The following is a 46,411-nucleotide window of genomic DNA, read 5'->3' as shown; positions in this document are numbered from 1 at the left end:
GCCGGGCCCATGGCGGCCCGGCGCCGGACCGTGCTCACCGCGGCGGCGTCCAGCAACGCGGCAGCGGCGCTCCGGCCCTCGCGGGCGGCGACCGGCGGTGTGCGGCGCTCCGTACCGAGCAGCGCCGAGCTGACCAGTTCCTCCCAGGAGGGGCCGGGTCCGGCGGTGGGGCGGAGGCGGGCGCCGTGGGTGCTGCGAGTTTCGATCATGGTCTTCCCCCGGACGGTGATCGGACATCGGGTGGCTGCGCGGGTAGCTGGGCGCGGTTGGCTGGTCGGGCGACTGGTCGGCGGCTGGGCGGGCGGTTCGGAGGGTGGCTGACGGGTGGCCGGGTCACAGAGCGACCGGCGCCGGGTCCCAGGTGGTCAGGGGCACGAAGCCGCGGTGCCCGCACTCGCCGAAGACCGTGACCGGTTCGCCGCCGGATATGGCGGTCAGGCGCCACAGCCCCGCCCGCTCCGTACAGCGCGGGTCCACGGGCAGCGCTGATTCCCCGTCCGCGTCGGCCAGTTGCCACGGCTCGCCCCCCTGCCCCGGTATGGGGACGACGTCGGTCAGGACCACCGGCCAGGTGTCCAGCCAGGGGTCGTCGCGCAGCGCGTCGCCGTACGCGGCCAGCGCGGCGTCGGTGCCGCCGCCCGGTGGCGGGCCGGTGACCGGGACCGGATCGGCGTGCCGGGTGCCCAGGACGACGCGCAGTGGGCGCGCGCCCGGGTAGTAGGCGAGGTCGGCGTCCAGGACGAGCCCGCCGGGCAGCGAGAGGTCCAGGGCCCGGTCGGGTCCGCCGAAGGAGAGATGGAGGGCCATACGGCCGGTCCGCTCGCCGCGCAGCCATATGCGGCGGCTGGTCAGTACGCCTTCTTCGGCGTCGTGTTGGGCGAGCACCAGCCAGCGGTCGCGCACGACGGTGGTGTCCGGGCCGGCCAGCACGTCCGCCGTGTCGGTGGTCAGCCCGAGGCGGGTGCGGACCGTCGCGGCCAGCGCGGGCGGCAGCCGGTCGATGCCCAGGAACGCCTGGTCGAGGAGGTGGAGCAGAGCGCATTCCGCGAGGAGCCGGGACGGCCAGTCCGCCCCGGAGGCCACGGTCGGCCCCAACTCCCGTACGCGCGCGGCAAGCCCGGGTGCTTGCGCGTCGACCATGCGCGCCGCGGTCTCGTCCCAGGTGCCGTACCCCGCGCGGTCCGCGGTGGCCAGTCCGGAGCGCAGCAGGTCCTCCAGCCGCTGTTCCAGCTCGGTGGCACCGGCGGCGATCCGCTGGGCGCGCAGCGCCGCCCGCCGCCGCGCGGCCTCGGTCGCTGCCGCGGACGGTGAACCAGCGGCGCCCGGACCGCCGTTGACGTGCTCCGACGCCTTCTTCTGGGTGCGCTGCCGACGGGCGGTGAGCCACTCCTCCACCCACGCGGGAGGCTCGCCACCCGACACGGAACCTTCCTCGCCCGCCCACAGGAGCAGCAGGCCCAGTGCGTGTTTGCACGGGAACTTGCGGCTCGGGCAACTGCACGTGAAGGCCGGCCCGGCCGTGTCGACGACGGTGCGGTACGGCTTGCTGCCGCTGCCCTTGCACAGGCCCCACACCGCCCCGTCCCGTGTGCCGGTCTCCGGCCACGAGTCCGGTGTCGCGAGCCTGCTGCCCGCCTTGCGTGACGGTGCGTCGGGCGCGAGCGCGAGCACGTGATCCGACGTCCAGCGTTCCCCCTGCGGATTCATGTTCCCAACGCTACGAGCCCCCACTGACAATCGCCCTGACCAGCACATATTCCCTTGTCATGACCTTGACTTCACTGGTGAATCGCGGTTGATTGACGCGGTCTTCGGAGGCGGTGGACAAGGCCGTGGACGAGAAGGCCGGCCAGGACGTCGAGAAGGAGATGAAGAAGGACGAGGCCACCACGTACCAGGTCACGTACGGAGTCACCGGCGGGGCAGCGGAATCGATCGCCTACGACGACGCGTCCGCCAAGGGCAGCAGCGAGGTCCCCGCGGAGGGCGGCAAGGCTCCGAAGCTTCCGTGGCGCAAGACCGTCACGCTCAAGGGCAGTGCCGCGCCGACCGTCGTGGCCGTCGTCGCCGAGGGCGGCGGCGAGGTGACCTGCTCCGTCACGTACCAGGACCGTCAGGGGTGACGAAGCGGACCGCGAAGGGCGCCTTCGAGTCCGCGCAGTGCGTGGCCATGTCGCCGATGAAGTAGCAGGTCAGGGCCGGGATTCCGGTGATTGTCAGTGGTGTGGTGCAAGGTGGTTCACGCAAGCGGCCGGCGGAGGCGGGGTACCGGCCGCAGACCTTGCGACGAGGGGGAGACCATGCCCGAGTACACCACCGAAGAAGGTGCCGCAGGCCCCGGCGCCGACGGCTCAGCGCAGGTGCTGCGGCCCCATGCGGAGGACGCGTTCGCGGACGAACTCAAGGCGCTGGCGGCCGCCGACGACCGGCCGCGCCCCGAGCGCTGGCGCCTGTCGCCGTGGGCGGTGGCGACGTACCTGCTCGGCGGCACCCTGCCGGACGGCACGGTCGTCACCCCGAAGTACGTGGGCCCGCGCCGGATCGTCGAGGTCGCCGTGACGACCCTCGCGACCGACCGCGCGCTGCTGCTGCTCGGCGTCCCCGGCACCGCCAAGACCTGGGTGTCCGAGCACCTGGCGGCAGCCGTCAGCGGCGACTCGACAATGCTCGTGCAGGGCACGGCCGGCACACCGGAAGAAGCCATCCGCTACGGCTGGAACTACGCACAGCTGCTCGCCCACGGTCCGAGCCGGGACGCGCTGGTGCCGAGCCCGGTCATGCGGGCGATGGCCCAGGGCATGACCGCCCGTGTGGAGGAGCTGACCCGCATCCCCGCCGACGTCCAGGACACACTCATCACCGTCCTCTCGGAGAAGACGCTGCCTATCCCGGAGCTGGGCCAGGAGGTCCAGGCGGTGCGCGGCTTCAACCTCATCGCCACGGCCAACGACCGTGACCGCGGGGTGAACGAGCTCTCCAGCGCCCTGCGCCGCCGCTTCAACACGGTCGTGCTGCCGCTGCCCGCGACACCCGAGGAGGAGGTCGACATCGTCTCCCGGCGCGTCGACCAGATCGGCCGCTCGCTGGATCTGCCGCCCGCCCCGGAGGGGACGGACGAGATCCGCCGTGTCGTCACGGTCTTCCGGGAGCTGCGCGACGGCGTCACCACCGACGGCCGCACCAAGCTCAAGTCCCCGTCGGGCACCCTCTCCACGGCCGAGGCCATCTCCGTGGTGACCAGCGGTCTGGCGCTGGCCGCCCACTTCGGGGACGGCGTACTGCGGTCCGGCGACATGGCCGCGGGCATCCTCGGCGCGGTGATACGCGATCCGGCGGCCGATCGCGTCGTATGGCAGGAATACCTCGAAACCGTGGTGCGCGAGCGCGACGGCTGGAAGGACTTCTACCGCGCCTGCCGCGAGGCCGGCGCATGAACGCCCGGGCGGACGGACCGCTGCTGCTGGGGGTGCGGCACCACGGACCGGGCTCGGCGCGGGCGGTCCGGAAGGTCCTGGAGCACCACGCGCCCCGCGCCCTGCTGATCGAAGGCCCGCCGGAGGCCGACGCGTTGGTGTCCCTGGCCGCCGACGAGGCGATGCGGCCGCCGGTCGCGCTGCTGGCCCATGTGCCCGCCGACCCGGGGCGGGCGGCGTTCTGGCCGCTGGCGGAGTTCTCCCCGGAGTGGGTGGCGATCCGGTGGGCCCTGGCCCGTGACGTACCGGTGCGTTTCATCGACTTGCCTGCGGCGCATTCCCTGGCGTTCGGGGAGGAGGGCGGGACGTCCGGGGAGGACGGGGCGTTCGGCGCGGACGGTGGGGACGGAGCAGGCGGAGGCGGAGAGGACGGTCGGGGCAGGGAGGACGGCGGGGACGGTGCGGGCGCGGGCGGCCGTACCGGCGGGACGACGGGGGCCGACCGGGCGGCGGAGGCGCGCATCGATCCGGTGGCGGTGCTGGCCGAGACCGCCGGGTACGACGATCCGGAGCGCTGGTGGGAGGACGTGATCGAGCACCGGGCCCACGGAAGCGGCCCCGGGAGCGGGCACGCTTCCGGAAACGGTGCCGGGAGCGATTCCGGGAGCGATTCCGGGAGCGGGGGTGCGGCGGGCGTCGCCGATCCGCTCGCGCCGTTCGAGGCGTTGGCCGAGGCGATGGGGGCACTGCGCGAGGCGTACGGCGTCGGCGGGCACGACCGCGACCTCGTGCGCGAAGCCCATATGCGGCTCCGGTTGCGGGAAGCGCGCCGGGAGTTCGGGGACGGCGTCGCCGTGGTGTGCGGGGCGTGGCACGTCCCGGCGCTGGCCCGGCGTACGACCGTGACCGCCGACCGGCAGCTGCTCAAGGGGCTGGCGAAGGTGAAGCCCGAGGTGACGTGGGTGCCGTGGACCCACCGCAGGCTCTCCCGCCGCAGCGGGTACGGCGCGGGCATCTCCTCGCCCGGCTGGTACGGCCACCTCTTCAGCGCCCCCGACCGCCCTGTCGAACGCTGGATGACCAAGGTCGCCGGACTGCTGCGCGAGGAGGACTACGCCGTTTCCTCCGCCCACGTCATCGAGGCCGTACGGCTCGCCGAGGCGCTGGCCGCCATGCGCGGCCGCCCGCTGGCGGGACTGGCCGAGGCCGGTGACGCGGTGCGCGCGGTGCTCGGCGAGGGCTCCGACGCGCCGTCCGCCCTGATCCACGAGCGCCTGGTGGTGGGGGACGTACTGGGTCAGGTGCCGGACAGCGCTCCGGCCGTACCGCTCCAGCGGGACATCGCCCGCAGCCAGCGCTCGCTGCGCCTCAAGCCGGAGGCGGCGGACCGGGAGCTGGACCTCGACCTGCGCAAGGAGACGGACGCCGGGCGCAGCAGGCTGCTGCACCGGTTGCGGCTGCTCGGTGTGCCGTGGGGCGAGCCCGTGCGGACCCGTGCGAGCACCGGCACGTTCCGGGAGAGCTGGCGTCTCCGGTGGGAGCCCGAACTGTCGGTCCGGGCCGCCGAGGCCGGTGTCTGGGGTACGACGGTGGTGGCGGCCGCGACCGCCAAGGCGGCGTCCGACGCCCTGGGGACCACCGCCCTGGCCGACGTCACGGCCCTGGCCGAGCGGTGCCTGCTCGCCGCCCTTCCGGAGGCGCTGCCCGTGGTCATGCGGGTGCTCACGGACCGGGCCGCGCTCGACGCGGACGTGGGGCACCTGGCCCAGGCGCTGCCCGCGCTGGTCCGCTCGGTCCGCTACGGCGACGTACGCGGCAGGGACGCCGCCGCGCTCGGTGAGGTGGCCGCCGGGCTGGCCGAACGGGTCTTCGTCGGCCTGCCGCCGGCCTGTTCCGGCCTGGACGCGGACGGCGCCGCCGACATGCGCCAGCATCTGGACGCGACGCACCACGCGGTGGGGCTGATGGACGAAGGGCCGGTGAGGGGGGCGGCAGCCGGGGTCAGGGCCGGGGACGGGGTCCGGGCCAGGGACGGGGTCCTGGGGGAGGCAGTGGCCTCGGGGGAGGCAGCAGATCCGGGCGAGGCAGCAGATCCGGGCGAGGTGCGGGCCCGGGGCGAGGTGGAGGCCCAGGGGGGCGGGCTGCGGGAGCGTTGGGCGGCGGTGCTGCGGAAGCTGGCTGAACGGGAGACGGTGCCGGGCCTGCTGCGCGGACGTACGGTCCGGTTGCTGCTCGACGACGGGCGGTTGACCTCCGAAGACGCGGGCCGGCTGATGGGGCTGGCCCTGTCACCCGGCACCCCGCCGGCCGAGGCGGCGGGCTGGGTCGAGGGGTTCGCGGGCGGCGACGCCGGAGGGCTGCTGCTGGTGCACGACGAACGGCTGCTCGCCCTGGTGGACCGTTGGCTGGCCCAGGTACCGGCGGACTCCTTCACGGACGTCCTACCGTTGCTGCGCCGTACGTTCGCCGAGTACGAGGCCGGAGTGCGGCGCACGCTCGGCGAGTTGATACGCCGCGGCCCGGCCGGGCCCGACGGCCCCGGCGGGCCGGGCACCGGGCCAGACGCGGGGCGCGCCGACCAGGAATCGGCGATACCGGGCTTCGGCCCCGGTCTGGACCGCGACCGGGCGGCAGCAGTGCTGCCGACCCTGCGCGTCCTGCTGGGCCTCACAGAGGGCTCCGGGGCGAGCTTCGGGGAGGGCTTCGAGGGAGGCGAGGAGAGTCACGGGGGAGCATCGAGGAGAAGGGCTTGAGGGAGGCAGGCTTCAGGACGGCAGGCTTCGGGGAGAGCGCCGCGGAGGGGCGGACGGCAACGGGGGTGCGGGGATGAGGGGAGTGAGCGGGACGAACGGGACGAACGGGACGAGTGAGGTGCAGGAGCGGCTGCGGCGGTGGCGGCTGGTGCTGGGAGGAGGCGGCGCCGACGGGACCGGCTGCGAGCTGCGGGGGCAGGACGCCGCCATGGACGGGGCGCTCAGCGCCCTCTACGGGAGCCGCCGCCCGGACGGGCCGGGCGGCCCGGGCTCGCGCGCGGCGGGTCTGGGCGCCTCGGCGCCGAGCGTGGCCCGCTGGCTGGGGGACATCCGGACGTACTTCCCCACCTCCGTCGTCCAGGTCATGCAGCGCGACGCGATCGAACGGCTCGGACTGTCCGCGCTGCTGCTGGAGCCGGAGATGCTGGAGGCCGTCGAGGCCGACGTGCATCTGGTGGGAACGCTGCTCTCGCTCAACAAGGTCATGCCGGAGACGACGAAGGAGACCGCGCGGGCCGTGGTGCGCAAGGTCGTCCAGCGACTGGAGGCACAGCTCTCGACCCGTACCCGCGCCACGCTGGGCGGCGCCCTGGACCGGTCGGCCCGCGTCAGCCGCCCCCGGCACCGGGACATCGACTGGGACCGTACGGTCCGCGCGAACCTCAAGAACTACCTGCCCGAACACCGCACGGTCGTCCCTGAACGGCTGATCGGCCACGGCCGGGCCGCGCAGTCGGTGAAGAAGGACGTGGTGCTGTGCGTCGACCAGTCCGGGTCGATGGCCGCCTCCGTCGTCTACGCCTCCGTGTTCGGCGCGGTACTGGCGTCCATGCGGGCCATCGCGACCCGGCTGGTCGTCTTCGACACCGCGGTGGTCGATCTGACGGACGAGCTGGACGACCCGGTGGACGTGCTCTTCGGCACCCAGCTCGGCGGCGGCACGGACATCAACCGTGCCCTGGCCTACTGCCAGTCGCAGATCACCCGGCCCGCCGACACCGTCGTCGTACTGATCAGCGACCTTTACGAAGGCGGCATACGCGACGAGATGCTCAAACGTGTCGCGGCGATGAAGGCGGCCGGGGTGCAGTTCGTGACACTGCTCGCGCTCTCGGACGAAGGGGCACCCGCCTACGACCGGGACCACGCGGCGGCTCTCGCGGCCCTCGGGGCACCGGCGTTCGCCTGCACACCGGACCTCTTCCCGGAGGTGATGGCGGCCGCGATCGAGAAGCGGCCGCTGCCGATACCGGACATGACGGAGCAACGGTAACGAGAGCCCCAGGGGGCTTGCGGGGCCCCTGGTCTGTCGTGCAAGGATCGGGGCCCGCCAGCGTGTTGGCCGGATCGTCGGCATCGCCGGCATCGCCGAAGCGTCTGCGTCGTCGGCGTCGGAGGCGTCGTCTGCGTTGTCTGCGCCGCCTGCATCGGCCGCGGGGTCGTGGCCGGTCGTGCCCGGCCTTCCGTACGCTCTGGCTTCCCTCGTTCCCGGCCCGCCGAAAAGGATCTTCGCGTGTCTGCTTCGCCCGCCCCTTTCGCCGCTGCGCGCCTGCCGCGCACCGCGGCGGTGCGGCGTGCGCTGCTGGCGGGGCTGTTCCTGGCGGGGTTCGTGGTGCTGGGGTTCGCGTTCGGTGGCGGCGCGCAGGCGGCGGACGGTTCGGCGAGCACGGAACCGCAGGTCGGGGCGGTGACTCCGGCTGATCCGCAGGCATCGGTCAAGGCCTCGACGGTCGACGCCGGACGGGAAGTGCGGCGCGGCGGCAAGACGGCCGCGGGCACGGTGGCGGAGACGCCGGTCGGCAAGGCCGTACGGCCGGTTGCCGAGCGCACCGCGCCGGCCGCTGGACAGGCCGCCGAACCCGTCACTGAGCCCGTCACGGAGCCCGTCACTGAGTCAGTGGCCGAGCCGGTTGCCGAGCGGGTCGCCGCGCCGGTCACCGTGCCGGTTCGGGACGTGGTGCGCAAGGTGCGCCAGGTGGCCGACGTGGACTCGCTCCCCGTAGAGCTGCCGGACCGGATTCCCGGTGTCGGCGGCGACGAGGACGGCGACGGCGACACCGGGCGTGGTGACGAGCACGGCGAGCAGCCGGGGCAGGGCTCCGGGTCGCAGCGCGGCACCGGCCCGCAGCATTCCGGAGCCGGTGAGCAGCGAGACGTCGGGAGCGTCAACTCCGGTGCCTGTGAGCCTGGTTGGGCGAGTGTGGGCGAGCTGATGGATGCGTCGTCGCAGCCTGGGCAGCGCGCCGACTTGGCGTCGGAGCGGCGGCCCGGCCAGGGCCACGGCAGCCTTCCCGGGCTCCCCGGGCTCCCTGGTCTTCCCGGTCAGCTTCCGCAGGCGCCCGCCTCGTCGGCCTCGCACATCGCCGGTGACGGTCACGGGCCCCGTGGCGGGGACCAGTTCGCCGCCGTACCGGCACATCCCGCGCGCTTCGGGCTGGTGCCCGGAGGCGTTCTCGCGGCCGCCGAGCCGCCCACGCGGCAGCGCGCCGCCGACATCCTCGAATTCCCGGGCTAGGGCAGACCTCCGGACCTTCAGCGTCCGGGCCCCCGTCCGCAGACCACGCGTCTGCACAGGACCTGCCGCGCGGGGGCGGGACAGGTCTGCCCGTCGAACCCCCTGAATTCGAAGGACGTTTCACCATCATGCGTACGCACATCCGTCGTTCCATCGTCGTAGCCGCCGCCGCTTCCGGCCTGTGGGCTCTCGGGTCCGTCGCCGCCAACGCGGCCGGTCTGCCCGGAACCGCCGGCCTGCCCGCCGCCGGTGCGGTCAAGGGCGCCGTCACCGACACGGTCACCGACACCGTCAGCGGCACAGTCAGCGGTGCGGTGCGGGACAAGCTGCCGGCCGGTGACGTGGCTGGTGACGTGGCCGGTACCGCCGAGAAGACCGTCAAGAAGACCGTGGACGGCGTGGCCGGTCAGGTCGCCGGGGTCACCGGCGGGGACGTCCACACTCAGGGCCTGCCCGCCACCCCGGGGCTCCCTGCCACCCCGAAGGTGCCCGTCACCCCGGAACTGCCCGCGGTCGGTGACCTGGGCAAGGCCGCGGACCTGGGCAAGGCCGCGGACTTGGGCAAGGCCGCGGACTTGGGCAAGGCCGCCGACCTCGACACCACCACCGCCGACGTCCTGCCGCCCGTCGCCCAGCGTGTCGTCGGCAAGGTCGTGCCGGTCGTCCAGGGGGCCGTCGGCGGCGTCGGTCAGCTGGCCGGTGACGTGAAGGGCCAGGCGACCCCGTTCGTGCAGGGCGTGGCCACGGACGCCACCCCGTTCGCGCAGGGCCTGGTCAGCACCGTCAAGGACGACGCCTCGGGCATCGCCGGGGGCGCCACCGCCGGGCTGCGGGGTGCGCTCCCGGGCCAGACCGTGCCCACCGTGCCCGCTGTACCTGCCGTGCCCGCTGTACCCGCCGTGCCTGCCGTGCCTGCCGTGCCTGCGATGCCCACCGCGCCCACCGTCCCCACTGACCTGACCAACCCCGCCAACGTCCCGACCCTCCCCACCCTCCCGGGCACCACCACCCTCCCGACTCTCCCCACCACCGTCCCGGCCCTCCCCACCCAGAGCGCCTGACCCTCTCCGCCGGGCGGCCGGGTGTGCGCACAGGGTGGTGTGCCGTGCGCCCGTACCGTCGCCCGTGACGGCAGTGAGTGAGCAGCCGGGCGGTTCCCCCTGGGAAGGGAGCCGCCCGGCTGCACGCTGTGCGCGGGACCGAACGGGCGGACCGGGCGGACGGGGGAAGCGACTCGTCCACCTGGCGGCCACCCGCCCGTACCCCTGTGTGATCTGTGACCACCGTCTCTGTGACTGTTATCACCGCCGCAGTGTGATCTGCGATTTAGGGAGGCCGGTCCTGCGGGGATAACCTGCGAGACGGACATGCCGCGTACCGGTCACCGTGTACGCCTCCCTCAGTGACAGCGCAGTCACGTTGCCCTTCGCGGCACGCCCATGCAGACAACGAACCGCGATCACTACGGCGATTCTGAGTAGACAAGGGACGGACGCGCGTGGACCTGTTCGAGTACCAGGCGAGGGACCTCTTCGCCAAGCACGGTGTACCGGTGCTGGCCGGTGAAGTCATCGACACGCCTGAGGCGGCACGCGCGGCGACCGAGCGCCTCGGCGGCAAGTCCGTCGTCAAGGCGCAGGTGAAGGTCGGCGGCCGCGGCAAGGCCGGCGGCGTGAAGCTGGCGGCGAACCCGGACGAGGCCGTCGCCCGTGCGACGGACATCCTCGGCATGGACATCAAGGGCCACACGGTCCACAAGGTGATGATCGCCGAGCTGTCCCCGGAGATCGAGGCGGAGTACTACGTCTCGTACCTCCTCGACCGCACCAACCGCACCTTCCTGGCCATGGCCTCGGTGCAGGGCGGCATGGACATCGAGGAGGTCGCGGAGAAGACCCCCGAGGCGCTCGCCAAGGTCGCGGTCGACTCCAACGAGGGCGTCACGATCGAGAAGGCCCGCGAGATCGTCGCGCAGGCGAAGTTCCCGGCCGAGGTGGCCGAGGGCGTCGCCGAGGCCATGGTGACCCTGTGGGAGACCTTCGTCGCCGAGGACGCGCTCCTCGTCGAGGTCAACCCGCTGGTGAAGACCAAGGACGGCCGCATCCTGGCCCTGGACGGCAAGGTCTCGCTCGACGAGAACGCCGACTTCCGCCAGCCCGAGCACGAGGCCCTGGAGGACAAGGCCGCGGCCAACCCGCTGGAGGCCGCCGCCAAGGCCAAGGGCCTGAACTACGTCAAGCTCGACGGTCAGGTCGGCATCATCGGCAACGGCGCGGGTCTCGTCATGAGCACCCTGGACGTCGTCGCGTACGCCGGTGAGAAGCACGACAACGTCAAGCCCGCCAACTTCCTCGACATCGGCGGCGGCGCCTCCGCCGAGGTCATGGCGAACGGCCTGGAGATCATCCTCGGCGACCCGGACGTGAAGTCCGTGTTCGTCAACGTCTTCGGCGGCATCACCGCCTGCGACGAGGTCGCCAACGGCATCGTCCAGGCCCTGGAGCTGCTCAAGTCCAAGGGTGAGGACGTCAACAAGCCGCTGGTCGTCCGCCTGGACGGCAACAACGCGGAGCTCGGTCGCAAGATCCTGAGCGACGCCAACCACCCGCTGGTCCAGCGTGTGGACACCATGGACGGCGCGGCCGACAAGGCCGCCGAGCTCGCCGCGGCCGCGAAGTAAGGGACAGAGGGAACCAGACCACCATGGCTATCTTCCTCACCAAGGACAGCAAGGTCATCGTCCAGGGCATGACCGGTGCCACGGGCATGAAGCACACCAAGCTCATGCTGGGCGACGGCACCAACGTCGTCGGCGGCGTGAACCCGCGCAAGGCGGGCACCGAGGTCGACTTCGACGGGACGTCCGTACCCGTCTTCGGCTCGGTCGCCGAGGCGATGGAGAAGACCGGCGCCGACGTCTCCGTCATCTTCGTGCCGCCGAAGTTCGCCAAGGCCGCCGTCGTCGAGGCGATCGACGCCGAGATCGGCCTGGCCGTCGTGATCACCGAGGGCATCGCGGTGCACGACTCCGCCGCCTTCTGGGCGTACGCGTCGAGCAAGGGCAACAAGACCCGCATCATCGGCCCGAACTGCCCCGGCCTGATCACCCCCGGTCAGTCCAACGCCGGCATCATCCCGGGCGACATCACCAAGCCCGGCAAGATCGGTCTGGTGTCGAAGTCCGGCACGCTGACCTACCAGATGATGTACGAGCTGCGCGACATCGGCTTCACCTCGGCCGTCGGCATCGGTGGCGACCCGGTCATCGGCACCACCCACATCGACGCTCTGGAGGCCTTCGAGGCCGACCCGGAGACCGAGCTGATCGTCATGATCGGTGAGATCGGCGGCGACGCCGAGGAGCGTGCGGCCGACTTCATCAAGGCCAACGTCACGAAGCCGGTCGTCGGCTACGTCGCGGGCTTCACCGCGCCCGAGGGCAAGACCATGGGCCACGCCGGCGCCATCGTCTCCGGCTCCTCCGGCACCGCCCAGGCGAAGAAGGAGGCCCTGGAGGCCGCCGGCGTCAAGGTCGGCAAGACCCCGTCGGAGACCGCGCGCCTGGCGCGCGAGATCCTCGTCGGCTGATCGCGCCACGCGTCGGACGCGGGCCCGTACCCCTCGCGGGGGTGCGGGCCCGCGCCTTTTGTACGGGCCTGATCTTGGCCTCTGATCTTGGCCTCGGCCCCTGGTCTTGACCTCGTCGCCTGGTCTTGACCTCGTCGCCTGGTCTTGACCTCGGCCTCCGGCCCTGACCTCGGCCTCCGGCCCTGTCCTCGGGTTCTGACCCTGGCCTCCGCCCCCGGCCCTGCCCGTCGCGTGATCCGTCCCCGTCCCCGTCTCCCCTCCCCTCCCCGCCCGGCCCCGGCTACCGCGCCTCCGGAGCGAGGAGGCCGGACCGGACCACCTTCCGCCGGGCCGGTTCGCCGGCCGCGGCCTGCTGCCGGGTGCGGGCGTGTTGCCGGGTGCGGGCGTGTTGCGCCTGCTCCGTACGGGGGGTCTGGGCCTTCGCGCCGGGCGTGGGGGACGCGGAGAGGGCCGGGGGACCGGCCTCGGGGCGGCCGGGCAGCGGGCCCGTCGACGCGTTGACGAGGGTGAAGGCCGTCGCCGCCGCGATGACAGCGGTGAGCCCGAACGCGCCCTGCGTCATCCGGCTGACCGTCCGCTCGCCGCCCGTGCGTACGGCTGCGGCGGCAGGCGGCGCCACCGGATACAGGGCGGCCAGCCCGGCCAGCCGTTCGCGCAGGATCTCCCGCCGGCGTACCGGCGTCGCGGCGGCCAGACCGAACGCCGGCACCCGTTCGGCCACGGCCCGGCGCGCGTGCAGCAGCCGCCCGGCCGTCGCGGGCGTACTGGCCTCCACCTCGGCCGCCGTCTCGCTCAGGTCCAGGCCGAGACCGTCGTGCAGGAGCAGCGCCCGCCGGTAGGCCGCGGGCAGGCTGAGCAGGGCGTCCCGCAGCGCGCGCTGCGGGGGAGCGGCGGGCGGCGCGGCGGGCACCCTGGGCGACGGCCGTTGCCCGGCGCGCAGACCCGGGCGCATACGGTGCCAGGGCGACAGCGCGTACTCGTGCACCATGGCGCGCACCCGGCCCGCTGGGTCGGGGTCGACCGCCACCTCGGGCCAGCGCTGCCAGGCCGCCTGGAACGACCGTTCGACGGCTTCCTGGGAGAGGTGGGGTTGGCCGGTGAGCACGATCGCCTGGCGGGTCAGGTCGTGGGCGTGCCGGTCGTACAGGGCGTCGAAGGCGGCTGCGGGGGTGAGGTGTGGGGGTGCTGATGCTGCGTCAGGTCTGCTCTGTGACTGCTCCTCTGACGGGGCGTCGTATCCGCCCAGCGTCGTTTCGGCAGTCTTCCCCGTGTGTTCCGCGTGTTCCGTGTGTTCCGTGCGTCCGACGCGTCGCGGCGACGTGAAAAGGTACATAAGCATATATTGAGCGACACGTCCGGTAATCGCCTGCTCCATGGCGGAAACGTGTGTTGTTGGCAGCATGGCCGTGTGAGCCAATTGACCGACCGCGGCCCGACGTTGTCGTCGCGCGGCCGGGCCTCCACCCAGCGGTCCTCCGCGCTCGGCACCGCCTTCCTCGGCGGAGTGCTGGCGGCGGGGCTCGGGCTCGGGGCCTTCGCCGTCGCGGTACTGCTGCTCTGGGTGGCCTCCCCGTACCCGGACTCCGACCCGTCGCGCGCCCTGCACCTCGCCGCCGACCTGTGGTTCCTCGCACACGGCAGCGACCTCGTACGGACCGTGGCCGCCACCGGCGGCGCCTCGCCCGTCGCCGTGACGCCGCTGCTCCTGACGGCCCTGCCCCTCTGGCTGCTGTACCGGTCCGGCCGGCACATCCTCGAAGTGCCGCCGCAGCCCGCCCGCCCCCCGAAGCCCGCCTGCCCCAGCCTCCTCCACCCCGAGGACATCGACCCGGAACCCACGCCCCGCCAGATGCTCGGCTGGCTGCTGACGGGGTACCTGCTCGTCGCGGCCGCCGCCCTGCTGTACGCATCGGCGGGTCCGCTGCGCGTAGAACCGCTCAGTGCGCTGCTGTACGTACCGCTGGTCGCCGTGGCGACCCTGGCCGTGGCGGCCTGGCGCTCTCTCGGGCCCGCCGCCTTCGTGCCGCTGCCCGACCCGGTCCAGCGCGCGCACGACCGGCTGCCGGCCGGGCTGCGGGCCTCACTGCGAGGCCGTCGGCTGGCCGCCGCGGCGCGCGCGGGTGCCGCGGCTCTCCTGGCGCTGCTGCTGTGCGGCGCCCTGCTGGCGCTCCTCGCGCTCGGCTGGCACGCGCCCGCGGTCCGGTCCGAATTCCTCGCGCTCACCCACGACTGGGCGGGCCGGTGCACCGTGCTGCTGCTCAGTCTCGTACTGCTGCCGAACACCGTCGTATGGGGAGTCGCTTACGGGCTCGGTCCCGGCTTCACGCTCGGCGCGGGCAGCACGGTCGGTCCGCTCGCGGCCACCGGTCATCCGGTCCTGCCGCACTTCCCGCTGCTCGGCATGGTCCCGGATGCGGGCGGCACCGCTCTGCCGCACTGGCTGACCGCCGTGGTGCCGCTCGCCGTCGGTGTGGTGCTGGCCCGGTACGCCGCGCTGCCCGCGAAGGCGTACGCGGCCGCGTCGCGAACCGCTGCCCGGCCAGAAGCCGGGGCGGGGGCCGGAACCGCACCCGAAACGGGAACCGGGACCGAAGCCGGGCCCGGGACCGAAGCCGGGCCCGGGACCGAAGCCGGGCCCGGGACCGAAGCCGGGCCCGGGACCGAAGCCGGGCCCGGGACCGAAATCGGGCCCGGGACCGAAACCGACCCCGACGCCACACCCTCCACACCCCCCACACCGACGACACCGGCCCCCGCATGGACCGGCTGGCGCGGGACCGCCGCGGCCGCCGGGCTCGCGGCGCTCGGCTGCGCGGTGGCCTCGGCGCTGCTCGCCGGCCTGGCGGGCGGCGCGCTGGGTACCGCGGCGCTGGCCCGTTTCGGGCCGAGCTGGTGGCAGACGGGGCTGGCGGCGCTGAGCTGGACGGCGCTCATCGGAATTCCGGGCGCTCTCGTCGTGCGGGCCTGGTGGCTGCGCGGTGTGCCGCGCCCGCCGAAGCCCGTGCGGAAGCCGCGTGAAAAGCTCCGCAAGCGGCTGTGGCGCGGGGGAAAACGGCTCGCCGTGGAGGTCCTCCGTGCCGCCGGACGGTGGACGCGGGCCGCCGGCCGCTTCTGCTGGGCGGCGCTGCGGCGTACGGTCCTCCGAGCCCGACGGCGGGCCGTACGGCGTACCGCTGCCCAGCCTTCCCGCCGCCGGAACCGCCGCCGGAACCGCCACCGGGCCCGGCACCGCCGTACGGCCGGCAGCGACGTCCCGTACGGCCGCGACCACCCGGGCACCCGCACCCCGCCGCCGCCCACGCCCCCCGGATCTCCCACGCTCCCGTCACACCCGTCCCCCCTGTCACCTCCACCACCTCTGTCACCTATGTCCTCCCAGCCACCCCCGTCATCCCCGTCATCCCCGTCATCCCCGCCACCCCCACCCGCCCCTTGGCACGACGCCAGCACCCGCCGGGCCCGCTGGTCGGCGCTCAGAGCCTCATCCGGCGGCCTGATGACCGACTTCGAACCCACCGCACCGCCCTATGACGCAGACCCCGGAAACACCTCAGCCGCCGACCCCGAGGGCGGCGGCTGAGAGAGACGCGGGGTCCGGCTCCGACCGGGCTACTCCTTGTCGGCCCCGAGCAGCGGGCGCAGCTGCTCGGGGAGCTGCTTCTCGCAGGCGTGCTGGGCGGAGCGGGTCAGGGCGTCGTTCACGCACGTGAAGTAGTCGCGGTAGACAAGCTGGACCGTGTAGGTGGCCGCCACCATGGCCAGCGCCAGCGTCGCGGTGACCAGGCCGGCGACCGCGGCGGTCGTCTGCGGGCGGGTGGATACGGGCGGGGTGCGGCCTGCGGCGGACGCGCCGGAGTCCGTACGGGGCGCAGCCTGGCCCGTGAGGTCGGCGGTCGTGGCGCGTGCGCTCCCGGACCGTGCGCCGTTGCCCGTACGCGCCGCCTTGGCGCGCAGGGAGCTGATGCCCCAGTACAGGGCGAGCGTCGCCAGCAGCAGGGCGATCTCCGGCAGATTGAACAGGACGAAGAAGAAGCCCCACATGCCGGCGAGCAGCGCGTAGCGCGCGCGGCGCTGGGCGGGGTCGGTCGGGTCCCAGCGCAACCCGCCTCCGGAGCCGCCCTGGCCTCCCTGGCCCTGCTGGTTGTTGCGGCCGCCCTGGCGCGAACCGAAGCCACCGCCCTGGCGGCCCGGCTGCCGGCTGCTCCAGTGACTGCCCCAGGAGGACTGCTGCCGGTCGCCCGGCCCGTCCTGGCCGCCGTCCTGGTCCTGCCCGTGGCCGCGGGGCTGCCACGGCTGCTCGGGGGCGTCGGCGGGTGGCGGCGCGAACGGATTGTCACGGTCCCGCCCGTCCTGACCGCTTCCGTCCTGACCGCTTCCGCCCCGGTCGCTACCGCTGCGATCGCTTCCACCCGGCCCGTTCCCGTCCTGCCCTCCCGAGTCCTGACCGGAGGGGTGCGAGTGGGCCCGCTCCCTGGCCGGCCCCCCGGACGAGCCGGAGCCGGACGAGCCGGGGCCGGACGAGCCGGGGCCGGACGAGCCGGGGCCGGACGAACCCGATGATCCGGACGAACCCGAAGCACCCGCCCCCGCGGCATCGGAGGACGGCTTGCGCTCGCGCAGCAGCACCGCCCCGGGAGCGGCTGCTGGCTGGGGGTACCTCCCAGCGAGGGCTGGGGGAGCGAGGAGGAGGGCCGCGCGGCGGCGTCGGTCCGGCATCTGGAGTGTGTCTTCCCCTTGTCTCGTCCGTACGTCCGACGGGTGGCCGGGCGGGCGGATACCACGAACAGCGTGCGTTCTCACGCCCGACGCTACCTCTCGCGTGCGCCCCCGTCCCGTGGGGGCCGCGCGGTGTGCCGGTATCGTTGCTGACGGTCGGCGCCTTCGTAGGGTTCCCCGGTTTTCGGCTACCCATGGTTTTGTACGACCGCACAACATGCACACCGCCGTACAGCAGTACCGCCGTACAGCAGACCGCGCGAGAAAGAGTCCCGCCGTGGCCTCCGCTTCCTCTTCATCCGCTTCCGCCGCCGTTTCCGGCCCCCCGGCCCGCATCGTCGTGCTCGTCTCCGGTTCCGGTACGAACTTGCAGGCGCTGCTGGACGCCGTCGCCGCCGAGGGGGCCGCCGCGTACGGGGCCGAGGTGGTCGCGGTCGGCGCCGACCGCGACGGCATCGCCGGCCTGGAGCGCGCCGGGCGGGCCGGGCTGCCCACCTTCGTATGCCGGGTCAAGGACCACGCCGACCGGGCCGCCTGGGACCGCGCGCTGGCCGAGGCCGTCGCCGCGTACACGCCGGACCTGGTCGTCTCGGCCGGTTTCATGAAGATCCTGGGCGCGGAGTTCCTCGCCCGGTACGGCGGCCGGATCATCAACACGCATCCGGCCCTGCTGCCGAGTTTTCCCGGTGCCCACGGTGTCCGCGAGGCCCTCGCGTACGGCGCCAAGGTCACCGGGTGCACCGTCCACTTCGTCGACGACGGCGTCGACACCGGCCCGGTCATCGCCCAGGGCGTGGTCGAGATCCGGGACGAGGACGACGAATCCGCGCTGCACGAGCGCATCAAGGAAGTCGAGCGCAAGCTGCTCGTCGAGGTCGTGGGGCTGCTGGCCCGGCACGGCTACCGCATTGAGGGACGAAAGGTACTGATCCCGTGACCGCCGAAGCAACGAAGCGGCCCGTACGCCGGGCGCTGGTCAGCGTCTACGACAAGACGGGCCTGGAAGAACTGGCCCAGGGGCTGCACGCGGCGGGCGTCCAGCTCGTCTCGACCGGCTCGACGGCCGCGAAGATCGCGGCGGCCGGTGTCCCGGTGACCAGGGTCGAGGAGCTGACCGGCTTCCCCGAGTGCCTGGACGGCCGGGTCAAGACGCTGCACCCGAAGGTGCACGCGGGCATCCTCGCCGACCTGCGGCTGGAGGACCACCGGCGGCAGCTGGACGAGCTGGGCGTGGAGCCGTTCGACCTGGTGGTCGTGAACCTCTACCCGTTCAGCGACACGGTGGCCTCCGGCGCCGAGCCGGACGCCTGCGTGGAGCAGATCGACATCGGCGGCCCCTCGATGGTGCGCGCCGCGGCCAAGAACCACCCCTCGGTCGCCGTCGTGGTCAACCCGGACCGCTACACGGACGTGCTCAAGAGCATCGCGGACGGCGGCTTCGGCCTTCAGGAGCGCAGGCGGCTGGCGGCCGAGGCGTTCCGGCACACCGCCGAGTACGACGTGGCCGTGGCCTCCTGGTTCGCGGGTGACTACGCGGGCGACGGCGGCGAATTCCCCGGCTTCCTCGGCGTGACGTACGCGCGCAAGAACGTGCTGCGCTACGGCGAGAACCCGCACCAGGCGGCCGCCCTCTACACCGGCGGCTGCGGCGGCCTGGCAGAGGCGGAGCAGCTGCACGGCAAGGAGATGTCGTACAACAACTACACGGACACCGACGCCGCGCGCCGGGCCGCGTACGACCACACCGAGCCCTGCGTGGCCATCATCAAGCACGCCAACCCGTGCGGCATCGCCATCGGTGACGACGTCGCCGAGGCGCACCGCAAGGCGCACGCCTGCGACTCGCTGTCCGCCTTCGGTGGCGTCATCGCCGTCAACCGCCCGGTGTCCGTGGCGATGGCCGAGCAGGTCGCGGAGATCTTCACCGAGGTCATCGTGGCCCCGGACTACGAGGACGGCGCCGTCGAGGTGCTGGCCCGTAAGAAGAACATCCGGGTGCTGCGCTGCCCCGAGGGCCCGCAGCCGCCGGCCGAGTTCAAGCCGATCGACGGCGGCGGCCTGGCCCAGGTCAAGGACGTCCTCCAGGCCGAGGGCGACGACCCGGCCCACTGGACGCTGGCGGCCGGCGAGGCACTGGGCGACGCCGAGCTGGCCGAACTGGCCTTCGCCTGGCGGGCGTCGCGCGCCGTGAAGTCCAACGCGATCCTGCTCGCCAAGGACGGCGCCACGGTCGGCGTCGGCATGGGCCAGGTCAACCGCGTGGACTCGGCGAAGCTGGCCGTGCAGCGGGCGGGCGAGGAGCGGGCGCGCGGCTCCTACGCCGCCTCCGACGCGTTCTTCCCGTTCCCGGACGGCCTGGAGGTGCTGCTGGAGGCGGGCGTCAAGGCCGTCGCGCAGCCCGGCGGTTCGGTCCGTGACGAGCAGGTCATCGAGGCGGCGAAGGCCGCGGGCGTGACGATGTACCTGACCGGAACCCGGCACTTCTTCCACTGAGCCCGCCGGGGCTCGCCCGTGAGCCCCCCCTCAGCCGAAAGGCCCGTCTCCCGCGTGCTGGGGGACGGGCCTCGGCGTGTTCCGGGCGTGCGCCCGGCCGGCTCAGGAGAGTCAGAACCGGGGGCGCATGAACCACGCCTGGCTTTCCTGCTTCGCCGCGAAGACGATGATGAGGATGGAGAGCACGAAGCTCGGGATGCCGTAGAACGCGAAGGCGAAGGGAATGCTGCACAGGATCGACACGGACCCGAAGATGATCGTGCCGATACGGATTCCGTTGGCTCCCTTGGAGAACTGGAGCGCGAGCACCAGCGCGACCGCCGCGTAGGCCGCCTGGAGGATCATGATGAAGACCATCGCGCCCTTGCCGATGGCGAAGATGTCCTCGGGGTTGCCGCCGAGACCGCTGTAGTTCGCCGACGCGCTGCTGAGCCGGTTCAGGCCGACGGCCATGATGATGATGCCGATGACGCCCGTCGCGGCGAGGAAGAAGAGCATCACGCGGGCGGCCTTGGTGCTGCTGGGCATCTGCTGCGGCGCGGGTATGCCGGGCATGCCGCCGGGACCCATGGGGCCTGCCGGGAACGGCGCGTACGGCTGCTGCGGCTGCATCGGCTGCTGCTGCGGGTAGCCGTACTGGGGCTGGGGAGGGCCCTGGGGCTGGCCCTGCGGCGGACCGTAGGGGTTCTGGTTCGGATAGCTCACGACGTGTCCTTCGAGCGGTGTGACCGGGTGTCAGCCGGTGCTGCACGGTTCCGGCGGTCCCGGGTGAAGTAAGAGATCGGTAAGAGCCTAAGGGGCGGCGAAGGCCCCCTCGCGCCATTTTCGCGCGAGGGGGCCCTGGGCCGGATGAGCTGCCGTACGGAGTCCTACTGAGTACGGACGACCACGGTGCTGACGATCTTGTCGGCGAACGTCTGGGACTTCTCGTCCCACAGCGGCCACCAGAAGCCGAGGCCGCACAGCGGACCGTCCACCGCGTGGCAGATCTTGCGCCCGAGGGCCAGGCCGAAGCCGAGCGGCTGCCCGGTCGCCTCCCGCACGACGCGGATGTTCAGCGCCTTCTTGCCCGGGGTCTGGCCGGTGGAGCCTTCCTTGGCGATCAGGAAGAGGCCGCCGGCGAGCGTGATCAGACCGGCCAGCGCGACAAGGATGAGCGCCAGGGCGGGCATGCCGGAGGTGGCGTTGTTGGCGGCGGTGTAGGCGTCCGAGATGCACTGGTAATCGGTGCCGCAGTAGGACGTGTCCGGCCGCGTCACCGTGGTGACCGTGTTGGCGGTCACCACGCCCGCGATGATGTACAGGATCGTCGGAAGGACACCGACGATCAGACCGTCCAGCAGCGCCGCGCCGACCCGCGCACCCCAGCCGGCGTAGGGCTGCGGCCCGCCCATTCCCGGCATGCCGGACTGCTGGCCGTACGGGGAGCCCTGCTGCGGGTAGCCGTACGCCTGCTGCTGGGGCACCTGCGGCGGCTGGCCGTACGGGGCCTGCGGCTGCGGCGGGGCCTGCTGCGGGTAGCCGTAGCCCGGCTGGGGCTGTGCCTGCTGCGGGTAGCCGTACCCCGGCTGGGCCTGCGGTGCCTGGGGCGGCTGGCCGTACGGCGCCTGCGGCTGCTGGCCGTACGGGTTGGGCTGCCCCTGCGGCTGACCGTAGGGATTGTTCGGGTCGCCAAAGCTCATTGGCTGGTTTCCTCCGTTGGTGTTCAGTGGGGGACGGCAGGGCGTGCTCGGAGGAAAACTTGGGATCAGTGGCCCGCCCCCCGATGATGCCTGCGGCACTGAACGGCAATCTTTCTAGTTGCGCAATATTCTTGTCCAGTCAAGAGGGACAGGTGTTGTGCAAGCGCAATGATCGATTGCGCAATTGCATTTCGGTCATCTCCGGTCATCGCTCTTGTCGGCGGCCATAGCGTGCCCCGACAGGGCGCCCTGATTGGAACGGGAGAGGCTTCATCCGGGAGGATGGGGGTATGAGCGCCCAGATTCTCGATGGCAAGGCCACCGCCGCCGCGATCAAGTCCGAACTCGCCGTCCGTGTGGAGGCACTGAAGGCCCGGGGCGTCACGCCCGGACTCGGCACCCTCCTGGTCGGTGACGACCCGGGCAGCCGCTGGTACGTCAACGGCAAGCACCGCGACTGCGCCCAGGTCGGCATCGCCTCCATCCAGAAGGAACTGCCGGACACCGCCACGCAGGAGGAGATCGAGGCCGTCGTACGGGAGCTGAACGAGGACCCGGCCTGCACCGGCTACATCGTCCAACTGCCGCTCCCCAAGGGCATCGACACCCACCGCGTCCTGGAACTGATGGACCCGGCCAAGGACGCCGACGGCCTGCACCCGGTGAGCCTGGGCCGTCTGGTGCTCGGCATCGAGGGGCCGCTGCCCTGCACCCCGTACGGCATCATCCAGCTGCTCCGCCACCACGGTGTGACGATCAACGGGGCGCATGTGGTCGTGGTCGGCCGCGGCATCACCGTCGGGCGTTCCATCCCGCTGCTGCTGACCCGCAAGTCCGAGAACGCCACCGTCACCCAGTGCCACACCGGCACCCGTGACCTGGCCGCGCAGCTCAAGCAGGCCGACATCGTCGTGGCGGCCGCCGGGGTGCCGCACATCATCAAGCCGGAGGACGTCAAGCCGGGCGCGGCCGTGCTGGACGTCGGTGTCAGCCGGGACGAGCACGGCAAGATCGTCGGCGATGTGCACCCCGGCGTCGCCGAGGTGGCCGGCTGGATCTCCCCGAACCCGGGCGGCGTGGGCCCGATGACCCGCGCCCAGCTGCTGGTCAACGTCGTCGAGGCGGCCGAGCGCGCCGCGGGCTGAGCCGGCGGCCCCCACGGCACCACATCGGACAGGGACAACGGACAGGGAAAGGGACAGCCACCCATGAGTGCCGAAGCGCACGCGGAAGGCGCCTCCGAGCCGCAGCGGCCCTCGCGCCGCTTCCCGCGGATCACCACCGACACCGCACGGCCGGAGGGCGGCGCCCGTACCGCGCCCGGCAGCGCCGCCCCGCCCGCCCGGCAGTGGCCGCTGCTGGCCGTCATGGGCGGGGTGGCCCTCGGGCTGTTCATCGTCGCCCTCGACGGCTTCCGTATCGGCACGCTCCTGATCGGCCTGTCCCTGCTGGGCGGAGCGGTGCTGCGGCGGGTGCTGCCGAAGGTGGGCATGCTGGCCGTACGGTCCCGCTTCACGGACATGGCGACGTACGGCGGGCTGGGCCTGGCCATCGTCCTGCTGGCCCTGATGGCGCAGCCCAAGCCGTGGCTGAAGATCTCGTTCCTGGACGACCTGGTGCACCTCACGGTGTGGTGAGCCGGGGCCGCACCGGCTCCCGCACGCCATTCGCGTGACGTCCGCCCGCGCGCCGCCCCTCAGGGGCGGCCGCGGCGTCCGCCGCCGGGTAGCTTGGCGCTTCATGGCCAAGATCAAGGTTGCCCGGCCCGTCGTCGAGCTGGACGGCGACGAGATGACCCGCGTCATCTGGTCGTCCATCAGGGACCGGCTGGTCCTGCCCCACCTCGACGTCGGCCTGGAGTACTTCGATCTCGGCATCGAGCACCGCGACGCCACCGGTGACCAGGTCACCGTGGACGCCGCGCACGCGATCGAGCGGTACGGCGTCGGCGTCAAGTGCGCCACCATCACCCCGGACGAGGCGCGGGTCGAGGAGTACGGGCTGAAGGCGATGTACCGCTCGCCCGGCGCCACCCTCCGCGATGTCCTCGGCGGGGCCCTCTTCCGCGAGCCGATCATCATGGCGAACCTGCCGCGGCCCGTACCGGGCTGGACCGAGCCCGTCGTCGTCGGCCGGCACGCCTTCGGCGACCAGTACCGCGCCACCGACCTCAGGATCCCGGGCCCCGGCACCCTCACCCTGACCTACACGCCCCGGGACGGCGGCGACCCGGTCGAGCTGGAGGTCCACGACTTCCCCGGGCCGGGCGTCGCACTCGCCATGTACAACCACGACGCGTCGGTCCGCGACTTCGCGCGCGCCGCCTTCCGTTACGGCCTGGCCCGCTCGTACCCGGTGTACCTGTCCACCAAGAACACCGTCCTCAAGAAGTACGACGGCCGGTTCAGGGAACTCTTCCAAGCGGTGTTCGACGCCGAGTTCAAGGCCGAATTCGACGCCCGCGGCCTGACCTACGAACACCGGCTGATCGACACCATGGCCGCCGCGGCGCTCAAGTGGCCGGGCGGTTACGTCTGGGCCTGCAAGAACTACGACGGTGACGTCCAGTCCGCCGTGGTGGCCCAGGGGTTCGGCGCACCCGGCCTGATGACCTCGGTCCTGATGTCCGCCGACGGCCGGACCGTGCAGACCGAGGCCGCCCACGGCACGGTGACCCGGCACTACCGCCGCCACCAGCAGGGCAAGTCCACCTCCACCAACCCGATCGCCTCGGTCTTCGCGTGGACCCGCGGCCTGGCCCACCGCGGCGCACTGGACCAGACCCCCGAAGTCGTCCGGTTCGCCCGGACCTTGGAGCGGGTCTGCGTGGAGACGGTCGAGGGCGGCCGCATGACCAAGGACCTGGCGCTGCTCGTCTCGGCGAACCAGCCGTACCTGACCACGGAGGAGTTCCTGGACGCGCTCGACATCGGGTTGCAGAAGGCGATGGCCGACAGCTGAGGCGCCCTGAGGGCCTGGGCCCGGCGGGGTCCTGGAGGCGGGCGGCGGCCGGGCGGGCGGGGACGTGCACGGCGCGGCCGGAGCGGGGAGGGCGGAAGTGTACGGGCGCGCACGTCCGCGTGTCCGGTACCCGAACGCTCCCGTGCGCCCGGGAGAAGGGAACTGGCATCCTGGCTCTGAGCATCTCTTTGAGTGACGGCCGGGCGGGCCGCGGGGGTCGCGCCCCGGCGAAGGAGTGGAACACCAGAGCACTCGACAGGCGCAACCAGGCGCACACGGGGGGTTAGGGGGAGGCAATGCCTCGCTGGAGGGCGCTACCGGAAGAACTCGACCCGCAGGTCAAGGAGTTCGCCGGGCAACTGCGCGGACTCGTGGAGCGCAGCGGCCTGAGTGTCGCCGCGGTCGCGGACCGCACCGGGTACAGCAAGACCTCGTGGGAGCGCTACCTCAACGGACGGCTGTTGCCGCCGCAGCGCGCCGTGATCGCGCTGGCCGAGGCGACCGGCACGCACACCGGTCACCTCACCACCCTGTGGGAACTGGCCGAACGCGCATGGAGCCGCTCGGAGATGCGGCACGACGTCACCATGGAGGCGATCCGGGTGGCCCAGGCGCGTGCCGCGCTGGGGGAGTTCGGGCCGGCGCCGGGCAAGCCGGCCAAGTCCCGTATCAAGGAGAAGGCCAAGACCAAGGCCAAGGACCGGGACGCCGAGGGCGGGGCGAAGGGCGAAGAGCAGGGCGGAGGGTCCGGGCAGGCGCCGACGCCCGCCGCGCCGCCGCAGCGCGGCGACGAACTGCCGTCCGCCGCGGACTTCCCCGGCATGGCAGCGTCCCCGGCCGCACCGCCCGCCTCCCCGGCCGCGTCGCCCACTTCCCCGCTTGCGCCGCCTGCCTCCCCGGCCGCACCGCCCGCGTCACCGGGCACGACGCCGCTGAAGCCGGTCGCGAAGGACTCCGGCGACACCGAGCGGCCGGACCGGCCGGACCGGATGGCCTGGCCCCGCCTGACCGCCGACCCGGACGCCGCCCCCGTGCCTCCGCCGCCCCGCCACGAGGCATCTCCGTACGACGTGCCGCGGCAGGGCACCGGCGGCCGCACGACGGGTCCTGAAGTGGCGCGTCACCCGGCGGGGTCAGTGCCGCCCGCGGGCCCTCCGGACGACACCGACCGGCAGCTCCGGCGCCGGCGCGTGACCATGTTCCTGGCGGGCGTCGTCGGTGCGCTGCTGGTGATCGCCGCCGCGGTGCTGCTGCTCGACATCGGCGGCGGCGAGGAAGGCAAGCAGGCCACGCCCGCGCCGTCGGCGTCCCCCAGCAAGAAGCCGGTGCTGCCGGCGGGCGTGAAGTGTGCCGGGGCGGACTGCGCGGGCAAGGACCCCGAGGCGATGGGGTGCGGCGGCCGGAACGCCACCAGTCCGTCGCGCGGATTCGCCGGAAGCTCCCTGATAGAGGTGCGCTACAGCAAGGTGTGCGGCGCCGCCTGGGCCCGTATCACCGGGGCCGCGCCGGGCGACGAGGCGTCGATCAGTTCGGCGGGCCGGACCGAGAAGGCCGCCGCCGGGCAGGACGGCGACGCGTACACCGCGATGGTCCCGGTGTCCGGGGACCCGGCCAAGGTCACCGCGTGCGGGACGACCACGGCGGGCGGGAAGGGCTGCGCGAAGCCGGTGCCGGCGGGGTCGGGTTCGGGAGCGGGAACCGGGTCGGGATCAAGTTCGGGATCGGGTACGGGTACGGGTACGGGGCAGGCCACCGGGTGAGGCGCCCCGGGGCGGCGGCGGGCCGTCGTAGCCGATCGGGACGCCGCCAACAGTCGGTACGTACCAGGATGTACGCCGCATACCACCCGTAGCGAGAAGATCCGCGATGAGGGGGATTGCCCGCGCGGATCCGGGGCAGGGGCATCAATGACCCCCCACGGGTGCGGCATCACCGGGCGGCCGTCCGCGCTCCCCCCTCCTTGAGCGGACGGCCGCCCGCCCCGCATCCGCGGGGGCCCGCTGGCCGGCCGGTGAGGCGTTCCACACCGGCCCGGGGGCGGTGCGCCGCGGCGGTCCGATAGCCTGGCGGCCGGGTCTCTCGACACCAAGAGATCTCGGTACATGGGCAGGGGTTCCCACCGCCACCTACGCGGCACGGGGGCTCGGCCCCCAGAAAACAGCGCGCAGGAGATCGCCATGACCCGCACTCCCGTCAATGTCACCGTCACCGGCGCGGCCGGCCAGATCGGTTACGCCCTCCTCTTCCGCATCGCCTCCGGTCACCTGCTCGGCGCGGACGTGCCGGTCAAGCTGCGCCTCCTGGAGATCCCCCAGGGGCTGAAGGCCGCCGAGGGCACCGCCATGGAGCTCGACGACTGCGCCTTCCCGCTGCTGCGCGGCATCGACATCTCCGACGACCCGAACGTGGCCTTCGAGGGCGCGAACGTGGCCCTCCTCGTCGGCGCCCGCCCCCGTACCAAGGGCATGGAGCGCGGCGACCTGCTGGAGGCCAACGGCGGCATCTTCAAGCCGCAGGGCAAGGCCATCAACGACCACGCCGCGGACGACATCAAGGTCCTGGTCGTCGGCAACCCCGCCAACACCAACGCCCTGATCGCCCAGGCCGCCGCCCCGGACGTACCGGCCGAGCGCTTCACCGCGATGACCCGCCTGGACCACAACCGCGCCATCTCGCAGCTGGCGCAGAAGACCGGCGCGCAGGTCTCGGACATCAAGAAGCTGACGATCTGGGGCAACCACTCCGCGACCCAGTACCCGGACATCTTCCACGCCGAGATCGCCGGCAAGAACGCCGCCGAGGCCGTCGGCGACCAGGCGTGGCTGGCCGACACCTTCATCCCGACCGTCGCCAAGCGCGGCGCCGCGATCATCGAGGCCCGGGGCGCGTCCTCGGCCGCCTCCGCGGCCAACGCCGCCATCGACCACGTGCACACCTGGGTCAACGGCACCGCGGCCGGCGACTGGACCTCCATGGGCATCCCCTCGGACGGCTCCTACGGCGTCCCGGAGGGCCTGATCTCCTCCTTCCCGGTCACCACCAAGGACGGCAAGTACGAGATCGTCCAGGGCCTGGAGATCAACGACTTCTCGCGCGAGCGCATCGACGCGTCCGTCCAGGAGCTGTCGGAGGAGCGCGAGGCCGTGCGCGGTCTCGGTCTGCTCTGACCTGCTGAGGGCGGCGCCCTCCGACGCGCCCGCACGACCGGAGCCCGTACGGAACCCTTCGGGGTTCCGTACGGGCTCCGGCGTTCCTGTCCGCCCCCGGTGTCACACCTTGGTGTGATCTTCCGGGCAAGCGCCTGGCACGGCTCACCGGCCTCCTTTATGCTGCGGCGTTCATGACACGCAACCCGCCCGTCCGTACGGGCTGTTGCCACCCGGGGGGAACCAGGTGACGCATCCGCACGCGCCGCAGCAGTCGGGCTCGCAGCCCGGACCGCAGTCGGGCTCGCACTCCGGCTCGCCAACCGGCTCGCACTCCGGCTCACAGAGCGGCCCGCACGCCCCGGACCCCCCGCACGCCCCGGACCCCCGGCCCCCCGGCGCCAGCGAGGCCACCCGGCTGCTGTGCGCCGGCACCTACCTCGACCCCGCCTACCGCGACGCGGTGATCGACGAGCTGTACGTCCACGAAGAGCGCGTCGCGGCCCCGTCACCGGGCTTCGACGCGGCCCGCGTGCTGGCCCACGCGCTGCGCGCCCGCCGCATGGAACTGGCCTGGGCCGCCGCCGTCCTGCTGCTGTGGATCGTGTCCGTCCCGCTCTCCTCCGGCCTGACCCTGCTCTACCTGCTGCCGGTGCTGCTGCTCTCGCTGGCCTCCTTCGCACGGGGCCGCGCCGCGCACCCGCCCTGGTACCGGCGGTTCGTGGGCTGGCTGCTGCGCTGGTACGGGCGGCTCAGCCTGGTACTGGCGGCCGTGGCCCTGCTGACCATGGCCTTCGGGGGCTCCGGCGCATCGGCGAGCGCCTACTCCGGCGGCATCGCCAACCTGCCCGTCGACCCGCTGCTGCTGTTCCAGCCGACCGGCCTCTTCGGGCTGCACCTGTACGCGGCGCAGCACCTCCACGTCTGGGTCGCCCTCGCGCTCCCCTTCGTCCTGGCCTGGGCCGTCGGCGCCCAGCAGAGCCACATCGCCAAGGTTTTGACCACCGAGCTGTCCAGGGACCGGTTCCCGGACGTGGCCGCCGACCCCGCCGAACGGGCCGAGGGCGCGCGCTTCCACCGGCTGCGCCACCGCATCCGTACCGAGCAGCACGGCCCGCTGGTCATGTACCGCGCCGCCGGCCCGTTCTGCGGCGCGGGCACCCCGTACGAGACCTGGTCGCTGTCGGTGGAACTGCGGCCCCGCAAGGACGCGGCGCCGGACCCGGCCGGGGGCGCCGGCGGGCCGGTGCCGCTGGACAACGACACCGTCCTCCAGCGGGTCATCCCGCTGGTGGCGGCGCTCCGCGAGCCCTCGGCGCACGGTTCGCCGCGGGCCGCCGCCGCGGTGCGGGACCGGCTGCGCGAGCTGGAGATCGACGAGTGCGTCTTCCTGCCGGTGGCCGGGCTGCCGTCCCGTGACGCCGCTCCGTACGGCCCCGACGGCTTCGCCGCGCACCGGGCCCGCGCGGTGGAGGAGGGCGGCGAGACCCGGCGGCACTTCCTGCGTGTCCGGGTCGGCGGCTGGGGCGAAGGCATCGTCACCACGGTCTTCGTACGGGTCCACACGCAGGGCGGCATGCTCATGCTGGAGGTTGCCCCGCACGTACTGTGGCCGGTGCGCGCGCTGTACCGCGAGGCCGACCGGATCGCCCACCGCCACCGCGGCAACAACCCGTTCGGCAAGGCGGTGTGGGCCCTCGCGCAGACCCCGCGCTCCGCCGGGCGCGCGGTGACGAGCCTGTGGCGCGGCTTCGTGTCCGCCTGGAGCCTGCTCACCGGCGGGCACGGCGGCGCGCTGTCGGACGGCCCGGCGGCCTCGGTGCGCGAACTGGGCTCCGACGGGGACGCCTCGCTCTTCCAGGAGATGGACGTCACCCGCTACCTGAAGAGCATCCAGGACCGGGTGGCGGGCGGCGTGCGGAGCGCGCTGTACGAAGCGGGCTGGCAGACCTACGAGTTCGAGCAGCGGGTCGTCAACGTCACCAACGGCGGGGTGTTCATCGAGTCGGCGCAGGGCGCCATCGGCATCGGCGACCACAACACGATCACCAGCAGTGGAGGGCTCGGCGGGGCGGCGGGCGCGGGAGCAGGCGGAGCCCCCAGAGCTGCCGGCGGGCCCGCCGGGCCCGGGGACGCGGGCCGGTGAACCGCCGGTACGGGCCCGCCCGGGGCGAGGCACAATCGTGGCCACGGCCGGCGTACACGGCACCACGGCGGACGAACGCAGCGGACGAACGGGGAGGCAGACATGGCAACGGCTGACGAACGCAACCGCGGCATCCACATCGGCGAGGTGCACGGCGCCTTCGCCATCGGCGACCACAACACGGTCACCCACAACGAGAACACCTCGGACCGTCCCGGTACCGACCCCGCGCACGAAGAACTCCTCGCCGCCGTACGCCAGTTGCGCGAAGACCTGGCCAGGGTCGTCGAAACCCCGCAGGTCACCCTGCTGACCGCCGAACTGGCCGACGCGCAGGAAGAGATCGAGACCACCGGCCGCACCGCACCCGGCCGCCTGGACCGGCTGCGCACGGCGCTGGCCGACGCGGGCGCGGTCACCGGCATGCTGGCGTCGGGCGCCGCCGTAGGTCAGGCCGTGGCCGCACTGCTGGGAGGCTGAGCATGGGCGAGCAGGGGGGCGGCACGGGCGGGGTGCGCTGGAACGACGAGGAACAGCGCTGGGACACCGGCGGTCCGGCTCCCGCGCCGTACACGGGCCCGCCGCCGCCCAAGCCCGGATTCGTACCCGGCCCCGCGTCCGCACCGGAAGCGGGCTTCTTCACCGACGACACGGCCGACGCGCCGCACCTCCCCGCCTACCCGCCGCCCCGCCCGCCGGGCCACGACCCGGCGGCGGCGCCCGGCACGGGCCTGTCCGCCACCCGCCCGCGCACCTGGCCGACGCCGCTCGTCGTCGGCGCGGCGGCCGCCGTGGTCGCCGTGGGGTTCGGCGGCGGCTATCTGCTGTGGGGCGGCGACGACACCACCGTACGTACCGATCCCGGGACCGCGGTCTCGTCGACGGGCCCGAACGGGGCGACCGCCCCGCCCGGCGCGCCGACCGGCTCCGCCACGGACGGCCCGGGGGCGGGCAGCTCGTCCGGTTCGTCCGGTCCGTCTTCGGGTGCGGTCCCGCCCGGCTACCGCCTGGCCCGGGACAGCGCCGGCTTCTCCCTGGCCGTACCGGAGAACTGGCAGCGCAGCCAGCGCTCGGACGGCGTCTTCTACACTGCCCCCGACGAGCGGTACCTCCTCCAGATCTTCGAGGTCACCGAGCCCGACATCACCCCCCTCCAAGCCCTCGAAACCACCTCTCAGAGCCTCGCCGACAAGCCGGGATACGTCGAGATGAGCCTGGGCCCAGCCAAGGACGTCGGCGTCAGCTCCGGCACCGTCGAACTCGTCTACGCCTACGACAGCGAGAAACTCGGCGTCCGCGCCCGCGTCACCGACCGCGCCTTCACCGTCCCCGACGGCCGCCAGTTCGCCGTCCTGGTCCTGGGCCCGGACGCGGACTGGCCGGCCCAGAGCCGTATCCAGCAGACGGCGCTGAAGTTCTTCGATCCTCGCGCTTCCTGACCTTGGACCGCCCAGCCTGTTGTGGCCCTGCTCAGCAATGTAGTATTTCTTATACATGAGTGAGCAGGTGCACAACAGGCTGGCGATGGTGCGCGCCGAGCGCAAGGTGTCCCGGCAGGCGCTGGCCGACGCGGTCGGTGCCCACTACCAGACCATCGGCTACATCGAGCGCGGGCAGTACAACCCGAGCCTGGACCTCGCCCTGCGGATGGCCGAGTTCTTCGAACTGCCGGTGGAGGCGCTGTTCTCACTCCGGCCGTTCCGCCCGCTCACGGACGAGGTTTACGGGAGGAAGCAGTGATGACCACCGGTACCACCCCCACGCCGCGCCGGGCACGTACGCGCTACGACGAGCGCATGTACGCCATCATGAATCGCCGTGAAGCCTCGGCGATGTACGCGACGACCGGGCGGCGGCGCGCGGCTGTCGCCGTTCATGTGCTGCTCACCGGGGTGATCCTGGCCGCCGAATTCACCGGGTTCGCGACCGCCACTCCCTGGATCGTCCTCACGGTGCCGGTTCTCGTCCTTCCCTGGTGCCTGGCCACCGGCGTGCTCAACGCGGCCCTCCGCGGCCTCCTCGACCTGCGGACCCACGTCCTGGACGAACGCCAACTGGCCGAGCGCGACCGGGTGCGCGCCAAGGCCAACCGCCTGACCACGTACGTACTGGGGTGCGGCGTGGCGGGTGGCATCGTGGTCGGCGAACTCGGCGGGCTGACGGTCGGCGGGGCGGTTCTCCCCGTGCTGATCTCGGCGTTCGTCGTGCACTGGCTGATGCCGCTGTGGGTGGCCGGCATGACGGCTCAGGACGAACCGGCCGACGAGACGGACGAGTAGCCCGGCACCGCGCGGATCAGGCAGACCAGCGCCGCCGTCGTGGCGAGGGTGCGGACAAGGTTCCACCGGGCCCACCTGTCCTCGAAGTGGGCGCGCAGCGCGGAGAGCCCGCCCGGTGCGTGCGCGGAGTCGAGGGCGTTGTTCAAGGGGATGTTGACGGCGAACGTGATGACGAGCATCGCCGCGTAGAGGACGAGCGCGGCCGCCAGCCAGGGGAGGAAAGGGCGGGCGCCGGCGTGCAGGTGGAGGGTGACGGCGGCGGCTATGAGGAGGGGCGCGCCGGCGAAGGCGAGGCCGAACCAGCCGTTCAGGATGGCGGAGTTGATCCGCTGCATCACGGTGACGAACGTCGCGTCATCGGCCTGTCGCAGGCCCGGCATCACGGCCACGGAGAACGCGAAGAAGAGGCCCGCGATCAGGCCCGTGGTCACGGTGGCGGCGAACAGTGTGGCGGTACGGATCGTGTCGTACATGGGCGGGCGGTCCTCTGGTCACGGTGTCCGGCGGCTCCGGCGCTCTCCCGCCCAGTCAACGGCCGCGCGCCCGGCCCGGGCCATGGCCGGACGGCTCGCTCGCATGTCCGTCCGTCCAGCCGTCCCGCTACGCTCACGCCATGGACGCCCTGACCGGCCTGCTGGACGGGCCGCGCGCCCGCGGCGCCTTCCTCATGCGCTCGGTTCTCGCCCCGCCCTGGTCGCTGCGCATCCAGGACGAGGCGCCGCTGACCCTGATGTCGGTGGTGCGGGGCGACGCGTGGGTGGTCCCCGACGGAGGCCCGGAGGCCGCGGGCGGTACGGGCCCGGTCCGGCTGCTGCCCGGCGATGTGGCGGTCCTGCGCGGCCCGGATCCGTACACCGTCGCCGACGACCCCGCCACGCCGCCGCGCGTCGTCGTCCACCCCGGCCAGGTGTCGGCCACTCCCCGGGGCGAGGCGCTGTGCGAGGCGATGGACCTCGGCGTACGGACCTGGGGTGACCGCCCCGACGGACCGGTGGTCCTGCTCAGCGGTACGTACCAGATGCGCGGCGAGGTCAACCAGCGACTGCTGCGCGCGCTGCCGCCGCTGGTACGGCTGCCCGCCGACGCCTGGAACTCCCCACTCGTGCCGCTCCTGGAAGCGGAGATCGGCAGGGACGCGCCGGGCCAGGAAGCCGTCCTCGACCGGCTGCTGGACCTGCTGCTGACGGCCGCCCTGCGAGCGTGGTTCGCCAGGCCGGAGGCGGCGGCGCCGGGCGGCGGGCACGATCCGTACGGCGACCCCGTGGTGAGCCGTGCGCTGCGGCTGCTGCATGACGACCCGGCGCGGCCATGGACCGTCGCGGACCTGGCGGCGGCGAGCGGCGTCTCCCGCGCGGCCCTGGGCCGCCGCTTCACCGAGCTGGTGGGCGAGCCCCCGATGACGTACCTGACCGGCTTGCGCCTGACCCTCGCCGCCGACCTCCTGCGCGAACCGGACGCCACACTCGGCGCGGTCGCCCGCAAGGTCGGTTACGGCAGCCCGTTCGCCTTGAGCGCCGCGTTCAAGCGGGTGCGGGGGGTCAGTCCTCGGGATCATCGGCTGGGTGGCCCGCACGGGGTCTGACACAGCAGCCCGCCGCGTCAGACCGTCGTATGCGGCACCCCGCCGCTGTGCGGGCGGCCGTTCGGGCCAGTCGTACTTGTGTACGAGTTGACTCTGCGAAGGGTCGTACAGGGACACCCGGCCCAGGCCGAACGGCGCACCGGGCATTCCGGACAGTGGCCCGTAAAGACCGACCGGTGACCCGGATCAGCCCCCGCAAACCTGCATTCCGGGGGCCGGAAGAGTGAGTCGGGTCACTTTCCTCGAACGTTTCGGCATAGGTAAAGGGGTTCCGGGGAGGGGTCCTCGTTGCTGGTGTGAACCAGTGGCAACAAACCGGAAGTCGAAAGGCAGAACAGACGTGTCGGCAAGCGAGACGATTCACGTAGACGGGGTGTGGCGCTCCGCCGTATCCGGCGCCACTCGGGAGATTCTGGACCCCGCCGATGCGAAGACGCTCGAAGTCGTCGCCGAGGGTGGCGCCGAGGACGCCGACGCGGCGGTCGAGGCGGCGCGCCGCGCCTTCGACAACGGCGCGGGCGAGTGGCCCCGTACCCTCGTCGCGGAGCGGGCCGGGCTGCTGCGGCGGGTCGCGGACCTGCTCCAGCGGGACCGTGAGGAGATCGCCCTCATCGAGAGCCGGGACACCGGCAAGACCCTCGAAGAGGGCCGGGTCGACGTGGACGACGTCACCAACGCGTTCCGTTACTTTGCGGACCTGGTGATCAACGAGAGCGGCGGGCGTGTGGTGGACGCCGGGAGCCCGGACGTGCACAGTGTCGTCGTGCACGAGCCGGTCGGTGTCTGCGCGATGATCACGCCCTGGAACTACCCGCTGCTCCAGGCGAGTTGGAAGATCGCCCCGGCGCTCGCCGCGGGCAACACGTTTGTGATCAAGCCGAGTGAGGTCACGCCGCTCACGACGGTGTACCTGATCAAGCTGCTGGTCGAGGCGGGGCTGCCGGCCGGGGTCGCCAACATCGTCACCGGCGCGGGCCTGCCGGTCGGCCAGCGGCTGGCCGAGCACCCGGACGTGGATCTGTTCTCCTTCACGGGCGGGCTGGCCAGCGGCACGAAGGCGGGGTCGGCGGCGGTCGCGGGCGCGAAGAAGATCGCGCTGGAGCTGGGCGGCAAGAACCCGAACGTCGTCTTCGCCGACTCCTGCGCCACCGACGAAGGTTTCGACACCGCCGTCGACCAGGCGCTGAACGCCGCGTTCGCGCACAGCGGCCAGGTCTGCTCGGCCGGTGCCCGCCTGATCATCGAGGAGTCGGTGCGGGACCGTTTCGTCGCCGAACTGGCCCGCCGCGCCGAGAAGATCAAGCTGGGCCGCGGCACCGAAGAGGGCGTCGAGTGCGGTCCGCTCGTCTCGCAGCAGCAACTGGAGAAGGTCGAGGCGTACGTGGCCTCCGCCCTTCAGGAGGGCGCCCAGCTGCGGTGCGGCGGACGCCGCCCCGAGGCCAGTGACGTCCGTCCGGCCACCGGCTACTTCTACAGCCCGACCGTCCTGGACGGCTGCCACCGCGGCATGAAGGTGATCCGCGAGGAGACCTTCGGCCCGATCCTGACCGTGGAGACGTTCACGACCGAGGACGAGGCCGTCGCGCTGGCCAACGACACCGAGTACGGTCTGGCCGGCGCCGTCTGGTCGGCCGACACCGCCCGCGCGCGCCGGGTCGCCGCCCGCCTGCGGCACGGCACCATCTGGATCAACGACTTCCACCCGTACCTCCCGCAGGCCGAGTGGGGCGGCTTCGGCAAGTCCGGCATCGGCCGGGAACTGGGCCCCGCCGGTCTGGACGAGTACCGCGAGAGCAAGCACGTTTACGAGAACCTCCGGCCGGAACCGGTCCGCTGGTTCGCGGGCTGAGGCCCCGTCTGTTCACCGCACCACGCACGCACGAACTTTGCAGAAGGAGCACCACCTCATGCCCGTGTACGACTATGTGATCGTCGGCGGTGGCACCGCCGGATCGGTGATCGCCTCCCGGCTCACCGAGGACCCCGACATCAGCGTCGCCGTCATCGAAGGCGGCCCGTCCGACATCGACCGCGAGGACGTGCTGACGCTGCGCAAGTGGCTGGGCCTGCTCGGCGGCGAGCTGGACTACGAATACACCACCACCGAACAGCCCCGCGGCAACTCGCACATCCTGCACAGCCGCGCCAAGGTGCTGGGCGGCTGCTCGTCGCACAACACCCTGATCTCCTTCAAGCCGCTGCCGTCCGACTGGGACGAGTGGGAGGCGGCGGGCGCCACCGGCTGGGGCGCCAAGGACATGGACCCCTACTTCGGCAAGCTGCGCAACAACATCGTGCGGGTGGCGAAGAAGGACCAGAACCAGATCGCCACCGACTGGATCGAGGCCACCAAGAGCGCGCTGGGCGTGCCCGAGGTCGTCGGCTTCAACGACCAGCCGTTCGAGGAGGGCGTCGGGTTCTTCGACCTGTCGTACCACCCGGAGAACAACAAGCGGTCCTCCGCCTCGGTCGCCTACCTGCACCCGCACATGGAGGCCGGTGACCGCCCCAACCTCACACTGATGCTGGAGACCTGGGCGACCAAGCTGGAGCTGGACGGCACCACCGCCAAGGGCGTCCACGTCCGTACCAAGGACGGCGAGGAGGTCTACGTCGAGGCCGCGCGCGAGGTGCTGGTGTGCGCCGGCGCGGTGGACACCCCGCGCCTGCTGATGCACTCGGGCATCGGGCCGAAGAAGGACCTGGAGGCGCTGGGCATCGACTGCGAGGTCGATCTGCCGGGCGTCGGCGAGAACCTGATCGACCACCCGGAGTCGGTGATCGTCTGGGAGACCAACGGGCCGCTGCCGGACAACTCCGCGATGGACTCCGACGCGGGCCTGTTCGTGAAGCGGGACCCGGACCACAAGGGCCCGGACCTGATGTTCCACTTCTACCAGATCCCGTTCACCGACAACCCGGAGCGGCTGGGCTACGAGCGCCCGGAGCACGGTGTGTCGATGACGCCGAACATCCCCAAGTCCCGCTCGCGCGGCCGCCTCTACCTGACGTCCAAGGACCCCGAGGTCAAGCCGGCGCTGGACTTCAAGTACTTCATGGACGAGGACGACTACGACGGCAGGACCCTCGTGGACGGCATCAAGCTGGCCCGTGAGGTCGCCGAGGCCGAGCCGTTCAAGAAGTGGCTCAAGCGCGAGGTCTTCCCCGGCCCCGAGGTGACCGACGACGCGGAGATCAGCGAGCTGGTCCGCAAGGCCGCGCACACCGTCTACCACCCCGCGGGCACCTGCAAGATGGGCGCCAAGGACGACACGACGGCGGTCGTCGACCCCGAGCTGAAGATCCGCGGGCTGTCCAACATCCGGATCGCCGACGCGTCGGTCTTCCCGACGATGCCCGCCGTCAACCCGATGATCGGCGTGCTGATGGTGGGGGAGAAGGCAGCTGAGCTGCTGGTTGATTCCCCGACCCAGGGAGGTGGTGCGTGATGGCCGCCGCCGCCCCCGAAGCCGGTATACCCCAGCCCCGCGAGGCCGCCGACAACCTGACGGCCAAGGACGTCCGGGACTCCCCGGACCCCCGGGACGTCGTGTTCTCCGTCCGTAACCTGTGGAAGGTCTTCGGCCCCAAGGCCGAGCGCATCCCGGAGGACGACGAGCTGACCGGTCTGTCCGCGCAGGAACTCCGCGAGCGGACCGGCTGCACGGCCGCCGTCCGCGACGTCAGCTTCGACGTCCACAAGGGCGAGGTCTTCGTCGTCATGGGCCTGTCGGGCTCCGGCAAGTCCACCCTGGTGCGCTGTCTGACCCGGCTCATCGAGCCGACCAGCGGCGGCCTGGACATGGACGGCGAGGACGTCCGCGCCATGGACAAGACCAAGCTGCGCGAACTGCGCCGCCGCCGCGCCGCGATGGTCTTCCAGCACTTCGGCCTGCTGCCGCACCGCTCGGTCATCGACAACGTCGCGTACGGCCTGGAGATCCAGGGCGTGCCGCGGGCCGAACGCCGCGAGCGCGCCGCCGAGATGGTGGAGAAGGTCGGTCTCGCGGGGCTGGAGAACCGCCGCCCCGGGCAGCTGTCCGGCGGCCAGCAGCAGCGCGTCGGGCTCGCCCGCGCGCTCGCCGTGGACCCCGAAGTCCTGCTGTTCGACGAGCCGTTCAGCGCGCTCGACCCGCTGATCCGGCGGGACATGCAGGAAGAGGTCGTCCGGCTGCACGAGGACGAGGGCCGCACGATGGTCTTCATCACGCACGACCTCGCCGAGGCGCTGCGCATCGGCGACCGGATCGCCCTGATGCGCGACGGGAAAATCGTTCAACTCGGTACGCCCGAGGAGATCGTGGGCTCCCCGGCCGACGAGTACGTGCGCGACTTCGTCCAGGACGTACCGCGCGAGCAGGTGCTGACCGTACGGCGCGCCATGCGCCCGGCCGAGGGCGGCGAGACGGAGACCGGAGCGGCGCTCGCGCCGGACACCCTGGTCGCCGACGCCATCGAGGCCGTCGCCCGCTCCGGCGGCGCGGCGCGCGTGATGGACGGCAAGCGCTGCCTGGGCATCGTGGACAGCACCTGCCTGCTGAACATCGTCGCCCGCATAGACGCCGGCGAGGTGGCTGCCTGATGTCCGCGCATTCCAGTACCGCCGACGCCGCCGCGATAGCGGCCGGCTGGCCACCGACCCGGCGGCCCGTACGGGTCGCTCCCGCCCAGGTGCGGACGCTCCAGCCGCCGACCCGGGACCGGGCCCGGCACGTCCCTGAAGTCCACTCCCTGGCGGACCGGTTCCGCACCGCCGTACAGCGCCGCTGGCACGAGGCCCAGCGCGCCGCGGCGATGCAGATGCCGGCCGGCACGGTGAAGCGGGGGCGCGCATGACGGCCGCCACCCCCACCGCAAGCTCCGCCACCGTGCCCGACCAGCCGGGCGCCCTCCAGACCGCCCTCCAGAGCCGCGGTCTCCGCAAGATCCTCGTGCTCGCCGTCGCCGCGGCGGTCCTCGTACCGCTCGCCCACGCCAAGTGGTCCAGCGGCACCTGGCCGAGCGACCTGACCGTCGACCTGACCGGCCCGCTCGGCCGCACGAGCGACTGGATCATCGACAACCGCGACAGCCACCCGCTGTTCGTGTACTTCCTCGGCCACCTCAGCAACGCCGTCGTCATCTCCGTACGCGCCGTCTACCAGCTCCTGCTGCTGCTCGGCTGGACCGGCGTCACCGCGGGCGTCACCCTCGTCGCCTGGCGCGTCGCGGGCGTCCGCATCGCCGCGACCGCGCTGATCTCCTTCGCCGTCAGCGGCGCCCTGGACATGTGGCTGCCGACCATGCAGACCCTCGCCCTGATGATCGTGGCGGTCATCGCCTCGGTCGCCGTGGGCGCGCTGCTGGGCCTGGCGGGCGGCCTCTCGGAGCGGCTGTTCAAGATCCTGCGGCCGGTGCTGGACACCATGCAGGTGCTGCCGGCCTTCGCGTATCTGCTGCCCGTCGTGCTGATCTTCGGCATCGGTGTGCCCGCCGCACTGCTGGCCACCGTCGTCTACGCGGCCCCGCCGATGGCCCGGCTGACCGCGCTCGGCCTGCGCGGCGCCGACCCGGGCGTCCTGGAGGCCGTCGCCTCGCTCGGCGCGACCGGCCGGCAGCGGCTGCTGACCGCCCGCCTGCCGCTGGCCCGCAAGGAACTGCTGCTCGGCCTCAACCAGACGATCATGATGGCGCTGTCCATGGCCGTCATCGCCTCCATGATCGGCGCGGCCGGTCTCGGTGACCGCGTCTACCAGGCCCTCGCCTCGGTGGACGTCGGCGCCGCGCTCGCCGCCGCCGTACCGATCGTGCTGCTGGCCATCGTCATGGACCGCACGACCGCCGCCGCCGGCGAGCGGATGGGCGCCGACCCGGCCGCCCGCGGCCCGGAGCTGCTGCGCGGCTGGCGCGCCTGGGCCGGTATCGCCGTCCTCACCGCGCTGGTCACCGCCGCGGGCCGGCTGGCGGGCTCGACCGTCTGGCCGTCCGGCTGGACGGTGGCCATCGCCCGCCCGGTCAACGACTTCAAGGAGTGGATGGTCGACCACCTCTACTCCGGAGTCCCCGTCGTCGGCGGCACCGCCGACTGGGCCGCGCACTTCACCTCCTGGGTCCTGGACCCGCTGCGCGACGGCCTGACCGCGCTGCCCTGGTGGGGCGCGCTGCTCATCGTCGCCGCGCTGGCCTGGGTGATCGGCACCTGGCGCACCGCGCTGACCGCGACGCTCGCGATGGCCGCCATCGGCGTCCTCGGCGTCTGGAAGCCGTCCATGAACACCCTCTCCCAGGTCCTCGCCGCCCTCGCGGTGACCCTGGTGCTGGGCTTCGCCGTCGGCATCCTCGCCGCGGGCAGCAAGCGCCTGGAGGCGATCCTGCGGCCGGTGCTGGACGTCATGCAGACCATGCCGCAGTTCGTGTACCTGATCCCGGTGGTCGCGCTGTTCGCCGTGGGCCGCGCCCCGGCCGCTGCCGCCGCCGTCGTGTACGCGCTGCCCGCGGTCATCCGCATCACCACCCAGGGCCTGCGGCAGGTCGACCCGGCCGCCATGGAGTCCGCCCGCTCGCTCGGCGCCACCCGCTGGCAGACCCTGCGGCAGGTACAGCTCCCGCTGGCCCGGCCCGCGCTGCTGCTGGCCGTCAACCAGGGCGTCGTCCTCGTCCTCGCCGTCGTCATCATCGGCGGCCTGGTGGGCGGTGGCGCGCTCGGCTACGACGTCGTCACCGGCCTGGCGACCGGCGACCTGGCCCTCGGCCTGGTCGCGGGCGTGGCCATCGTCTGCCTCGGCCTGATGCTCGACCGGGTCACGCAGCCGACGCAGCGCCGTACGACGGGGAAGGGAGCGTAACCATGGCCCGTACCCGTATACGCGTACTGGGAGCCGCCGGGCTGGCGGGGGCGACGCTGTTCGCCCTCTCCGGCTGCGGCAAGGCCGACATGACCAAGCAGGGCTCGCCCTTCCAGGCGCCGGGCGGCTCGAAGTCCGTGACGCTGTCCACGCAGACCTGGGTCGGCGCGCAGGCCAACGTCGCGGTCGCCAAGTACCTGCTCGAACACGAGCTGGACTACCACGTCGACACGGTCCAGGTGGACGAGATCCCCGCCTGGGACGCGCTCAGCCAGGGCCGGGTGGACGCCATCCTGGAGGACTGGGGCCACCCGGACCAGGAGCAGCGGTACATCAAGGACAAGAAGACGATCACGGCGGGCGGCGGCAACGGCGTCACCGGCCACATCGGGTGGTGGGTCCCCAAGTACTGGGCCGACCAGCACCCGGACGTGACCGACTGGAAGAACCTGAACAAGTACGCCGACCAGCTGCGCACCTCCGAGAGCGGCAGCAAGGGCCAGCTGATGGACGGCTCGCCGTCCTACGTCACCAACGACAAGGCGCTGGTGAAGAACCTCAAGCTGGACTTCGAGGTCGTCTTCGCGGGTTCCGAGGCGGCGCAGATCACCCAGATCCAGCAGTTCGCCAAGCAGAAGAAGCCGTTCCTCACGTACTGGTACGAGCCGCAGTGGCTGTTCAACCAGGTGCCGATGGTGGAGGTCAAACTCCCCGAGTACACCGACGCCTGCGCGGAAAAGGGCGCGAAGGACCCGTCGAGCATCGACTGCGCCTATCCGACGACACCGCTCCAGAAGTTCTTCAACACGGAATTCGCCCAGGGCGGCTCCGAGGCCGCGGCCTTCCTGAAGAACTTCAAGTGGACGAAGGAAAACCAGAACGAGGTCTCCGAGATGATCGCCTCCGACGGCCTGTCCGCCGACGAGGCGGGCAAGCGGTGGGTGGACCAGCACCCGGACATCTGGAAGAAGTGGCTGCCCGAGAAGTAGCCACGGGGAGCCTGCCGGGGCCGGGCGGGTCTGTCTTCGGACAGACCCGCCCGGCCCTTCCTCCTTCTCAGGGTCCAGCGATTCCGCCCGCGTCGTACGGATAATCGAGACCATGCCCTTCACGTCGCCGACGCCCCGGCCGTACGAGGCCGCCCCGCCGCGACGGCGCAAGCGGCGCCGCCTGACCGTCCTGCTGGAGGCCGGCACGGCGTTCGTCTACCTGGCCGCCCTGGGCGCCGGGGGAGCCGGCGAGATGGGCTTCTTCGGGCTGCTGCCGTTCGAAGGGGAACTGGCCCTGTGCGCCGGGGCGGCGGCGCTGCTGCCCTTCCGCAGGCGCATCCCCGTCACCTGCCTGCTGGTCCTCGCCGCGGTGGCGGGCGTCCTGCCGATCGGCGGGATGCTCACCGCCCTCGTCGCCTTCGACGCGATCCGCCGCGTCGACGGCCCCCGCCGCCGTACCGTCGTCCTGTTCACCGCCACCATGATCCCGGTGCTCACCGCCATCGTCGGCACGGTCTGCACCGGGTACGGGAGCTGGCGCTACGGCTTCGCCCTGGGCCTGGTCGTCGGCGGCGTCGGCATCCTCGTCCCCGGCCTGGTCGGCAGCTCACGCGGCCAGCAGGACCGCCTGGTCGTCGCCCTGCGGGAACGTGCCGCCGCCGCGGAGGAGGCCCGGCGGCTGATCGACAGCGCGTCCCGCGTCGAGGAGCGCTCCCGGATAGCGGCCGAGATGCACGACCTGGTCGGCCACCGCCTCAGCCTGATCTCGCTGCACAGCGGCGGCCTGGAGATGGCCCTCGCCACCAAGGCGCCCGAGCTGAAGGACGAGGCCGCACAGGTCCGCGCCGCCACCCGGGACGCCATGAACGAACTGCGCGCGGTCCTCGGCGTCCTCGGCCCTCTCGGCCGCGACACCGGCACCGAGGCCCTCACCGACGCCACCGGCACCCGCGCGGACATCGACGCGCTGGCCGAGGAGTCCCGCGCCGCGGGCATCGCCGTCACCGTCCGCTGGCAGGGCTCCGACCTCGACGCCCTGGAACCGCGGGTACGGCGCGCGGTGCACCGCGTCGTCCGCGAGTCGCTGACCAACGTCCACCGCTACGCGACCGGCGCGACCGTCGAACTGACCGTGGAGCACACCGACGACCACGTACGGGTCACCGTCCGCAACGGCGCGCCCCCGGCACCCCCCGAGGCCACCACCGGCCTCGGCACCGGCCGCGGACTGACCGGTCTGCGCGAACGGGTCGGTCTGCTCGGCGGCGAACTGCGCACCGGACCGACCGGCGTCGGCGGCTTCCTGGTCGAGGCGACGGTCCCCGCGCACCCCGCCTCGCCCTCGGCGTCCGCCACACACCCGGAAACCTTCCCCTCCTCCCTCGCCGCCGAGGAGCACCACCAGTCCGGCGCCCTGCCCGGCATCCTGCGCCACCTGCCCGGCCTGGCGACCGGCGTCCTCGGACTCGTGGGGGTGGGGGCGATGCTGGTGTTCGGGCTGGGCCTGGTGCAGAGCTCCCGGCCGGTCAAGGAACCGCTCTCCCCGGACAGCATCCACGTCGGCATGGGCCGGCAGGACGTCGAGTCCGCCTACATCTACGACAACGACCTCGCCCGCGCCGCCGCCGCGGGCCACGAGCCGCGCCGGCCCGGCGGCACCGACTGCATCTTCCCGTACACCGGCGAGGAGGCCCTGGGCGGACGCCTGGAACTGACGCGGTACTGCTTCCGTGGCGATGTGCTGACCGACATCGACAGGTTCTGGGTGCCGTCCGTTCGCTGATCTTCCGGTCCCTGACCCGCTGATCTTCCGGTCCGACTGCCGTGGCCGGGCTGTGCGGGCTACCGTTCGGCCAGGCACAGGCAGGCGGCCGCCGGCCGCCGCTCTCGCCCGCCGGGCCGCCGAGGGGAGCGACATGGCCGTGGAAGTCTGGCACGCGTACGTGATCCGGTACCTGGAGCCGGTGCTGGAGGTGTGCCGGGACGTGCACCGGCGCGAACGGAGCGCCGGTACCTGGATGGACCCGGTGCCGGGGGCGCTGGAGTGGACCCTGCCCTGGGGCATGGACGACGGCAACGGCCTGGTGCGGCTGACCGTCTTCAGCGAGTACGTCCCCGAGCGCGGCAAGACGTGGGCCCGGGTGGTCGTCGCCGCGGACACGGCGGCCTTCATGGGACCGGGCACCGGCGGCGTCACCCTGCCCCGGTTCAGGAACTGGGGCGGCGGGCGGGCCGCCCAGAGCGATCAGCCCTCCCCGGGTCCCGTGCCGCGACCGGACACGCGACTGACCCGAGGCATGGCCGAAGCCCTGCTGGCCGGAGTAGGCGGAGTTCCCGGTTCACTGCGCGAGGAGCCGGGCGGGGAATTCAGCTTCGGAGTGTCCATGGACCCTGAGTGAGCGAGCGCACCGACCGCCGAAGGCCCGGCCCCGCGCGGGTGCCCCGCTAGCCTGGGCGCATGAGCGATCTCCCCGGCGCGCGTGCCGCACAGCCCGTACGAGTCCTCCTCGCCGACGACGAGGAGATGATCCGGCACGGTGTCCGTCTCATCCTCAAGCACGCCGAGGACATCGACGTCGTCGCGGAGGCCGCCAACGGCGCCGAGGCGGTCGAACTGGCCGCCCGCACCCCGGTCGACGTCGCGCTCGTCGACATCCGGATGCCCGTCCTCGACGGCCTCGCCGCCATCGAGCAACTGGTACGGCTCGACCCCAAGCCGCAGGTCGTCATGCTCACCACCTTCGGCGACGAGGAGAACGTCACCCGCGCCCTCCGGGCCGGAGCCAGCGGCTTCCTGCTCAAGGACGAGGGCCCGCAGGAACTGATCAGCGCCGTACGGGCCGCGGCGGCCGGCGACGCGGTGCTCTCGCCCGGCGTGACCGGCCATGTCGTCAAGCGGATGCTCCAGGGCGGCGGCCGGACCGGCGCCCCCGACGGCGCGGGCGGCACCGACCAGCGGCTCGCCGCGCTGACCGACCGGGAACGGGAGGTACTGGCGATGCTCGGCCAGGGCCTGTCGAATCTGGACATCGGCAGCCGCCTGGAGATCGGGCTGGGCACCGTCAAGACACACGTAGGGCGCATCCTCGACAAGACCGGCACGCAGAGCCGTGTACAGGCGGCGCTGCTGGCACATCAGGCGGGCCTGGCGGGCTGAGACGGCGTCCGAACCCCAGGTCAGGGTCCGTAAAAAACTTGCGGTGCAGCGCAACCTCTCGTCGCCGCCCCCGCGTGGAGCCCAGGCATAGTAGAAGCCCCCCCCCGGCCGGGGGCATGTCGACGACATGACACCTCACCGGACGTACAACCAGAGGGAACACGCTCCATGCCTGTCATACGCCGTACCGCAGCGGCCGCCGCAGCAGCGGTCGCACTGTTCGCCACCGCGACCGCCTGCGGCCCGCAGGACGACAAGACCGCGGCCGCACCCGGGAGTTCGGCGGCCGCGGATCACCAGGGCGGCGGCGAGGCAGGTGCGGACGCGGGCGGTTCCGACTTGCCGAGCGGGCTGCCCACCAGCCTCGACGACGTCAAGAAGTGGCAGAAGGGGGGCTGGAAGGACTGGGACCAGTGGGCCCGCAAGGCGTCCGAGTTCGCCAACCCCGTCATCAAGGACCTGTGGAACCCGTCCCGGATGGCCGAGGCCAGGAACACGCCCGACGTCACCACCCAGAACGCCGGTGACGCCGGCGCCAGCGACCCGGAACCGCGCCCGGTCCAGGCCCGGCAGGTGGCCCGGCCGTACCACCAGCACATGGCGCCCATAGGCAAGATCATGTTCGACAGCCCGCAGGGCCCGATGGTCTGCTCCGGCACGGTCGTGGAGGACCCGGCACACCCCGGCAGGTCGAACCTGGTGTGGACCGCGGGGCACTGCGTGCACACCGGCAAGAGCGGCGGCTGGATGCGCAACATCGTCTTCGTGCCGTCCTACAACGACGAGGGCCTGCCCATGAGCCAGGTCGGCCGGGCCCCGGCGCAGGAGGTCGCGCCGTACGGGGTGTGGTGGGCGAACTGGGTCACCACGTCCGGTGAGTGGATCGACATGGGCAGCACCGAGTCCGGCAACGCGGGCTCCGCGTACGACTTCGCCGTCCTGCACGTCAAGCCGGAAGGGGGCGGCGGCAAGTCGCTCCAGGAAACCGTCGGCGCCGCGCTGCCGGTATGGTTCGGCGCGCCCTCGGCGGACCGCATCAGCGGCCTCCAGGCGTTCGGCTACCCGGCCGCGCCCCCGTACGACGGCGCCCGCATGATGAACTGCCCCGCCCGCCCCGGCCGTCTCACGATCGCCCAGGGCACCCCGGCGATGTACCGCATCGGCTGCACGATGACCGGCGGCACGTCGGGCGGCGGCTGGTTCACGAACTACGGCGGCCGCACCTACCTGGTCTCCAACAGCTCCATCGGCTCCCTGAACCACACGTGGCTGGCCGGGCCGCACTTGGGCGCGGAGGCGAAGCGGGTCTTCGACGGGATCAGCCGGAAGTTCGCGTAAGGCTCAGCGGGCAACGACCAACAGGGTGCCCGGCCGCTCCCCGTCCGGTGCCGGCAGGACGCGCGCGTCCACATGGGCGAAACCGGCCCGCTTGAGGTGGCCGGCCCAGGTCTCGGGCGGGTACTGCCAGCGCGTGACGGTCAGCTCCCGCTCGCGGCCTTCCAGCCACTTGCCCCGCATGGCCTGCGGGCCGTACGCGCCCGGTGCCGGCTCGGCCTGGGAGAACGCGAACACGCCACCGGGAGCCAGCCGGGCGGCGACCAGCGGGAGGAGCCGGCCGGGGTCGGTGAACCAGACCGCTCCCCACACCGAGTAGATCGCGTCGTACGTCTCCGTGGTCCCGGCGAGGTAGGAGCACGCCTCACTGCGTACGAAGTCCAGGCCCGGCAGGCCCTGCCACCAGGCGCGGGCACGGGCAGTCTGGACGGCGGAGAGATCCACGCCGGTCACCCGCACGCCGCGTCCGGCCAGACAGGCGGCTTCCCGGCCTTCGGCCGGCCCGAGGTCCAGAGCCCGGCCCGGCGAGCCCAGCAGCTCGGCGCCGGGGCCGTGCCCGGCATACTGCGTCCACTCGAACCGGCCGACGTCAGGCCGCGGCTGAGCCCCACCGCCCCGGTACGGCTTGTACGCGTCCCAGTATTCGGCCGGAGTCTGTGGCGCACGTGACATACGGCTCCTCGGGAGAACGACGGGACCAGGCACCGTACCGGTCCGTCCTGCTCCTGGGGGCGGTTCACCTCGGAGTCACCCGAGCAGCCGTCGGGCGGGGACCCGCCGGGGGTGACCGCCCACCGGGTGGGGGGGCGCGCACGTGGCATAAGACCCCCCC

40 protein-coding genes are annotated in these 46,411 nt (G+C 72.8%); 32 read left to right on the top strand and 8 right to left on the bottom strand.

Going from position 1 to position 46,411, the window contains the following annotated elements; all coding sequences use genetic code 11:
* Together JXZ78_RS19315 and JXZ78_RS19310 are read right to left on the bottom strand one after the other, a co-directional pair.
* On the bottom strand, positions 1-209 hold a 209-nt coding region (locus JXZ78_RS19315), incomplete at its 3' end, for a DUF5691 domain-containing protein (RefSeq protein WP_443735639.1).
* 124 nt (positions 210-333) lie between these two features.
* A complete protein-coding gene (locus JXZ78_RS19310; protein WP_030024578.1) occupies positions 334-1,707 on the bottom strand; it encodes an SWIM zinc finger family protein in 1,374 nt (457 codons plus the stop codon).
* A 92-nt stretch (positions 1,708-1,799) separates the two neighbouring features.
* Here JXZ78_RS19310 and JXZ78_RS19305 point away from each other — a divergent pair, with 92 nt between their 5' ends.
* The 8 genes from JXZ78_RS19305 to sucD all read left to right on the top strand — a co-directional run bounded on the left by JXZ78_RS19305 (position 1,800) and on the right by sucD (position 12,269).
* Positions 1,800-2,123 carry a hypothetical protein gene (locus JXZ78_RS19305; protein WP_157851749.1) on the top strand — a complete coding sequence of 108 codons (324 nt, stop codon included), beginning with the start codon at positions 1,800-1,802 and terminating at the stop codon, positions 2,121-2,123.
* Between the two features lie 177 nt (positions 2,124-2,300).
* Positions 2,301-3,434 carry an ATP-binding protein gene (locus JXZ78_RS19300; protein ID WP_030024576.1) on the top strand — a complete coding sequence of 378 codons (1,134 nt, stop codon included), beginning with the start codon at positions 2,301-2,303 and terminating at the stop codon, positions 3,432-3,434.
* Positions 3,431-6,166, top strand: coding sequence for a DUF5682 family protein (locus JXZ78_RS19295; RefSeq protein WP_238783229.1), 2,736 nt, complete (start codon positions 3,431-3,433; stop codon positions 6,164-6,166). Before JXZ78_RS19300 ends, JXZ78_RS19295 begins: the two co-directional genes overlap by 4 nt.
* A gap of 73 nt (positions 6,167-6,239) precedes the next feature.
* Positions 6,240-7,439: a VWA domain-containing protein gene (locus JXZ78_RS19290; protein WP_030024574.1), complete on the top strand. Its 1,200-nt coding sequence runs from the start codon at positions 6,240-6,242 to the stop codon at positions 7,437-7,439.
* A 240-nt stretch (positions 7,440-7,679) separates the two neighbouring features.
* On the top strand, positions 7,680-8,681 hold the full coding sequence (locus tag JXZ78_RS19285; RefSeq protein WP_030024573.1) for a hypothetical protein: 1,002 nt from the start codon (positions 7,680-7,682) through the stop codon (positions 8,679-8,681).
* Positions 8,682-8,809: 128 nt separating this feature from the next.
* On the top strand, positions 8,810-9,742 hold the full coding sequence (locus JXZ78_RS19280) for a hypothetical protein (RefSeq protein WP_238783228.1): 933 nt from the start codon (positions 8,810-8,812) through the stop codon (positions 9,740-9,742).
* Between the two features lie 437 nt (positions 9,743-10,179).
* On the top strand, positions 10,180-11,361 hold the full coding sequence (sucC, locus tag JXZ78_RS19275; protein WP_238783227.1) for an ADP-forming succinate--CoA ligase subunit beta: 1,182 nt from the start codon (positions 10,180-10,182) through the stop codon (positions 11,359-11,361).
* A 23-nt stretch (positions 11,362-11,384) separates the two neighbouring features.
* Positions 11,385-12,269, top strand: coding sequence for a succinate--CoA ligase subunit alpha (sucD, locus tag JXZ78_RS19270; RefSeq protein WP_030024570.1), 885 nt, complete (start codon positions 11,385-11,387; stop codon positions 12,267-12,269).
* Between the two features lie 280 nt (positions 12,270-12,549).
* On the opposite strand, the gene JXZ78_RS41080 is transcribed toward sucD, so the two are convergent.
* Positions 12,550-13,602, bottom strand: a complete 1,053-nt coding sequence (locus JXZ78_RS41080) for a sigma factor-like helix-turn-helix DNA-binding protein (protein WP_050503032.1) — start codon at positions 13,600-13,602, stop codon at positions 12,550-12,552.
* A 75-nt stretch (positions 13,603-13,677) separates the two neighbouring features.
* Here JXZ78_RS41080 and JXZ78_RS40325 point away from each other — a divergent pair, with 75 nt between their 5' ends.
* Positions 13,678-15,849, top strand: coding sequence for a cell division protein PerM (locus JXZ78_RS40325; RefSeq protein ID WP_308281049.1), 2,172 nt, complete (start codon positions 13,678-13,680; stop codon positions 15,847-15,849).
* A gap of 29 nt (positions 15,850-15,878) precedes the next feature.
* Here the strand turns inward: JXZ78_RS40325 and JXZ78_RS19255 are convergent, their stop codons facing one another.
* On the bottom strand, positions 15,879-16,985 hold the full coding sequence (locus JXZ78_RS19255; protein WP_238783226.1) for a hypothetical protein: 1,107 nt from the start codon (positions 16,983-16,985) through the stop codon (positions 15,879-15,881).
* A gap of 277 nt (positions 16,986-17,262) precedes the next feature.
* Between JXZ78_RS19255 and purN the strand changes: the two genes are divergently transcribed.
* Positions 17,263-17,922, top strand: coding sequence for a phosphoribosylglycinamide formyltransferase (gene purN, locus JXZ78_RS19250; protein ID WP_050503029.1), 660 nt, complete (start codon positions 17,263-17,265; stop codon positions 17,920-17,922).
* Positions 17,919-19,478 carry a bifunctional phosphoribosylaminoimidazolecarboxamide formyltransferase/IMP cyclohydrolase gene (gene purH / locus JXZ78_RS19245; RefSeq protein ID WP_030024565.1) on the top strand — a complete coding sequence of 520 codons (1,560 nt, stop codon included), beginning with the start codon at positions 17,919-17,921 and terminating at the stop codon, positions 19,476-19,478. The genes purN and purH overlap by 4 nt, the downstream gene beginning before the upstream one ends.
* A 111-nt stretch (positions 19,479-19,589) precedes the next feature.
* Here the strand turns inward: purH and JXZ78_RS19240 are convergent, their stop codons facing one another.
* Complete coding sequence (locus JXZ78_RS19240) at positions 19,590-20,183, bottom strand: hypothetical protein (RefSeq protein WP_030024564.1); 594 nt, start codon at positions 20,181-20,183, stop codon at positions 19,590-19,592.
* 164 nt (positions 20,184-20,347) lie between these two features.
* Positions 20,348-21,160: an RDD family protein gene (locus JXZ78_RS19235; RefSeq protein ID WP_030024563.1), complete on the bottom strand. Its 813-nt coding sequence runs from the start codon at positions 21,158-21,160 to the stop codon at positions 20,348-20,350.
* Positions 21,161-21,450: 290 nt separating this feature from the next.
* Here JXZ78_RS19235 and JXZ78_RS19230 point away from each other — a divergent pair, with 290 nt between their 5' ends.
* The 10 genes from JXZ78_RS19230 (at position 21,451) to JXZ78_RS19185 (ending at position 31,692) form a co-directional block, all read left to right on the top strand.
* Positions 21,451-22,305 (top strand): bifunctional methylenetetrahydrofolate dehydrogenase/methenyltetrahydrofolate cyclohydrolase, encoded by an 855-nt coding sequence (locus JXZ78_RS19230; protein WP_030024562.1) that lies wholly within the window; start codon positions 21,451-21,453, stop codon positions 22,303-22,305.
* Between the two features lie 63 nt (positions 22,306-22,368).
* Complete coding sequence (locus JXZ78_RS19225) at positions 22,369-22,797, top strand: DUF3017 domain-containing protein (protein WP_030024561.1); 429 nt, start codon at positions 22,369-22,371, stop codon at positions 22,795-22,797.
* 103 nt (positions 22,798-22,900) lie between these two features.
* Positions 22,901-24,121 carry an NADP-dependent isocitrate dehydrogenase gene (locus tag JXZ78_RS19220; protein WP_030024560.1) on the top strand — a complete coding sequence of 407 codons (1,221 nt, stop codon included), beginning with the start codon at positions 22,901-22,903 and terminating at the stop codon, positions 24,119-24,121.
* 296 nt (positions 24,122-24,417) lie between these two features.
* On the top strand, positions 24,418-25,881 hold the full coding sequence (locus tag JXZ78_RS19215) for a helix-turn-helix domain-containing protein (protein ID WP_050503028.1): 1,464 nt from the start codon (positions 24,418-24,420) through the stop codon (positions 25,879-25,881).
* A 417-nt stretch (positions 25,882-26,298) separates the two neighbouring features.
* On the top strand, positions 26,299-27,288 hold the full coding sequence (locus JXZ78_RS19210) for a malate dehydrogenase (RefSeq protein ID WP_030024558.1): 990 nt from the start codon (positions 26,299-26,301) through the stop codon (positions 27,286-27,288).
* 226 nt (positions 27,289-27,514) lie between these two features.
* Positions 27,515-29,413 carry an AbeC-like domain-containing protein gene (locus tag JXZ78_RS19205; protein ID WP_238783225.1) on the top strand — a complete coding sequence of 633 codons (1,899 nt, stop codon included), beginning with the start codon at positions 27,515-27,517 and terminating at the stop codon, positions 29,411-29,413.
* 102 nt (positions 29,414-29,515) lie between these two features.
* On the top strand, positions 29,516-29,893 hold the full coding sequence (locus JXZ78_RS19200; RefSeq protein ID WP_030024048.1) for a hypothetical protein: 378 nt from the start codon (positions 29,516-29,518) through the stop codon (positions 29,891-29,893).
* A 2-nt stretch (positions 29,894-29,895) separates the two neighbouring features.
* Entirely contained in the window at positions 29,896-30,852 is a 957-nt protein-coding gene (locus tag JXZ78_RS19195; RefSeq protein ID WP_030024049.1) for a serine/threonine kinase C-terminal domain-containing protein, read from the top strand.
* Between the two features lie 55 nt (positions 30,853-30,907).
* Positions 30,908-31,153, top strand: a complete 246-nt coding sequence (locus JXZ78_RS19190; RefSeq protein WP_003983188.1) for a helix-turn-helix transcriptional regulator — start codon at positions 30,908-30,910, stop codon at positions 31,151-31,153.
* A complete protein-coding gene (locus tag JXZ78_RS19185) occupies positions 31,153-31,692 on the top strand; it encodes a hypothetical protein (RefSeq protein ID WP_030024052.1) in 540 nt (179 codons plus the stop codon). Before JXZ78_RS19190 ends, JXZ78_RS19185 begins: the two co-directional genes overlap by 1 nt.
* On the opposite strand, the gene JXZ78_RS19180 is transcribed toward JXZ78_RS19185, so the two are convergent.
* Entirely contained in the window at positions 31,659-32,165 is a 507-nt protein-coding gene (locus JXZ78_RS19180; protein WP_030024054.1) for an anthrone oxygenase family protein, read from the bottom strand. The genes JXZ78_RS19185 and JXZ78_RS19180 overlap by 34 nt on opposite strands.
* A gap of 140 nt (positions 32,166-32,305) precedes the next feature.
* On the opposite strand from JXZ78_RS19180, the gene JXZ78_RS19175 reads away from it, so the two are divergent.
* The 11 genes from JXZ78_RS19175 to JXZ78_RS19125 all read left to right on the top strand — a co-directional run bounded on the left by JXZ78_RS19175 (position 32,306) and on the right by JXZ78_RS19125 (position 45,582).
* Entirely contained in the window at positions 32,306-33,274 is a 969-nt protein-coding gene (locus JXZ78_RS19175; RefSeq protein WP_030024056.1) for an AraC family transcriptional regulator, read from the top strand.
* Positions 33,275-33,614: 340 nt separating this feature from the next.
* Positions 33,615-35,123: an aldehyde dehydrogenase family protein gene (locus JXZ78_RS19170; RefSeq protein ID WP_030024057.1), complete on the top strand. Its 1,509-nt coding sequence runs from the start codon at positions 33,615-33,617 to the stop codon at positions 35,121-35,123.
* 58 nt (positions 35,124-35,181) lie between these two features.
* A complete protein-coding gene (locus JXZ78_RS19165; RefSeq protein WP_030024058.1) occupies positions 35,182-36,723 on the top strand; it encodes a GMC family oxidoreductase in 1,542 nt (513 codons plus the stop codon).
* Positions 36,723-37,856, top strand: coding sequence for a quaternary amine ABC transporter ATP-binding protein (locus JXZ78_RS19160; protein ID WP_030024060.1), 1,134 nt, complete (start codon positions 36,723-36,725; stop codon positions 37,854-37,856). Before JXZ78_RS19165 ends, JXZ78_RS19160 begins: the two co-directional genes overlap by 1 nt.
* Positions 37,856-38,110, top strand: a complete 255-nt coding sequence (locus tag JXZ78_RS19155; protein WP_030024061.1) for a hypothetical protein — start codon at positions 37,856-37,858, stop codon at positions 38,108-38,110. The genes JXZ78_RS19160 and JXZ78_RS19155 overlap by 1 nt, the downstream gene beginning before the upstream one ends.
* Entirely contained in the window at positions 38,107-40,098 is a 1,992-nt protein-coding gene (locus tag JXZ78_RS19150; RefSeq protein WP_030024062.1) for an ABC transporter permease, read from the top strand. Before JXZ78_RS19155 ends, JXZ78_RS19150 begins: the two co-directional genes overlap by 4 nt.
* A gap of 2 nt (positions 40,099-40,100) precedes the next feature.
* A complete protein-coding gene (locus JXZ78_RS19145; protein ID WP_030024063.1) occupies positions 40,101-41,087 on the top strand; it encodes an ABC transporter substrate-binding protein in 987 nt (328 codons plus the stop codon).
* 112 nt (positions 41,088-41,199) lie between these two features.
* The gene (locus tag JXZ78_RS19140; RefSeq protein ID WP_030024064.1) at positions 41,200-42,870 is read left to right on the top strand and encodes a sensor histidine kinase; all 1,671 of its coding nucleotides are present in this window, start codon (positions 41,200-41,202) and stop codon (positions 42,868-42,870) included.
* A gap of 133 nt (positions 42,871-43,003) precedes the next feature.
* The gene (locus JXZ78_RS19135) at positions 43,004-43,486 is read left to right on the top strand and encodes a hypothetical protein (protein ID WP_030024065.1); all 483 of its coding nucleotides are present in this window, start codon (positions 43,004-43,006) and stop codon (positions 43,484-43,486) included.
* A 59-nt stretch (positions 43,487-43,545) separates the two neighbouring features.
* Positions 43,546-44,244 carry a response regulator gene (locus JXZ78_RS19130; RefSeq protein ID WP_030024067.1) on the top strand — a complete coding sequence of 233 codons (699 nt, stop codon included), beginning with the start codon at positions 43,546-43,548 and terminating at the stop codon, positions 44,242-44,244.
* Positions 44,245-44,412: 168 nt separating this feature from the next.
* Positions 44,413-45,582, top strand: a complete 1,170-nt coding sequence (locus tag JXZ78_RS19125) for a trypsin-like serine peptidase (RefSeq protein ID WP_030024069.1) — start codon at positions 44,413-44,415, stop codon at positions 45,580-45,582.
* Between the two features lie 3 nt (positions 45,583-45,585).
* Here JXZ78_RS19125 and JXZ78_RS19120 read toward each other — a convergent pair whose 3' ends face one another.
* Entirely contained in the window at positions 45,586-46,251 is a 666-nt protein-coding gene (locus tag JXZ78_RS19120) for a class I SAM-dependent methyltransferase (protein ID WP_030024071.1), read from the bottom strand.
* Between the last annotated feature and the right edge of the window lie 160 nt (positions 46,252-46,411).

It is taken from the genome of Streptomyces monomycini, from assembly GCF_022271435.1.
Taxonomy (GTDB): Bacteria; Actinomycetota; Actinomycetes; order Streptomycetales; family Streptomycetaceae; genus Streptomyces; species Streptomyces monomycini.
The sequence above is the reverse complement of the archived record's forward strand: the minus strand, read 5'-3'. Positions and strand labels throughout refer to the sequence as shown.

What these genes read in the sequence shown, in the direction of transcription:
- JXZ78_RS19310 (WP_030024578.1), bottom strand. Translation starts at nt 1,707, where the DNA reads ATGAATCCGCAGGGGGAACGCTGGACGTCGGATCACGTGCTCGCGCTC.
- JXZ78_RS19300 (WP_030024576.1), top strand. Translation starts at nt 2,301, where the DNA reads ATGCCCGAGTACACCACCGAAGAAGGTGCCGCAGGCCCCGGCGCCGAC.
- JXZ78_RS19295 (WP_238783229.1), top strand. Translation starts at nt 3,431, where the DNA reads ATGAACGCCCGGGCGGACGGACCGCTGCTGCTGGGGGTGCGGCACCAC.
- JXZ78_RS19290 (WP_030024574.1), top strand. Translation starts at nt 6,240, where the DNA reads ATGAGGGGAGTGAGCGGGACGAACGGGACGAACGGGACGAGTGAGGTG.
- JXZ78_RS19280 (WP_238783228.1), top strand. Translation starts at nt 8,810, where the DNA reads ATGCGTACGCACATCCGTCGTTCCATCGTCGTAGCCGCCGCCGCTTCC.
- sucD (WP_030024570.1), top strand. Translation starts at nt 11,385, where the DNA reads ATGGCTATCTTCCTCACCAAGGACAGCAAGGTCATCGTCCAGGGCATG.
- JXZ78_RS41080 (WP_050503032.1), bottom strand. Translation starts at nt 13,602, where the DNA reads ATGTACCTTTTCACGTCGCCGCGACGCGTCGGACGCACGGAACACACG.
- JXZ78_RS19255 (WP_238783226.1), bottom strand. Translation starts at nt 16,985, where the DNA reads ATGCCGGACCGACGCCGCCGCGCGGCCCTCCTCCTCGCTCCCCCAGCC.
- JXZ78_RS19235 (WP_030024563.1), bottom strand. Translation starts at nt 21,160, where the DNA reads ATGAGCTTTGGCGACCCGAACAATCCCTACGGTCAGCCGCAGGGGCAG.
- JXZ78_RS19230 (WP_030024562.1), top strand. Translation starts at nt 21,451, where the DNA reads ATGAGCGCCCAGATTCTCGATGGCAAGGCCACCGCCGCCGCGATCAAG.
- JXZ78_RS19225 (WP_030024561.1), top strand. Translation starts at nt 22,369, where the DNA reads ATGAGTGCCGAAGCGCACGCGGAAGGCGCCTCCGAGCCGCAGCGGCCC.
- JXZ78_RS19220 (WP_030024560.1), top strand. Translation starts at nt 22,901, where the DNA reads ATGGCCAAGATCAAGGTTGCCCGGCCCGTCGTCGAGCTGGACGGCGAC.
- JXZ78_RS19215 (WP_050503028.1), top strand. Translation starts at nt 24,418, where the DNA reads ATGCCTCGCTGGAGGGCGCTACCGGAAGAACTCGACCCGCAGGTCAAG.
- JXZ78_RS19210 (WP_030024558.1), top strand. Translation starts at nt 26,299, where the DNA reads ATGACCCGCACTCCCGTCAATGTCACCGTCACCGGCGCGGCCGGCCAG.
- JXZ78_RS19200 (WP_030024048.1), top strand. Translation starts at nt 29,516, where the DNA reads ATGGCAACGGCTGACGAACGCAACCGCGGCATCCACATCGGCGAGGTG.
- JXZ78_RS19195 (WP_030024049.1), top strand. Translation starts at nt 29,896, where the DNA reads ATGGGCGAGCAGGGGGGCGGCACGGGCGGGGTGCGCTGGAACGACGAG.
- JXZ78_RS19190 (WP_003983188.1), top strand. Translation starts at nt 30,908, where the DNA reads ATGAGTGAGCAGGTGCACAACAGGCTGGCGATGGTGCGCGCCGAGCGC.
- JXZ78_RS19185 (WP_030024052.1), top strand. Translation starts at nt 31,153, where the DNA reads ATGACCACCGGTACCACCCCCACGCCGCGCCGGGCACGTACGCGCTAC.
- JXZ78_RS19180 (WP_030024054.1), bottom strand. Translation starts at nt 32,165, where the DNA reads ATGTACGACACGATCCGTACCGCCACACTGTTCGCCGCCACCGTGACC.
- JXZ78_RS19175 (WP_030024056.1), top strand. Translation starts at nt 32,306, where the DNA reads ATGGACGCCCTGACCGGCCTGCTGGACGGGCCGCGCGCCCGCGGCGCC.
- JXZ78_RS19165 (WP_030024058.1), top strand. Translation starts at nt 35,182, where the DNA reads ATGCCCGTGTACGACTATGTGATCGTCGGCGGTGGCACCGCCGGATCG.
- JXZ78_RS19160 (WP_030024060.1), top strand. Translation starts at nt 36,723, where the DNA reads ATGGCCGCCGCCGCCCCCGAAGCCGGTATACCCCAGCCCCGCGAGGCC.
- JXZ78_RS19155 (WP_030024061.1), top strand. Translation starts at nt 37,856, where the DNA reads ATGTCCGCGCATTCCAGTACCGCCGACGCCGCCGCGATAGCGGCCGGC.
- JXZ78_RS19150 (WP_030024062.1), top strand. Translation starts at nt 38,107, where the DNA reads ATGACGGCCGCCACCCCCACCGCAAGCTCCGCCACCGTGCCCGACCAG.
- JXZ78_RS19145 (WP_030024063.1), top strand. Translation starts at nt 40,101, where the DNA reads ATGGCCCGTACCCGTATACGCGTACTGGGAGCCGCCGGGCTGGCGGGG.
- JXZ78_RS19140 (WP_030024064.1), top strand. Translation starts at nt 41,200, where the DNA reads ATGCCCTTCACGTCGCCGACGCCCCGGCCGTACGAGGCCGCCCCGCCG.
- JXZ78_RS19135 (WP_030024065.1), top strand. Translation starts at nt 43,004, where the DNA reads ATGGCCGTGGAAGTCTGGCACGCGTACGTGATCCGGTACCTGGAGCCG.
- JXZ78_RS19130 (WP_030024067.1), top strand. Translation starts at nt 43,546, where the DNA reads ATGAGCGATCTCCCCGGCGCGCGTGCCGCACAGCCCGTACGAGTCCTC.
- JXZ78_RS19125 (WP_030024069.1), top strand. Translation starts at nt 44,413, where the DNA reads ATGCCTGTCATACGCCGTACCGCAGCGGCCGCCGCAGCAGCGGTCGCA.
- JXZ78_RS19120 (WP_030024071.1), bottom strand. Translation starts at nt 46,251, where the DNA reads ATGTCACGTGCGCCACAGACTCCGGCCGAATACTGGGACGCGTACAAG.